Origin of the sequence: Streptomyces sp. NBRC 110028, from assembly GCF_001417735.1 — a bacterium.
GTDB lineage: Bacteria > Actinomycetota > Actinomycetes > Streptomycetales > Streptomycetaceae > Streptomyces.
Genome location: NZ_BBUZ01000022.1, coordinates 455673 through 512399, shown reverse-complemented (window position 1 = coordinate 512399; position 56727 = coordinate 455673). Strand labels below are relative to the sequence as shown.

Below are 56727 nucleotides of genomic sequence, written 5' to 3'. Positions count from 1 at the left end.
GCACGGCGACCGACGAGCGCTGGTGCGAGAAGGTGACCGTCGAGTTCCGCAACACCGGTGGGCTGCCCGTCGTATCGGGCAAGGTGACGCTCTCGACGCATGTCGTCGACGCGCTCGGCCTCGATTGGGCGACGCTGGAGTCGAAGCGGAAGCTGCCCGCGCCGATCGGCGCGGGCCAGAAGCGAGTACGGACCTGGAAGGTGTGCGTGGACGCCTGGCGGGTACCCCTGGGGATGCACATCGAGACCCGGGACGTCTCGGTCGACTGGAAGCCCTGGGAGCCCCCGAAGCCCCGGAAGTCCGGGGCATCCGAGGCGTCCTGAAGGTCTGACAGGTCCCGAGGGACCGGCGGATCAGGCCAGGGCCAGCCAGGCCACCGCTGCGACGATGACGACCGCGGCGACCACGCCGACGATCACGCCGACCCGCGAGCCGCGGCTCGACGTGGCGGCCGTCTGCGGCTGCCGTCCGCCGTCGTCGACGAACGCACGGAACATCTGGGTGGAGCCGGCCGGGTCGTGGTTGCCGCTGGGGCTCTGCGGGTTGTTCGCCATGGGCCCAGACCCTAGCGAACGCGCGGATTCCCGCCCACCCCTGGGTCACTCCAGGCACCTCCCACCTCAGTGACCCCATTTGACCGATAAGAGGACAAGCCTTTAAGGGGAATTTACTACCTCAAGCCACCCAGTCATTTGCCTGTAGCAACTAACTTCCTCTATGGTTGCCTAAAGCAACCTAAAGTCTCAAGGAGGTGCGATGGCAGCGCAGAGCCAGTACGAAGAGCTGGCCCGTCAGCTCAGCGCCATCGGCACCGTCAAGCGCGGTTTGGGTCGCGTCCTCCCAGCCGACTGCCCGGCCGGCTCGGCCGTCGTCCTCATGCTCCTCGACCGCTACGGCGAGATGCGCATGAGCAAACTCGCCGAGCTGCTCGGCATCGACATGTCGGTCACCAGTCGCCATGTGGCCCATGTCGCCGATCGAGGCTGGGTGGACCGCAAGCCCGATCCGCTTGACCGGCGCTCGCGGCTGCTGAGCATCAACGCGAACGGATCGACTCTGCTCAGCCAGGTGTCGGAGCGCTACACGCAGGCGCTCGCGCACTGTCTGAACGACTGGTCGGACGAGGACGTCGGCCACCTCAATGAACTTCTCGCCCGGCTGCGGTCGAGCTTCGGTGACACCCGGCACCGGCTCCTGCCGCACCAGGTCGAAAGCACCACCCGTACACCTTCGCAAAGTTAAGGACATTCATGGCAACGACCACACCGGACGGCGGTGTGCGGGGACCCGCGGGGCACCCCGCCCACGCCAAGCACGGCGGAGGAGGACACCACGGCCGTCAGGGCCAGGGTGCCGACGCCGCGGCGCCGATGACCCACCGGCAGATCATGGAGGCGCTCTCCGGGCTGCTGCTGGGCATGTTCGTCGCGATCCTGTCGTCGACCATCGTCTCCGCCGCACTACCCAAGATCATCGCCGACCTCAACGGCAGCCAGTCGTCCTACACCTGGGTGGTCACCGCAACCCTGCTGGCCATGACGGCCACCACCCCGCTGTGGGGCAAGCTGGCCGACCTCTTCAGCAAGAAGCTGCTGGTCCAGATAGCCCTGCTGATCTACGTCGCGGGCTCGGTGGTCGCCGGTCTGTCGCAGAACCCCGGCATGCTGATCGCCTGCCGCGTGGTCCAGGGCGTCGGCGTCGGCGGACTGTCCGCCCTCGCCCAGATCGTCATGGCCGCGATGATCTCCCCGCGCGAGCGCGGCCGCTACAGCGGCTACCTCGGCGCGACGTTCGCCGTCGCGACGGTCGGCGGTCCGCTGCTGGGCGGCGTGATCACCGACACCGACTGGCTGGGCTGGCGCTGGTGCTTCTACGTCGGCGTGCCGTTCGCGGTCATCGCGCTGGTCGTGCTGCAGAAGACCCTGAAGCTCCCGGTCGTGAAGCGGGACGTCAAGGTCGACTGGGGCGGCGCGTTCTTCATCAGCGCCGCGGTCTCGCTGCTGCTGATCTGGGTGACCTTCGCCGGTGACAAGTACGACTGGATCTCCTGGCAGACCTACGCGATGGTCGGCGGTGCGGTCGTCCTCGGCCTGCTCTTCGTCCTGATCGAGTCCAAGGCGAGCGAGCCGATCATCCCGCTGCGTCTGTTCCGCAACAAGACGATCACTCTCGCCTCGTTGGCCTCCCTCTTCGTCGGTATCTCGATGTTCGTCGGCACCGTCTTCTTCAGCCAGTACTTCCAGCTGGCGCGCGGCAAGACGCCGACGATGTCCGGCGTCATGACCATCCCGATGATCGGCGGCCTGTTCGTCTCCTCGACGATCTCCGGTCAGATCATCACCAAGACCGGTCGGTGGAAGGCGTGGCTGGTCACCGGCGGTGCGCTGGTGACGGCGGGCCTCGGGCTGCTGGGCACCATCCGGTACGACACCCCGTACTGGCACATGGCGATCTACATGGCGCTCATGGGCCTCGGCATCGGCATGATGATGCAGAACCTGGTCCTGGCCACGCAGAACCAGGTGGCCCCGCAGGACCTCGGCGCGGCCAGCTCCGTCGTCACCTTCTTCCGCTCCCTGGGCGGTGCGATCGGTGTCTCGGCGCTCGGCGCCGTGCTCGCCAACCGGGTGACCGACTACGTCAAGGACGGTCTCGCCGAGCTCGGTCCCAAGGGCCGGGCGATGGGTCACGGCGGCACCGGCGGCGGGGGCATCCCCGATGTGCAGGCGCTGCCGCAGCCCATGCGCACGATCATGGAGAGCGCCTACGGACACGGCATCGGCGACGTCTTCCTGTTCGCCGCCCCGGCCGCGCTGCTCGCCTTCCTGCTCACCCTCTTCATCAAGGAGGTCGCGCTGCGTACCCACACGGGCTCGCTGCAGGCCGCCGAGGACACCCCGGCGGGCGACGCGGCCCCCGCGAACGCCACGGTCACCGCGGAGACCGGCCACGGCCGGACCGAGGAGCGGGAGCCCGCCCTGGTGGGCGCCCCGGCCGCCGACCTGTCCACGTCGGACTCCGGGCGCGCCCCGGCCGCCGCGGTCGCCCCGCAGCGCCTGGCGGCGTACGCCTCGGCCGGTGACGGCGGATCCGGGCACCAGCCCCGGCAGGGCGTGCACGGCTTCGTGCGGAACGCGGAGGGCGGCGCCGTGCCGCGCGCCGCGGTGACGCTGATCTCGCTCGCCGGGCGGCAGCTCGGACGTTCGGTGGCGCACACCGACGGCTCGTACGCCCTGGACGCCCCCGGCTCCGGCTCGTACGTGCTGATCGCGGCCGCCGACGGCCACCAGCCGCAGGCCTCCACGGTCGTCGTCGGCGACGAACCGCTCGGTTTCGACATCGTGCTGTCGGCCACCAGCGGACTGGTGGGCACCGTGCGCGGCGCCGACGACGGGCAGCCGGTGAACGCGGCCATGGTCGTGATCACCGATGTCCGCGGTGAGGTGCTGGCCACCGGCAAAACCGGTGAGCAGGGCGAGTTCAGCTTCGAGGAGCTGGTCGCCGGAACCTTCACGGTCGCGGTGAACGCGCCCGGCTACCGGCCCTCCGCGCTGCCCGTCGAGGTCGGCTCCCAGGGCCTGACCCGGCTGGAGATCGCGCTGCAGGCAGGTGCCCGGGTGCAGGGCACCGTACGGGCCGGGGCCGGCCGGCGCCCGCTGCCCGACGCGCGGGTCACGCTGGTCGACGCGGCCGGGAACGTGGTCGCCACCGCCACCACCGGGGAGGACGGCGCGTACGCCTTCACCGACCTGGACGCGGGCGACTACACGGTCATCGCGAGCGGCTACCCGCCGGTGGCGGGCAACCTGACGGTCGCGGGGCACGGGATCGACGGACACGACGTCGAACTCGCCCACCCCGGCGACTGAGAACTCCGGGGCGCGGGGCGTGCGCAGAGCGGAGACGCGCCCCCGCCCCGGACCGGGCGGCGGATGATTCCGCCGGACCCGGAACCCGGATCCGGGCAGCGGTGTACATCAGGCAGGGGACGGCCTCACACCGCTGCCCGGGCCCGGGCGCGGAAGAAGCACAGCACCACGGGAGCAGGAGACGACACGCGGCATGACGACCACTGGGGCAGGAGCAGGCGGGGGAGCGGGGTTGCGGGCCCGGATCCTCACCCGCGACGGATGGGCGGTGCAGCACGCGGTGCTGACCGTCACCGATATGACGGGCGGGCAGGTGCTGCGCGCCCAGGCCACCGAGGACGGTTCGGTGCGCAGCGAGGAGCCGCTGCCCCCCGGCCCGTACACGATCATCGCCACGGCGGTGGGGTACGCACCGGTGGCGTCCACGGCGATCGTCACGGCTGCCGGGCGCGCCGATGTGGGCACGCTGGTGCTGGCCCGGCAGGGCGGGGTGGAGCTGCCGCCGCCCGGCGCGTGGACGCTGGATCCCGCGCATTCGACGGTGGGGGCCGTCGCGCAGCATCTGGGCATCTCCAGCGTGCACGGGCGGTTCACGGACTTCGGCGGGCGGATCGAGATCGCCGAGGACATCGAGAAGTCGAGGGTCGAGGCGGTGATCCAGGCGGCCAGCATCGACACCGGCAACGAGATGCGGGACGGCCATCTGAAGTCGCCCGACTTCCTGAACGTGGAGCAGTTCCCGGTCCTCACCTACACGAGCACGCATCTGAGCGCGGCCGGCCCGGACCGGTGGACGGTGCACGGGGAGCTGTCCATGCACGGTGTGGTGCGGGACGTGGACCTGGACCTGACCTATCTCGGCACCGGCCCCGACCCCTGGGGCGGGGTGCGGGCGGCCTTCCGGGCGACCGCGGAGCTGCGCCGTGAGGACTTCGCGATGAACTACAACCAGGTGGTCGCGGCGGGCATCGCGGCGATCGGCACCACCTTGCGGGTGGAGCTGGCCATTCAAGCAGTTCAAGGGGACCAGGCCGTCCAGGGCGAGGAGCTTCCGGCGACCGTATGACCGCCGCGGCGCCCGCCCGTGGGCTACGGGGCGTCCCGCAGGGCCTCGATACCGGCGATCGCGAGGTCCAGCGCCAGGGTGAACTCCCGCTCGCGCATCTCCTCGACGCTGTATCCGCGGCTCGCTTCCATGGTCCTGCGCGATTCGTCGAACTCCGGGCGATCCTCCAGCGAGCCCATCACCTCCCGGAACAGCTCGTCCTGGGTCACCCCCAGCGTCCGGCAGAGGGCGGAGTAGCGGCCCTCGATGGTGCTGAAGCCGTAGACGAACTGGTAGACGAGGGAGAGCGCGCTGGTGATCTTCTCGTCCGGCAGTCCGCTGTGGCGCATCACCCGCTGTGCGGCGCTGGAGAAGGCCATCGCGTTCGGCCCGATGTTGAAGTACTCCCCCAGCAGCGGGGACAGCCAGGGGTGGCGCACCAGCACCTGGCGGTATTCGAAGGTGAGTTGGCGCAGCTGCTCGCGCCAGTCCCGGCCCTCGTCGGTGGCGGGCTGTTCCGGCTCCCCGGCGGGCCGGGCGGCCTCCGCGGGAAGGACGATCTCTCCCATGCAGGCGTCGAGGGCGAGTTCGAGCAGCTGGTCCTTGGTCTCCACGTACCAGTAGACCGACATGGCGGTGACGCCCAGATCCGCCGCCAGCCGGCGCATGGAGAAGCCCGCGAGCCCTTCGGCGTCCAGCAGCCGGACGGTCGCCGCGATGATCTTCACGTGGTCGAGACCGACCGGCTGCTGATCGCCCTTGCGTTTGGGGGCCTTGCGCTCGGAGAGCCAGACGCTGGACCGTGGGTGGGTGGCACGGCTGCCGGTTGCCATGGCGGCTCTCCTTCTGCGCTGCGCTGCTGCCGCGTATCAGGCGGACACGATGCGCGACGGGTCATACATATCCGATGCTATGCCGCCGGAGCCACCGGTGAAGATCGTTCGGCCCGGCGCAGCAGCAGCGCGGCCAGCACACCACCGGCGAGCACGGCCGCCGCGCCCACCAGCTGGCTGGTCTCCACCCCGGAGGCGAAGGCGTCCAGGACGGCCGTCCGGTCCTCGGGGGTGCGGGCCGTGGCGAGGGCGGCCGGGAGCGAGCCCGCTCCGGCGGCGGCCGCGGGCAGCAGCGTGCCGAAGCGGGAGTTCAGCACCGCGCCCAGGACCGCGACGCCGAGCCCGTTGCCGCATTCGGTCAGGGTGCCGTTGACGCCCGCGCCCACCCCCGCCTTCTCCGGCGGGATGGCCGACATGATGGCGTTCGCCATCGCGGGCATGGCGAACGCGATTCCGGCCCCCATCACCACCAGCCCCAGGAGCATCCCGCCGTAGCCGTCCGCACCGAGGACCGCGATCAGCGCGAGACCCAGCGAGAGCATCCCCATGCCGGTGACGATCGTCAGCGGCGTGCCGAGCTTCGGCAGCAGCCGGGCCCCGACACCGGTGAGGTTGAGCGCCACGATCACCAGCGCGAGCGGCGCGGTGCGCAGCCCCGCGTCCAGCGCGTCGTAGCCGAGCACGAACTGCAGATGCTGGGTGAGCAGGAAGAGCGAGCCGCCCATGCCGAAGGCGACAAGGATGCCGCCCGCGACGGCGCCCACGAAGGAGCGGTTGCGGAAGAAGTGCATGTCCAGCATCGGATAGGGGATATGACGCTCCCACAGCGCGAAACCGGCCAGCACGGCGACGCCGACGAAGGCGGACAGCAGCACCCGGTTCGAGGTCCAGCCGTGCTCGGGCCCGGCGATGATCGCGTAGACGATCCCGGTCATGCCGACCGTGGAGAGCAGCGCGCCCAGCAGATCGGGCCGGTCGCCGGCCGGATTCTTGGACTCGGGGACGAGCCGGACCACCGCGGCGAGGCCGAGCAGCGCGACCGGGATGTTGATCAGGAAGATCGACCCCCACCAGAAGTGCTCCAGCAGACCGCCGCCGATGAGCGGCCCCGCGGCGAAGCCGAGCGAGCTGACCGCGCCCCACACACCGATCGCCTTGGTCCGCTCGGTGTCGTCGAAGATCTGCACCACGACGGCGAGCGTCGTGGTCATGAGCAGCGCGCCGCCGACCCCCATTCCGGCGCGGGCGGCGATGAGCTGACCCGCCCCCTGCGCCAGCGAGGCGATCAGCGAGCCGACGCCGAACAGGGCGAGCCCCGCGACCAGCATCTTCTTGCGCCCGTAGCGGTCGGCGGCGCTGCCCGCGCTGAGCAGCAGTCCGGACTGGACCAGCGAATAGGCGTTGATCATCCACTGGATGTCGGCGGTGGTCGCGTCCATCTCCCGGGCGAGGGAGGGGACCGCCACGTTGAGGATCGTGTTGTCCAGCAACACGGTGAGCTGGGCGAGGCAGATCACGGCGAGGATCAGCCAGCGCTGCGGATGGCCGCCGGAGGTGGTGCCGGGCGGGGCGGCAGGTCCGGTATCGGCGGTCGGGGTCGTCATGGGGACTCCAGGGAGGTGTATGTACGGTGCGTGGCCAGACGTTCGCCATACACCGTACAAATGCCGCTGTACGGCGTACAGCGAATTTCCGTCGCGCCGCGCCGCATCCTGTTCGCCCCGTTCGCCCTGTTCGCCCTGTTCGCCCACATGGGTACGGGCCGGTGGCCGCGGGGGGAACCCGGCCACCGGCCCGTACGAAGCGGGGCTGTAGGCGTCAGCTGGAGGACTTCTTCTGCGTCAGGTCGTAGAGCGTGGTGCTGCCCACGGTGACCTTCTTGTAGGTCGCCTCGATCCAGGTGGTGATCTTGGAGGAGGTGCCGTTGCGACCGCCGCCCGGGCCGCCGCCCATGCCGGTGCCCGAGGAGATGAAGTAGTGGATCTTCCCCTGCTTCACATAGTCCTTGAACTGGGCGAGAGTCGGCGACGGGTCGCTGCCGTTGAAGCCGCCGATGGCCATCACCGGGTCCTGGGTGGCGAGCTGGTAGCTCGCGGCGTTCTGCGAGCCGATGGCCGCCGCGGTCCAGGTGTAGTCGTCGGCGTTCTTCTCCAGCTTCGCCTTCACCTTGGCGTTGACCTGCGCGCCGTTGAGCAGCCCGACCATGCCGCCGCCCATACCGCGTCGGCCGCCTTCGCCCATGGCGCCGGGGAACATGCCCCGCTGACCGTTCCGGCCCTGCCCCTGCTGGCCCTGCTGGCCCTGCTTGCCCTGCCCTTGGGCGTTGCCGGTGCCGGTGCCGTTGCCGGTGCCGGTGCCGTTCTGCTGCGGCCACCCGCCGCCCGGGAAGCCGCCACCGGGACCACCGCCCGGCATGCCCTGCTGACCTTGACCCTGGCCCTGCTGGCCGCCCTGCATCCACGGCGGGCCGCCCATGCGCCCACCGCCGGGGCGGCCGCCGCCGGGACCGCCACCCATGCCGTCCGACACCGTGGGACCGGCCGTGATGATCGAGCCGCTCTTCGGCGTCTCCACCGTGTTCAGCGTGTACGCCACCGGCCCGGCCAGCGCCGCCGCGAGACCGAGCGCGGCCACGCCCAGCGCGAGCGTCCGCCCCAGCCGCGCCGCGAACAGCAGCCCGGCCGCGGCCGCGAGACCGGCGATCAGCACCGCCCAGCGCAGCCACGGGTGCCAGTCCGCGGACCGGCCCAGCAGCACGTACGACCACCAGGCCGTGACCGCGACCGTGACCGCGAGCACCACGCAGACCGCGGTGCCGACGCGGCCCCCGGCCTGCCGCCGCTCCCACAGCAGCGTCGCGCCCATGCCCACGATCGCCGCGATGTACGGCGCGAGGGCGATGTTGTAGTACTGGTGGAAGATCCCGGACATGAAGCTGAACGTCGCGAACGTCATCAGCAGCGCCCCGCCCCAGACCAGGAACGCGGCACGCCGGGCGTCCGTCCGCCGGGCCCGCCAGGTCAGCCACACCCCCGCCACCAGCAGGATGAACGCCGCGGGCAGCAGCCAGGCGATCTGACCGCCCATGTCGGAGCCGAAGAGCCGGTCGATACCGCTCTCGCCCCACATCCCGCCGCCACCGCCGCGCGCGCCACCGCCGCCGACGCTGCCGGTCTCGTTGCCGTTGATGCGGCCCAGGCCGTTGTAGCCGAAGGTCAGCTCCAGGAAGCTGTTGTTCTGCGAACCGCCGATGTACGGCCGGGACGCCGCGGGCCACAGCTCGACGATCGCGACCCACCAGCCGCCGGAGATCACCATCGCGAGCCCCGCGAGCAGCAGTTGCCCGATCCGCCGGCCCAGCCGGGCCGGGGCGCACACCGCGTACACCACCGCGAGCGGGGGCAGGATCAGCCACGCCTGGAGCGTCTTGGTGAGGAAGCCGAGGCCGAAGCAGATTCCGGCCAGCACCAGCCACTTCGTCCGGGCGTCCTCCAGCGCGCGCAGCACGCAGTAGACGGCCGCGACCATCAGCAGGCACAGCAGCGCGTCGGGGTTGTTGAAGCGGAACATCAGCGCCGCGACCGGGGTCACCGCGAGCGCGCCGCCCGCGATAAGCCCGGCGGCCGCGCTGAACCGGCGGCGTACGGCCGCGTACAGCACCCCGACCGTCGCGACGCCCATCAGCGCCTCGGGGATCAGGATCGCCCAGGAGGAGAGGCCGAAGACGCGCACCGAGAGGGCCATCGGCCACAGCGCGGCCGGGGGCTTGTCGACGGTGATGGAGTTCGCGGCGTCCGAGGAGCCGAAGAAGAACGCCTTCCAGCTCTCGCTGCCCGCCTGCACGGCGGCCGAGTAGAACTGGTTCGCGTAACCGGAGGCGCCCAGGCTCCACAGGTAGAGCACGGTGGTCGCGGCGAGCAGGGCCCACAGCGCGGGCCGCGCCCAGCGCGGGTCCTCCGGACGGCCCCGCCAGGCCCGCGCCAGGCGCGAGCCGCCGGAGACATCGGAGACGTCAGGCGCGATGGGGGCAGCGGCGGCGGGAAGGGGCGGCGGCGCACCGGCTTCCCGGGTGCCGTGGTCGTACGTCGTCATCGGTTGGTCCTCGGGTCGTGGTCGGTGGTGGCTCCGCTGTCCGACGGGAAGACCCAGGCCCGGAAGAGCAGGAAGCGCAGAACGGTCGCGGCGAGGTTGGCCGCGATGAGCACGGCCAGTTCGGTGCCGTGCGAGGGGGAGCCGGGGGCGGTGTCCAGGGCGGCCAGGGAGCCGCTGGTCAGCACGAGGCCGATGCCGAAGACGACCAGGCCCTGGGCCTGGTGGCGGATGGCCCGGTCCCGTCCGCGGACGCCGAAGGTGAGCCTCCGGTTGGCCGCGGTGTTGCCGAGCGCGGACAGCAGCAGCGCCAGCGCGTTGGCCACCTGCGGGCCCGTACCGAGCCGGAGGAGCGTGTACAGCGCCAGATAGACGAGCGTGGACAGCCCGCCCACCACGCAGAACCCGACGAGCTGGCGGGCCAGTCCGCCCGGCACCCCGCTCAGTTCGCGGTCACGCGGATCGTCACCGAACGGGCGGCGCAGCCGGTCCAGCGGGAGCGCGCCGGTGGCCAGTGCGCGCCCCACCCGCCAGACGCCCTTCAGGTCGTCGGTGGCGGTCTTCACGATGTGCACGGTGCTGTTCGGGTCGTCGACCCAGTCCACCGGCACCTCGTGGATGCGCAGCCCCGCCCGCTCGGCCAGCACCAGCATCTCGGTGTCGAAGAACCAGCCGGTGTCCTCGACCATCGGCAGCAGCCGCTCCGCGACGTCCTTGCGGATCGCCTTGAAGCCACACTGGGCGTCGGAGAACCGGGCCGCCAGGCTGCCCCGCAGGATCAGGTTGTAGGCGCGTGAGATGAACTCCCGCTTGGTGCCGCGCACGACGCGCGAGCTGCGCGCCAGCCGCGATCCGATCGCCAGGTCCGAGTGGCCCGAGATCAGCGGGGCCACCAGCGGCAGCAGCGCGTTGAGGTCGGTGGACAGATCGACGTCCATGTAGGCCAGCACCGGCGCCTCGGACAGCGACCATACGGTGCGCAGCGCCCGCCCGCGGCCCTTCTGCTCCAGCCGGACCGCCGTCACCTCCTCGACGGTGTCGTCCAGGTAGGCCGCCACATGGGGCGTGCGGTCCGTACTGGCGTTGTCCGCGATGGTGATCCGGAATCGGTAGGGGAAGGTGCGCGTCAGATGGTCGTGCAGCCGGCGCACACACCGCTCGAGGTCCGCCTCTTCGTTGTAGACGGGGATCACGACGTCGAGCACCGGGCGGCTGCGGTCGACCGCGATGTGCCGGCGCGCGGGCAAGGTCTGCAGGGGTGTCTCGGGCGGCGCCTCGAGAGGGGTGTCGGTTCGCATGGAACGACATTCGCGAGCGGCGCTGTCACGGCTGTGTGGTCAGCCTGTGACCTGGCTGTGAGTGCGTAACGTCCTGGTGAACAGGGAGGTGGACGCCGAACACCGTACGCCCCGGCACGCTGTCCACCGTCACCTGTCCGTCGTGCGCGGCGACCACCGCGTGCACGATGGCCAGCCCCAGACCGGTGCTGCCCGCGGTGCGCGAACGCGAGGCGTCACCGCGCGCGAAGCGCTCGAAGACGTGCGGCAGCAGATCGGGCGGGATGCCCGGGCCGTCGTCCTCGATCTGCAGCGAGACGTACGACGGCGGCCGCCGCGGCCCCGAGGTGCCGGGGTGCGCGGCCGCCCGCGCCATGGCGTACGGGGATCCGTACGGCGCCGCGTAGAGCGAACCGGACCCGCCGCCGCCGGGCGGCGCGCCGTGGCCCGGCGAGTCCCGGCTTGGGCCGTGGCCGAAGGCGTGGGGCGAGCCGGGCCCGAAGCCGTGGACGTCGCCCGGATGGTTCCGGGGTCCGTGCGACGGGCCGTGCACCATGCCGTACGGCGCCGGATACGGCGACGGGCGCGGCGCGGTGTGCGGGCCGCCCCACAGCACGCGCGCGGTGACGGTCGTCCCGGCCGGGGTGTGGTGACGGGCGTTGCCCAGCAGGTTGACCAGGACCTGGTGCAGCCGCGCCGAGTCGCCGTGGACGAGCGCGGGTTCGTCCGGCAGCTCCAGCCGCCACTGATGGTCGGACCCGAGCGCCCGCGCGTCGCTGACCGCGTCCACCACCAGCGGGGACAGGTCCACCTCGGCGTACTCCAGGGGCCGCCCGGCGTCCAGCCGGGCCAGCAGCAGCAGATCCTCCACCAGCCCGGTCATCCGCCCGGCCTCGGACTCCACGCGGCCCAGCGCATGCCGGGTGTCGGGCCCGATCTCCTCGCGGCCGCGCCGGGTCAGCTCGGCGTAGCCGCGGATCGAGGCGAGCGGGGTCCGCAGCTCATGGCTGGCGTCGGCGACGAACTGCCGTACCCGCGTCTCGCTCTCCTGCCGGGCCGCCAGCGCCGATTCGATGTGCCCCAGCATGCGGTTGAGCGCCGCCCCGACTTGGCCGACCTCGGTCCGCGGATCGGCCTCGGAGGCCGGGACCCGCTCCCGCAGCGCCACCTCGCCGCTGTGCAGCGGCAGCTCCGAGACCCGGGTCGCGGTCGCGGCCACCCGGCGCAGCGGGCGCAGCGAGATGCCGACCATGGTGGCCCCGGCGAGCCCGGCCGCGACCAGCCCGGCGGCGGCGACGCAGACCTCGACCAGGATGAGGGTGTTGACGGTGTCCTCGGTCTGGTTGAGCGGGAAGCCCATGATGATCCCGCCGTCCCTCGGGTTCCACTTGGCCACGGCTCGATAGCTGCCGAGGCCGGGGAGATCGACGACGTGCACGGTGTCGTCGCGGGGGACCGAGGCGAGCGCCTTCTCCTGCCCGCTGGTCAGCTCGTCGACCCGCTGCGCGGCGTTCGAGAAGTCCGGCAGCAGCGGCTCGTCGTTGCTCTTGCCGGACTTGATCACCTTTCCGTCCGTCCCGAGGCGCGCCCCGGCCGTTCCGATGGGCTGCCCGGGCCCGTTGAGGAAGAAGATGCTCTCCGGTCCGCGCGGATCGATCGAGTTCGGCTGCTCGCTCGCCTTGCGCATCGCGCCGGCCGCGGAGGAGCGCAGGTTGTTGTCGACCTGGCCCTCCAGATACGACTTCAGGGCGATCGTCGTGACCGTGCCGATCACGGCGCAGACCACGGCGATCAGCGACACCGCAGAGACGACCAGGCGGGTGCGCAGCGACCAGGGCCGCCGGGCGGCGGCCCGGGTGTTGTTCCCGCCGCGCGGGCTCGGGTGCGCCACGGTGTCTACTCCCCGGGCTTGATCAGATACCCGGCGCCGCGCCGGGTGTGGATCATCGGGCTGCGGCCCGCGTCGATCTTGCGCCGCAGGTAGGAGATGTACAGCTCGACGACGTTGGCCTGGCCGCCGAAGTCGTAACTCCACACCCGGTCCAGGATCTGCGCCTTGCTGAGCACCCGGCGCGGGTTGCGCATCAGATAGCGCAGCAGCTCGAACTCGGTCGCGGTGAGGTGGATCTCCTGCCCCGCCCGCGACACCTCGTGGCTGTCCTCGTCCAGCACCAGGTCACCGACGGCCAGCACCGATTCGCTGCGCGCGGCTGCCGCCCCCGACCTGCGCAGCAGCCCGCGCAGCCGGGCGACGACCTCCTCCAGGCTGAACGGCTTGGTGACGTAGTCGTCGCCGCCCGCCGTCAGCCCGGCGATCCGGTCCTCGACGGCGTCCCGGGCGGTCAGGAACAGCACCGGCACCTCGGGCAGCTCACGGCGCAGCCGGCCCAGGACGGTGAGCCCGTCCATGTCGGGCAGCATGACGTCGAGGACGACCGCGTCGGGGCGCAGCTCACGGGTCGTACGGATCGCCTCGGCACCGTCGCCCGCCGTCCGCACCTCCCAGCCCTCGTAGCGCAGGGCCATCGACAGCAGGTCGGCGAGGGCCGACTCGTCGTCCACGACCAGCACCCGGACGGGGCTCCCGTCCGGTCGCAGCAGCTCGGTACGCCCATGGGGCGAGGTCGCCATCATGAACGTCAGCTTCCGGCGACGGTCTGAGAGCTTCCTTTCGGGTACCTGTGAATAACCTGAGAATCCTATGGCCCCGAAACGGCCCCGAACCCGGCTCCGGGTCCGGCCCCGGAGCCGACCCCTGGCCCCGGCCCCGAACCCGGCCCCGGAGCCGACCCTGGCCCCGGACCCCGGTCCCGGGATGGCCCTTGGGACGGCCCCGGGAATAGGCGGAATCCCCCTCCGGTTCGCAGGAATATGGCTACTCAACCCGCCCTCGGCAAGATCGGCATCTGGACCGCGGCCCTGCGGGTCACGGACTCCCTATCGGCACAGCAGGTCGGCGAGGCGGCGGCCGAGCTGGAGGAGCTGGGGTACGGCACCCTCTGGCTCGGCGGCAGCCCCAGCCCGGACCAGGCCGGGGCGCTCCTGGAGGCCACCGGCCGGATCACCGTCGCGACCGGCATCCTCAGCATCTGGGACCACGACCCGGCGTTCGTGGCCGAGCGGTACGCCGCCATCGACGCGGCCCACGGCGGGCGCTTCGTGCTGGGCCTCGGGGTCAGTCACAGCGCGCTCGCCGGTGAGCGGTACGCGCGCCCCTACTCCGCGATGCGGGAGTACCTGGCGGCCCTGGACGCCGCCCCGACCCCGGTCCCCGCGTCCCGCCGGATCCTGGCCGCCCTCGGCCCGAAGATGCTCGAGCTCTCCCGCGACCGCGCCGCCGGCGCCCATCCGTACCTGGTCACACCGGAGTTCACGGCGCAGGCGCGGGAGATCCTGGGCGACGAGGCGCTGCTCGCCCCGGACCTCAAGGTCGTCCTCGAACCGGACCTCGACCGCGCCCGCACCATCGCCCGCGACTACCTGGCCCGCTACCTGGCCCTGCCCAACTACACCAACAACCTGCTGCGGCTGGGCTTCGAGGAGAAGGACTTCGCGGACGGCGGCAGCGAACGCCTGCTGTCGGGCGTCTTCGCCCTGGGCGACGCGGAAGCGATCCGGCACCGCGTCGACACGTTCCTGGCGGCGGGAGCGGACCACCTGGCGGTCCAGGTGGTGAACACCGCCCCGTTCACCACCCTCCCCCACCAGGAGTGGCGCACCCTGGCCGAAGCCCTCCCCCTCGGCAACGGCTGACGCGCCGCTGCGGGGGGCCGCTCACGCGCGTCACAGGCCGAACAGCCGCGCCGCGTTCCCGTGACAGACCCCCCGCAGCCAGTCGTCGTCCTGGTCCAGCCGGGTCAGCGCCTCCAGGGCGTGCCCGTACCCGTACGGGATGTTGGGGAAGTCGCTCCCGAACAGCACCCGGTCGCCCAGCGCACCGAGCCGTCCCCGCTCCTCCGGCGGAAAGGGCCAGTGGGCCTCGGAGAAGTCGGTGAAGGCCATCGTCGTGTCCAGGTGCACCCCCTCGTACCGCTCCGCGAGCCCCAGGAAGTCCGCGTACTCCGGCAGTCCCATGTGCGCGACGACCAGCCGCAGCCGGGGGTGCCGGGCCAGCAGCCGGGCCACCGGTTCGGGTCCGGTGTGCTTGCCGGGCGCCGGTCCCGAACCGCAGTGGATGACGATGGGCGTCCCGGCCTCGGCGAGCATCCCCCACACCGGGTCGAGCAGCGCGTCGCCCGGGTCGTACGCCCCCACCTGCACATGCGACGTGACCACCCGCGCCCCGCCGTCCAGCGCCGCGCCCACGTACTCCTCGACGCCCGGCTCCGGGAAGAAGGTCGCCGTGTGCAGACAGTCGGGCGTACGGGCGGCGAACCCGGCCGCCCACTCGTTCAGCCACGCCGCCATACCGGGCTTGTGCGGATAGACCATCGAGGTGAAGGCCCGCACCCCGAACCCCCGTATGAGCGCGAGGCGTTCGTCCTCGTCCTCCCGATAGGTGAGGGGCCACTCGATGCCGACCAGCGGCTCGACGGCGCGAAGTACGCCCAGACCTTGTCCAGGACGTTCTTCGGCATGAAGTGCGTGTGCACGTCGATGATCCCGGGCAGCCCGAGCCCCTGCCAGAAGCGACGGACGGGTGCAGCATCAGTCATACGGATCACGGCACGACGGCCGGAATCGCGCACCGCGGCGCACGCACGAGGGCCCGGCACCAGATCTGGTGCCGGGCCCTCGTCTCAAGTAGCGGGGACAGGATTTGAACCTGCGACCTCTGGGTTATGAGCCCAGCGAGCTACCGAGCTGCTCCACCCCGCGTCGATGAATGCAACACTACGTCATTCCCCCCGCTGAGGGAAATCCGTTCCTCGCGGCGCTCCAGCGGCGGTCCCACCACGCCCCGGGGGCCCTGGCTACGCACCGGCCCCGGCAGCGACAGCCGTGACGGTGAACTCGTCCCCGCACACCCGCAGCCCCGAGGCGACCCGCGCGGTCATGGCCTCCTTCGAACCGGGCGGGTAGGCCTTCACCAGGGAGGCGCTCTTCCAGCACGGCTTGTCCGAGAGGCCGTCGTTGATCGTGTGCAGCACGGCGTGCGCGCTTCCCCCGGCGGCCACCGTGACGGGCTTCCCCTGGGCCCCCTCGCGCACGGCGGCCTTCCCGATCGTCTGCCCGTCCCTGGCGAGCAGCGACACCCCGGGGAATCCGTTCAGCGTGCAGGCGCTCCTGCCCTTGTTGGTGAACACCAGCGCATACCGGATGTTGCCCGCCCCGATGTCGGCGTTCCCCACGCGCAGGCTCATCGACGAGGACTCACACCGCCCGCCGCCGGCGCTCCCGGCCTTCGACCCGATCTCCTCACCGGCCGCCGCCGCACCCGTCGCCGAACCCTTCGCCGCGTCGCCGTTTCGTGAGGCGGCGGACGCGGGCGCCTTCCCCTCGGGCTCGGGCTCGTTGCCCTGACAGGCCGTCACTCCCATGGCCGCCACCGCCGCCATCGTGGCGACGACGACCTTGCCCCGGCTGGTGAGCGTGATGTGCGACACGGGAACCCCCTTGCGGTTACGAGCGTCTCTCGCATCAACAACCCTGCCGATCCGCGCTAGTGCTGTGTTAACACCCGAGTGGCACATCACTAACGCATCGCTAATGCCCCGGCCCCGCCACGGCCGCGGGGGAGTCCGGAACAATCACCGCATGACCGCCCCCGTGCCCCCCGTGCAGGCCCTGATCGTGGTCGACGTCCAGTCGGCCTTCGTCACGGGCCCCGACGCGGTTCCCGACGCACCCCGCCTCCTCGACCGGACCACCGACCTGATCGCCAGGGCACGCACCGGTCGCTCGCTGATCGTCCACCTCCAGAACGACGGCCCCACGGGCGCGCCCGACGAGCCCAAGACACCGGGCTGGGAACTGCACCTGCCGGTCCACGAAGGCCACCGGGAGGTCGTGATCCGCAAAACGGAGGACGACGGCTTCCACGAAACGCCCCTGGGCGACCTGCTCGCCGAGCGGGGCGTACGGGCCCTGGCCGTGTGCGGGGTGATGTCCGAGATGTGCGTCAGCGCGACGGCGCGCACCGCCCTGGAGCTGGACTACCGGGTGGTCATGCCCCACGACGCCCACGCGACGTACGACATCCCCGCGGCAGCGGGCATCAGCGACCCCGTCCCGGCGCCGATGGTGTCGCGCGTCGCCGAATGGGCGCTGGGCGACGAGATCGAGATCATCGCGCAGGCCGCCGACGTCACCTTCACGCCCCCTCCGGGGGCCGCGCTCGATACACCAGCGGATACCGCCGGACCAGCGAACGCCGCAGCGTCGAACCGGGCCGCGGCCGGGCGGATTCCGCCCGAGTCCGGTCGTACGACAGCGGCGGCGGCCACACCATCGGAATCCGCACGGACGGAACAGAACGGCGCCCGCTCCGCAGCCGGCTCGCCCGGAGGAGCGCCAGTGGCCATCAGCAAGGCCCGCACCGAGCACATCCACCGGCCGGTGGGGCGCGGAACCTCATTTCCCGAGCGCCGCCTTGCGCAGGGTTCGCCCGGCGATCCGGGCAGCCGCTGACGGGGGCAGCAGGCGGCCGAAGACGAAGGTCTGGAACGTGTTGAGACCGCCGTCGACGACTGCCGGGCCCCGGCCGCGCAAGGCGGACATCACAGTGTCCGCGACGGCATCGGGCCTGCGCTTGCCCGGCATGCGCCGTGTGTTCATCGGAGTCTCGGTGGGACCGGGGCTGACCGCCACGACCCGCACCCCCGTCCTCCTCGTCTCGGCCCACACCGCCTGAGTGAAGGACAGCACGAACGCCTTCGAGGCCGCGTAGGCGGCCAGATACGGAGCGGGCGCGTACGCACCGGTGCCCGCGATGTTGACGATCGCCCCCCTCCCCCGCGCGACCATGGCGGGCAGCAAGAGCGCCGTCAACTCCGCCACCGCGCCGACGTTGAGGTCGACCAGGCCCCGCACCCGCGCGGGATCGCTGCCGGCGACCGGCCCCAGCACGCTGACGCCGGCATTGTTGACCAGCACGTCGACCTCGGTTCCCGCATCCTCCAGCCACTCGGCCAGCCGGGAAGGAGCACCCTGGTGCGAAAGGTCCAGAGCGAGCGTCGACACATTGACCCCATGCTCGGCACGCAGCCGCTCGGCCGCCGCCTCCAGACGCGCGCTGTCCCGTGCGACCAGGACCAGGTGCATGCCCTGCCCGGCCAGCCGCTCGGTGATGGCCGCCCCGATGCCTGTCGCGGCGCCGGTCACGACCGCGGTTCGCCGCCTCGGCTCTTCCTTCGTCTTCATGCCCGGAACGCTAAACTTTGACATTGATGTCAAGGTCAAGTCTGGCTCTGTGGAGGAGACGGCGTGAGCATCGGAGAACTCAGCAGGGCCACCGGGGCCAGCACCCGTTCACTCCGGTACTACGAGGACCAAGGGCTGCTCTCCAGCAACCGCCGCTCCAACGGATACCGGGACTACGGTGAGGAAGCCGTACGCCAGGTCGCCTTCATCCAGGACCTCTTCCGCGCGGGACTGCCCTCCCAGATCATCCGGGACATCCTTCCCTGCACCGCGCCGACACCGCCCGCAGGCGAGTGCACACAACTCCTGGCCCGCGTCCGGCAGATCCGCGACGAACTCGCCCGCCAGGAGCAGCAGATCGCCCAGCGCCGCGAGATGCTCGACCGGTACCTCTCGGGCACGGCGGCCCCCACCAGCCTTGGCGGCCAACCCCACTGCTCCGCTTGAGGCGGCGTCAGCAATGAGTGCCCTTCCCATCTCCCCGAAACAGCGTGCGCGCAGCCCACGCTGCGCGCGCAGGTGATGCAGTTCCGACCCGGCCAACAGCGCTGATCGTCCAAGGCGCTGGCTCTGTCGGCGGAAACTGGTGAACAAAGACCAAAGGCCACGTCCGCGCACCTTCCGGCCCATTTTGAGTATGGGTACTCAGGCGTGCGAGTGCTGTGCTGTGCTGTGCAAGGTGAGGCCATGTTGAGCAGCAGGTTATGCCGTTGGTTGAAGGGCGTCGGCGTCTCGGCAGCGGCAGCCCATACGACGTACAGGGCCTGGAAGTCCGCCGAGCAGTGGGAGTGGGAAGCGCAGCAGGCCGATCCGGATGGAGGCATCGGCGCAGGGTTCATCGAAGGCGCGCTGGCCACAGTCGCTTTGGTGACGCTGGTGCCGTTGCTGCTGTGGGCAGGGATGCGGCTGCTGAGGGAGCGAGACAATCACCTGCTGGTGATCATGGGATGGGCGACGTGGATCTTGCTCAACACTCAGCTGGCCGAGAGCAGCGCCGACAAGGTGGAAACAGAGTTGTTCTTCGCCGCGTTCGCTCTGCTCGGCGGTTTCCTGTCACTGTTTCGCCCCACCGCGCCAGAAGGGTGATCGTGACGGCGCTCCAAGCCCATCGTGGCCGGCAGCGCGGAGCTGGGCTGGCGACAAGCGGAAGGCAGCGGCAGCGATCTCGTCGCCGCTTCCATGACCTCCGGCACGCCTGCGCGCCCCTGCTCTACGAGCAGGGAGCCGACGCTCGAATGGCCATGGACGTCCTCGGCACGACTTGAGGCCCGGACGATGATGACGGCACCGGCGGCGCCCTGGTCACCGTCTGCTCGACACGCGCGGCACCAGCCAACGCAAGAGGCCCCTTCCATCTCTGGAAGGGGCCTCTGAGCTGCTGCGCGCTCGGCAGGATTCGAACCTGCAACCTCTTGATCCGTAGTCAAGTGCTCTATCCGTTAAGCTACGAGCGCTTGGCTTCCCGGCGGTTTTTCTTGCCGGTCGGCGTTGCGGGGACAACATTACATGACCTGCGCCGTCACGCGAAATCCGCTTCCCTCACCCCCTCTGACCTGGGCAGATGCCTGTTTTGAGGTCGGTGACGCCCGTCTGGGCGACAGGGGAGAAGGCACGCGCGGGACGGCGTGGAGCGCTCCGACCGGATGACGCTGCGGAAGCGGTTCGTCACTCGGAGGGGGTACACGGAAGAGCCCCGGCCGTGATCGACCGGGGCTCTCAAGAAGCGGAGGCTGAGGGATTTGAACCCTCGATGGGCTTTAGGGCCCAAACCGCATTAGCAGTGCGGCGCCATAGACCAGACTAGGCGAAGCCTCCAGCACACCGTGTCGGCTCACGCGAGCGCGATGTGGTGTGTGCAGATGATGTCACAGCCCAGCGGGATGTCACCAATCGCGGCCTACGGTACTCGGCAGGCGGGCAGGACCGCAAAGCGCTTAGGGGCACAATGCCCGGATGGCGGCGCAACGCGCGCGGCGGGGGCGCGTTAGCAGGGGCAGGGGCAGCGCGCCCCGGCTCTGATCACACCAGGAGTACTCCCATGCCCCTGCTGCATCGCCTCGCCGTCACCACCGCCGCCGCCGTCGCCGCCACCGTGGCCGCGCTGAGCCCCGCGGGGGCCACGCCGCTGCCGCTGCCGATGTCGTACGACGGGGAGAGCTCCGACCGTCTCGTCATCAGGGTGAGCGAGACGGGCCGGCACCTCGACGCCGTGCGGTACGTACTGGCGTGCCACCCCACCGGCGGTACGCATCCACGGGCGCGGGCCGCCTGCCGTCAGCTGGACGGGCAAACCGAGTGGGGGCGGGATCCGTTCGCGCCGGTACCGCCCGGGGCCATGTGCACGGGCCAGTACGGCGGGGAGGCCATGGCGACGGTGAGGGGACGCTGGGCGGGCCGTCCCGTGAATGCTCGCTTCACGCGAACGAACGGGTGCGAAATCGCCCGCTGGAACCGTTTCTCGATCGTTTTGCGTCTTCCTGGGAGCTGACCTGGGGATTGGGCCGGGAGTGGGCGACGGAGGGACCCGAGAGGTTTGTCCGGGCGTGCGCCGAGACGTGCACGTCCTGCTGCGACCTCCCTCTCATCTACCGCCGCGCCCACCCTTGGTGCCCGTAGACTCCCCTGAGACACTCCACGGACGGGCGGCACACACCGCGGGTGTCAGCAAGGTGCGGTAAGCCAGGGAGGAAGCGTCGTCGTGAGCAGCAGGCCATCCCGAGGCGCTGCTCGCCTCGCAGCGATACTCGACGCCCTTCCCGACGCGCTGCTGTTGGTCAACTGCAACGGCACGATCGTCAACGCCAACCACATCGCGCTGGAGTCCTTCGAGGCTCCGGGCACCGCACTCGTGGGTCGTGGTCTGCTCGATCTTCTCCCCTCCTTCGATCCCAATCGGATCCCCGGGTCGATGCGCAGGCCCGGGGACTCGGAACGGATCATCAGCACCAAACCGACCCGGATGATCGCGCGGCGCACCGACGGGGCCCAGTTCCCCGTGGAGGTGACCAGCGCGAACGTGGAGGACGGGCGGACTCCGTACGCCGACCAGTACAGCTATACCGGCGACGAGCTGCTGATGCTCATCGTGCGGGACCTGACCGGGACGCTCGACACCGAGGCCGAACTCGCCCGCCAGCAGCGCCAAACCGAGATGATTCTGCGCGCGGCGGCGGAGGGCGTGGTCGGCGTGGACACCGAGGGCAAGGTGGTCCTCGTCAACCCGTCCGCGGCGCAGATCCTCGGCTTCCGGGCCAGTGACCTGGGCGGTCAGGAACTTCACTCTCTTGTACACCACTCGCGCGCGGATGGTTCCCCTTTCCCGTACGAGGAGTCCCCGCTCGCCGACACCCTGCGCTCCGGCCGCAAGCACCGGGTGCGCGGCCAGGTGCTGTGGGCCAAGGACGGGAGCGCGGTGCCGGTCGACCTGACGACCGCGCCCGTACGGGACGGCGAGCAACTCGTCGGCGCCGTCATGGCCTTCACCGACCGGCGCGCCGAGGAAGCCCTCGTCTCGACGCACGCCGAGGAGTTGGAGAGCCTCGCGGCGCGGCACGGCAAGGAGCTGGAAGAGCTTCGCGACGAGCACGCCAAGGCGATGGAGGAGCTGCAGGGCCGGCTCGACCGGGAACGGCAGACGTACGCGGAGCGGCTGGACGCCCTCGCCGCCCGCAACAGCCAGCTGCTCGCGGTGCTCGACCAGTCGCTGCGCGGTCCGCTCCAGGAGCTGCGCGGCGAGCTGGGCGTCCTGGCCGACGACCCGGCCGGGCAGCTGTGGCCCGAGGCCAACCAGATCCTGCACCACCTGGCCGCCGGGTACACCCGGATGACCACGCTCGTCGACAACGTCCTCAGCTATCAGCGGCTCGACGCGGACGGCGAGGAGCTGGCCCGGTGCGCCGTCTCGATGGACGAGGTCGTCGCGGCCGGTGTGGAGGGCGCGGTCGAGCTGATCGGCCCGGGGCGCGCGCAGTTCGCCGTGCACGCCCCGCCGATCGAGGCCGAAGTGGACCCGCAGCGGGTGGCCCAGGCGCTGGCCCATCTGATCGCCGACGTGGCCGGGGTCGACTCGACCGGCAAGGCCGCCTCGGGCGGGGGCGGCGTGTCCGGGGACTCGACGATCGTGGTCGCGGCGGCGCAGCGCGGCAACGTCGTACGGATCGAGGTCCGCGGGCCGTACGCGGGCGGCGACCCGGTGCACGAGCCGATCGTGCGCGGGATCGTACGCCGGCACGGTGGTGTGCTGCAGACGCACGAGATGCCGGGCATGGGCGGGCACGCCTACGTCCTGGAGGTGCCGATCTCGGCGGCGGCCGCGGACCAGGAGCGCGCGAAGGCCGACGCCCAGGGGGCATCCGGGGGCGCGGACGGTACGCACGGTACGCGGGGACAGGGCACCTCGGGCGGCGGAACGGGCGCGGCCACGGAGACCTCGGGCGGCGGCGCGGACGGCGAGCCGAACGGCGCCCCCGGCTCCGGTGATGCGCAGGGCGCACCGGGAGCGGACACGAGCGGCGCGCAGAACCGTTCCGTATCCGTCGCGCTCCCCGCGGAAGCGGGGGGTACGGATCCGAGCCGCCAGAATCAGCCGGGCGAGCAGGACCAGCCGCGGCCGACCGGGCGGCGCCGGGCGCGCCCGCGCCCCGACGAGGACCCGTCGGCGGTCGGCGCCGGTACCGACGGCCAGCACGATCCGCACGGTCCGCAGCCGGTCGGTCCCGCCGCGATGGGCGTCGTACCGCCCCAGGGCATGGCGGCTCAGCCGCAGCCCCCGGCCGCGGGTGGCCGGCGGCGCGGCTCCCCGGCCCCGGAGGCCGACGGTCCGTATCCGGCGCAGCAGGGCGGCCAGGGTGGCCAGGGCGGAGGGGCCCGCTCCCCGTTCGCGCTGCCCCCGGCGGCGGCCGACGCGAACGGCCCCGGCGCGGCCGGTGCGGGCGCGTCCGCCATGCCCGCGCTCACCGCCGCCCGCACCCCCGAGCAGCCACAGCCCGCCTGGGGCGAAGCCCCCCAGGACTCCGCCGAGGCAGAGCAGGCGGGCCAGCCCACCGGGCGCCGCCGCGCCCGGCGGCCCCTGTCCGAGACGCCGAACCGGCCGGTGCCGGAGCAGCCCCAGGCACAGCCGCAGCGCCAGGCACAGCCGCAGCCCCCATCGCAGCCGCAGCCCGCGGGCGATGCGGGTGCGGCACGGTCTCCGTTCGCGCTGCCGCCCGCGGCGGCGGACCGGGCCCAGCCCGGCGCGCTGCCGCCCGAGCTGGGCCCGGCGGGGCCCGCCGGGCTGGTCCCCGCGCAGCACGGTGGCCGGGATCCGCGCGTCGGCGCTCCACAGCCGCAGGCGCAGGGCCGACCGCAGGGTGGTGGCCTGGCCGTACGGGGCGAGCCCGTGCCCCCGGGCGGCACCGCGCGCAACGGAAGCTGGCCGTCCGGTCCTGGTCAGGCCCCGCAGCAGGGTCAGCAGGCACCGGCCCAGCAGGGCCAGTACCAGGGACAGGGCGGACCGCAGCCCCCGCGTCCGGGCACGGCCGGGCCGGGCGCCGGAACGGGCCCCGGTGCGGGTCCCGGTGCGGGTCCCGGTGCGGGCCCCGGTGCGGGCCCCGGTGCGGGCCCCGGTGCGGGCCCCGGTGCGGGTCAGTCGGCCATGCCCGCGCTCCCCGTCGCCCGCGCCCCCGAGCAGCAGCAGGCTGCCTGGGGAGAGGCACTGCAGGACTCCCTCGGCGGCCAGCAGGCGGCCCAGCCCACCGGGCGCCGCCGCGCCCGGCGCCCCCTCTCCGAGGAGCAGCCGGAGCCCGCGCCCGGTGCGCAGCCCCCCGCACAGCAGTTGCCCCCCGAGGTGCCGCGCAGCGTGCCGCCCCAGGGCGCGCCCCACAACCCACACCAGAATCCGCATCAGAACGCGCCGCAGGCACCCCAGGGCGCCCCCCAAAGCGCCCCGCACGGCGCCCCGCACGGCGCGGACACCACCCAGGGGCGCGCGTTCAGCGTGCGCACGCTGGGCCAGGGGGTGCCGTTCGCGCAGCAGGTCAGCGAACACCAGCGCACTCCCCAGCCACAGCAGCCCCAGACGCCCTCCGGTGGTACGGCCACCGCGGGGTCGGGCAGGCGGCGCAAGCTGGCCGCCCGGCCCGATATGGCAGGGCAGAACACCTCGGCGGACCTGGAACCCGCTGCCAACCGCGCCCACCCGCAGGCCCCGGCGCAGGCCCCCGGCCAGGCGGGGCCCCCGCCCGGAGCGCAGCCGCGCGCCCAGCCCGGCCCGGGGCCGCAGCCGCCCCGCCCGGCCTCGCCGCAGAGTTCGGGGCGCGCCTTCGCGATCGGCGCGCCGGACGAGGGAGCGGAGGGGCCGGAGCCGCTGGACGGGCCCAATGGGGCCATCGAGATCGTCGACGACCGCACCCCGCCGCCCGACGACGAGCTGCCCCCGGAGCCGCTGGACAACCCGCGCCGCCTCCTGGTGTGGCCCGCGCCGGACATGTCCACGCAGCAGGCGCTGAGCGACCGCGGCTACCGCCCGGTGATCGTCAACTCCCGGGAAGAGGTGGACGCGCAGATCGCCGCGTATCCGGCGGCGCTGTTCGTCGACCCGCTGACCGGGCCGATCACCCGGACGGCGCTGCAGTCGCTGAGGACGGCGGCGGTCGCCGCCGAGGTGCCGGTGCTGGTGACGGCGGGGCTCGGCCAGGCGACGCGGGAGGCGGCGTACGGTGCCGACCCGGCCGTCCTGTTCAAGGCGCTCGCCCCGCGCGACAGCGAACAGCATCCGCCGCGCGTCCTGCTGATCGAGGAGCACGAACCGATCGCGGCGGCGCTGACGGCGGCCCTGGAGCGGCGCGGCATGCAGGTCGCCCGGGCCGCGACGGACGCGGACGCGGTGGCGCTCGCGGGGCGCATGCGCCCGAACCTGGTGGTGATGGACCTGATGCAGGTACGCCGCCGCCGGGCCGGGATCGTCGACTGGCTGCGCGGCAACGGGCTGCTCAACCGCACCCCGCTGGTCGTCTACACCTCCGCGGACATCGACCCGGCGAACCTGTCGCGGCTCAGTTCGGGCGAGACGGTGCTGTTCCTCGCGGAGCGCTCGACGAGCGCGGAGGTGCAGGCCCGGATCGTCGACCTGCTGGCGAAGATCGGCACCAACTGAGGAACCGGATGCGGCTACGGGTACGGCTACGGCTGGGGGGAAACGGCCCCAGCCGGAGCGCCTCGGCCCAGCGGCGTCAGTCGAGCGTGGTCACCTCCAGCTCGCCGTCCGCGTACCGCTTCCGGATGACCTTCTTGTCGAACTTCCCCACACTCGTCTTCGGCACCTCCGGGATCAGGGCCCAGCGCTCCGGCAGCTGCCAGCGCGCGACACGCCCGGCGAGGAACTCGCGCAACCCCGCGTAGTCCACGGTGGCGCCCTCCTTGAGCACCACCGTGGCGAGCGGGCGCTCGTCCCACTTCTCGTCGGGCACCGCCACCACCGCCGCCTCGGCGACCTCCGGATGGCCCATCAGGTGGTTCTCCAGCTCGACCGACGAGATCCACTCGCCGCCCGACTTGATGACGTCCTTCGCCCGGTCGGTCAGGGTCAGGTAGCCGTCCGGGGAGATCGTGCCGACGTCGCCGGTCTTGAGCCAGCCGTCCTCGGTGAACTTGTCCTCCGGCCGCATGGGCTCGCCCGTCGCCCCTCCGTAGTACGCGTCCGCGATCCACGGTCCGCGCACCTCCAGTTCGCCGACCGCGACCCCGTCCGCGGGCACGACCGCGCCGTCGGGCGCGATCAGCCGGTACTCCACCGAGGCCGGGAACCGGCCCTGCGTCACTCGGTACGGCCATTCCTCCTCCGCCGTGAGACCGGCGGGCGGATGGGCCATGGACCCGAGCGGCGACAGCTCCGTCATGCCCCACGCGTGCACGACACGGATGCCGTGCCGCTCCTCGAACGCCCTCATCAGGGACGGCGGGCAGGCCGATCCGCCGATGTAGACATGGGCGAGGCTGGAGACGTCCCGTGGCGTGGTGCTCAGTTCGGCGAGCAGTCCCTGCCAGATGGTGGGAACGGCGGCGGCGAGGGTGGGCCGGGCGGCCTCGATCATGTCGGCGAGCGGCGCGGGCTGCAGGAAGCGGTCCGGCATCACCATCGAGGCGCCCGCCATGAACGCGGCGTGCGGGGTGCCCCATGCGTTCGCGTGGAACATCGGCACCACGGGCAGCAGGGTGTCCTTCGCGGACATGCCGAATGCCTCGGCGCTGTTGACCTGCATCGAGTGCAGGTAGATGGAGCGGTGGCTGTAGGCCACGCCCTTCGGGTCGCCGGTCGTTCCGGAGGTGTAGCACAGGGCGGCGGCCTGGCGCTCGTCGGTCACCGGCCAGGGATGGCGCTCGGGGCGGCCCTCGATCAGTTCCTCGTAGTCGTGGACACTGGCCCGGCACCCGTCCAGGACGGAACGGTCGCCCGGCCCGGCGACGACGATGTGCTGCACGGAACGCAGCTCGGGCAGCAGCGGGGCGAGGAGCGGCAGCAGCGAACCGTTCACCACGATGACGCGGTCGGCGGCGTGGTTGATGATCCAGGTCAGCTGCCCGGTGGGCATCCGGAGATTGAGGGTGTGCAGCACGGCGCCCATGGAGGGGACCGCGAGATAGGCCTCCAGATGCTCGCAGTTGTTCCAAAGAAGCGTGCCGACCGTCTGGCCCTGTTCGACACCCAGCTCGTCGCGCAGCGCGTTCGCCAGCCGGGTGGCGCGCAGGCCCACTTCGTGGAAGGTGCGGCGCTGCGGCTCACCGCCGCCGGTCCAGGTGACCACCTGGGCCTTGCCGTGGGCGAGCGCCCCATGTTCGAGGATGCGGGTCACGGTCAGCGGTACGTCCTGCATCGTGCTGAGCACCGTGGCCTCCAGGTTTTACGGTTACGCGCGGGTAGTCCGCCGATTGTGCAAGCGACCGGCCGGTATGTCACTACCCCGCTCGCCTCGGAGGACCACTCCGCCCTGCAGCCCTCTCAGCCTCGGCCTGGGGCCCAGGCCCTGCTCCCTGCGCTCTTTCGCCCTCGGAGCACTCGCGTCAGGCCGCGCGGCTCAGCTCCGGGTCCTCGCGGAGCTTGCCGAGGGCGCGTGAGACGGCGCTCTTCACCGTGCCGACGGACACCCCGAGCACCTCCGCCGTCTGGGCCTCGCTCAGGTCCTCGTAATACCTGAGGACGACCATGGCTCGCTGACGGTCCGGCAGCCGCATCACCGCGCGCCACATCATGTCGCGCAGAACCTGCTGCTCGGCGGGGTCGGGGGCGGGGACCGGGTCCGGCTCGGGCAGCTCCTCGCATACGAACTCGTCGACCTTGCGCTTGCGCCACTGGGAGGTCCGCGTGTTGACCAGCGCCCGGCGCACATAGCCGTCCAGCGCCTTGTGGTCCTCGATCCGCTCCCACGCGATGTAGGTCTTGGTCAGCGCGGTCTGCAGCAGATCCTCGGCGTCACAGGCGTTGGGCGTCAGCGAGCGGGCGGTGCGCAGCAGCATCGGCCCCCGAGCCCGTACGTACGAGGTGAACGACGGGAACGCGGCGGCGGAAGCCCCAGTGCACACGGTCGTGGTCATGCCCCAACGCTAGGGAGCGAGCGGCTCATCGGGGATCGGCCACAAGTGCCGAAGCCGCATCAACCTGAGGTTGTAGGGGGAGGGCCGACAACACCTCCTGCGGATGGAGAGGGCGGTGGTTTCCCTCAGGGTTGTGCCGGACAGGGTCGCCCCGGTGCGTGGCCGACCGCTCAGCTGATGATCGCGACCGGCGCGTCCACCTTGTTGCGGTCGATCTGCATCGTCCGGCCGCCGTGCTTCTCGCTCACATTTCCCACGTACTGATGGATGCGGCGGTGCGGCTGCCAGGCGTTCTTGGCCAGGACCGGTTCACCGGCCAGCGCCGCCTTCCCGTTCCAGCGCGCGAACCACATGACCGAGGGAAGGTCACGGATCCCCGCCTTCCGGGACTTCTCCAGATGGCGCACCCCGGACTCGGCGCTGCTGTAGAAGCCGGGGAAGAAGCCGTGCGACCGCACCTCGCGGTTCCAGCCGCGGATGAAAGACAGCGTGGTGGCCGCGCAGCCCGCCTTCCCTTGGTCGTACGCCTCCATGTCCAGATAGAGCGCACTGCGCTTCTTCATCGCCAGCGCCTTGGCGCGGGCCACCGCGTCCTTCCCCTCCGTGCGCCCCTGCGACCAGGGCGTGCCGCCGATGGGGACATGCTTCTTGTTCTTGTTGCGGACGCAGGGGGACTGGGACCCCACGAAGATGGGCAGCACATGCCACCCCATGCTCTTCACGCCGCGCATCCAGGAGGCGCTGAGGTTGGGCTGGCTGGGGCAGGCCCGGCCGCGACCCGCGTAGTAGACGCCGACGGCGCGGTACCGGGAGACGTTCCACGCGCGCAAGGCGGCGAGCGAGGGGGCGTGGCAGGTGTCGAAGCCCCAGCCCTGGAAGACCTTGGCCCCCAGGGGCCGGGGGTCGGGGAGTGCTTCCGCCGAGGCGGGAGCGGGGCCGGTGATCGAGGTGGCCAGCACCGCGATCAGACTGACGGCCCAGCCCATGAACATCCATCTGCTCTTCTTTCTTCGGTTCATATGACGAGTCAAGGTGGATACCGGACGGCCGGTGCCGCAGACACGCGCGTGGTTCAGCCGTCTGCGCCGAGGAGGAGCCCGGATGTCGGTACCCCGGTGCCCGCGGTGACCAGGGCGCGGGAGGCATGCGGAACCTGGTTGACGGAGGTGCCGCGTATCTGGCGGACGGCCTCCGCTATCCCGTTCATCCCGTGCAGATACGCCTCGCCGAGCTGACCGCCGTGGGTGTTGAGCGGCAGCGCGCCCTCGGCGACGTAGCCGGCCGCCTCGCCCCGCTCACAGAAACCGAACTCCTCCATCTGCATCAGTACGAACGGCGTGAAGTGGTCATAGAGGATGGCCACATCGATGTCGGCTGGGGCCAGCCCGCTGCCGCTCCACAGCTGACGCGCGACCACGCCCATCTCCGGCAGCCCCGAGAGGTCGTCCCGGTAGAAGCTCGTCATCTGCTCCTGCGCCCGGCCCGAGCCCTGCGCCGCCGCCGTGATCACGACGGGTGGGCGCGGGAGGTCACGGGCCCGCTCGACGCTGGTGACCACGATCGCCTGGCCGCCGTCCGTCTCCTGACAGCAGTCGAGCAGCCGCAGCGGCTCCACGATCCAGCGGGATGCGGCGTGGTCGGCCAGGGTGATCGGCTTGCCGTGGAAATACGCGGCCGGGTTGGTGGCGGCATGGCGGCGGTCGACCACGGCCACCTGGCCGAAGGCCTCGGGCGTCAGACCGTAGGTGTGCAGATAGCGCTGCGCGGCCATGGCGACCCAGGAGGCCGGGGTCAGCAGGCCGAAGGGCAGCGACCAGCCGAGCGCCGCCCCCTCGGCCGACGGCTCGCGGTGCTGCACCCCGGAACCGAAGCGGCGTCCGGAGCGCTCGTTGAACGCGCGGTAGCAGACGACGACCTCCGCGACCCCGGTGGCGACGGCGAGCGCGGCCTGCTGCACGGTGGCACAGGCGGCGCCCCCGCCGTAGTGCACCCGTGAGAAGAACGTCAGCTCACCGATGCCGCAGGCCTGCGCCACGGTGATCTCGGGGCTGGTGTCCATGGTGAAGGTGACCAGCCCGTCGACCTCGGCCGGGGCGATCCCCGCATCGTCGAGCGCCGCCCGGACGGCCTCGGTCGCGAGCTTCAGCTCGCTGCGGCCGGAGTCCTTGGAGAACTCGGTGGCGCCGATGCCCACGACGGCGGCCCGCCCCCCGAGCCGGTCCGGACGACGGGCGCTCATCGGGCGTCTCCCGCCGGGGAGCCGGGTCCCGGAGGCGAGCCGGGCTCTGAAGGCGAGCCCTGTCCCGGCGGCGAGCCCTGTCCCGGCGGCGAGCCCTGCCCTGGTGGGGAGCCCTGCCCTGGTGGGGAGCCGGGTTCTGGTGGGGAGCCGGGATCTGAAGGCGAGCCCTGTCCTGGTGGGGAGCCGGTGGGCAGCTCGACCGTGACCGTGCCGGTCACATGGCGGCCAATGGCGTTCTTCCCGAGCACCGCGACCTCCGCCGTGCCGTCGGCAACCGAGGTGACTTCTCCGGTCAACACCATCTCGTCCCCGGGATAGTTGGGGGCGCCGAGCCGGATGGCGACCTTCCGGAGACGGGACCGCGGCCCGAAGTGGTCGGTGATATACCGCCCGACCAGGCCATTGGTGGTCAGGATGTTCATGAAGATGTCCGGAGAGCCCTTCTCCCTGGCCGCCTCGGCATCATGGTGCACATCCTGGTAGTCCCGGGAGGCGAGAGCGCCGGAGACGATCAGCGTCCGGGTGATCGGGATACGCAGCGGGGGCAGCGCCTCGCCCGTGCGGACCGTGACCGTCATACGACCCTCTCCTCCGTGAGCAGGGAGCCCAGCTCGGCCAGCAGGGCGGGGGCCGGGCCCAGATACCCGTCCAACTGCCGCCCCCACAGGAAGTGCCGGTGCACCGGATGCTCCACATCGGCGCCGATTCCGCCATGCAGATGCTGTCCCGCGTGGACGACCCGCCTGCCCGCCTCACAGGCCCACCAGGCGGTGGTGAGCGCATGGGTGGCCGCGGGCAGCTGCTGGTCGTAGCGCCAGGCCGCCTCGTAGGCGGTCACGCTGATCGCCTCGGTGTCCATATGGGCATCCGCCGCGCGCAGCAGCACGCCCTGCTGGGCGGAGAGCGGGCGCCCGAACTGCTCTCGGACAGAGGTGTGGTGAACCACCCGCGCGACCGATCCCCGGCAGACGCCAGCCTGCAACCCGGCGAAGGCGGTACGGGCCCTGCCGAGCACGTCGGCCCAGACGCCGTCGCCGCCGAGCGGCTCGGCGGGTGCGTCGTGGAGCGTGAGCCGCCCCGCCGCCCAGGGCGCGGTGGTCTCCACGGGTTCGATCCGGAGGGGTGAGGCGGTCGGGACAGAGGGAGCAGGGGTGGCCGAGGCAGGGGTGGCCGAGGCAGGGATGGCCGAGGCAGGGGCCGTCTGGGTCTCGATCAGGAAGCAGCGCGTGCGCCCCTCCTCCGTGAGCGCCGGGACCAGCACATGGGTCGCGGCCCGCAGCCAGGGGACCACCGGGAACGTGCCGGTCAGCGCCCAGCCCGCGGCGGTCCGGCGGGCCGAGGCCGCCGGACGGGAGCCAGCCGGGCGGGAGCCGGCCAGTCGGGAGCCGGGCCGGTATGCGGCCGTCGCCACCGCCGAACCGTCCCGCAGGGCGGGCAGCAGCCGCTCGCGCTGCTCCGCCGTGCCGTGGACGGCCACCGGCAGCAGGCCGTACGCACAGCTCGCCGCGAGCGGCACTTGGGCGGTGACCCGGCCCTGCTCCTCCAGCAGCAGCACCAGCCCGAGCAGACCGACCTCCTCCACGGCGGCGGGCAGCCCCGCCGCGCAGAGCGCCTTCCACAGCTCGCCGTCGACATCGGTGCCGAGGGCCGACAGCCGCTCGTGGGTGGACAGATCGCCGAAGATCTGCGCCGCCAGGTCCCGGGCGGCCTGCTGCTCCGCGCTGGGTGTGAAGTCCATCAGGCCACCACCCCTCGGAAGACGGGCAGCTCCAGCTCATCGTCGGCCCGCAGGAACTCCAGCTCGACGGGCATCCCGATGCGCACCTTGTCGTACGGCACTCCCGTGATGTCGCTGACGATGCGGACGCCCTCGGCCAGCTCGATCAGGCCCACGGCATACGGCGGGTCGAAGGCGGGGAAGGGCGGATGGTGCATGACCACATAGCTGAACACCGTGCCCGCGCCGGAGGCCGCGACCGTGTCCCACTCCGGCGAACCGCAGCCGCCGCACCCCGGCAGCCAGGGGAAGCGGAGGGTGCCGCAGCCGGTGCAGCGCTGGATGAGCAGCTTGTGTGCGGCGACTCCCTCCCAAAACCCCGCGTTGTCCCGGTTGATGACGGGACGCGGGCGCCTCGCCTCCCGGCTCCGCTCCGGTTTCTGCTCCGGTTTCTGCTCCGGTTTCCGTTTCTGTTCCGGTTCCTGCCGCACCGGTGCGTACTTGAGGATGCGGAAGCGATGCGTACCGGCCAGCTCGCCGCCTGCCCGGACGTCCATCCTGGTGGTGACGAAGTGGCCTGTGCCCAGCTTGGTGGTCTTGCGCGGTGACACCGACTCGATCACCGCGTCGAAGGTGATCCGGTCTCCCGGGCGCAGCGGCCGCAGATACTCCTGCTCGCAGTCCGTGGCGACGACCGAGGTGCAGCCCGCCTCGTCGAGCAGGACCAGCAGCTCGTCGTACGCCTCCGACCGGGCCGAGCCGGCGGGGTGCCCGCCGAGCCCGCCCATCGTCCACGCCTGGAGCATCGTCGGCGGTGCGATGTCCGGATAGGCGGGATTGGTGTCGCCCATGGCCTCGCACCAGTGCCTGATCATGGGCTCGTTGACCGGGTCCCTGCCCTCGCCACCGCTCGCCGCCACCCGTCCCTCGTAGGCCCTCAGCCTCTCGTACAGCCCGAACACCTCATCCGGACCCTCCCGCCTGTTCGGCCCGCCCGGCCCGCCCGGCCCATCCATCCCGCGCAGCTCAGCGGTCATCGCCGCCCCCGGCGCATGCCGAGCCGCATCGTCGCCACGATCTCCCTCTGCACCTCACTCGCCCCGCCCCCAAAGGTGTTGATCTGCGCGGCCCTGTTCATCCGCTCCAGCTCGCCGTCGTCCCCGAACGCTCCCGGCGACCCCGACCGGATCAGCCCCGCCTCTCCCGCGATTTCCTGACATAGGTGATACACCGCCACCGCGCTTTCGGTTCCCGTGAACTTGACGCCGCTCGCGTCACCCGGACTCAGCGTCCCCGCCCCCACATCCCCGACCAGCCGCCAGTTGAGCAGCCGGGTCGCCGCCAGCCGGGCGTGCGCCTCCGCCAGCCGGGCCCGTACCCAGTCCTGGTCGGCGGGGCGGGCCCCGGTGTCCGGGTCGGGGGTACGGGCATCGGTGAGGACGGCCTCGTAGAAGTCCTCGGCCTGCATGCCGATCGCGGCGAGCGCGACCCGCTCGTGGTTGAGCTGGGTGGTGATCAGCCCCCAGCCGCCGTTCTCCTCACCGACGAGATGACCGGCCGGGACGCGGACCGCGTCGTAGTAGGTCGCGGTCGTGGTCAGACCCGCGACCGTCTCGATCGGCGTCCAGGAGAAGCCGGGGGCGTCGGTCGGCACCAGGATGATCGAGATGCCCTTGTGCTTGGGCGCCGCCGGGTCGGTGCGGCAGGCGAGCCAGATCCAGTCGGCGTTCTGGGCGTTGCTGGTGAAGGTCTTGGCCCCGTCGATCCGCCACGCCCCGGCGCCCGTCCCGGGCTCGGCCCCGAATCCGGCGGCGCGGCGCACGTCCGCCTCGTCCCCGCTTCCCTCGCGCACGGCTTTCGTGCGCAGCGAGGCGAGGTCGGTCCCGGCCTCCGGTTCCGAATAGCCGATGGCGAAGACGATCTCACCGCTGAGGATGCGCGGCAGGAAGAATCGCTTCTGCTGTTCAGTGCCGTACCGCATCAGGGTCGGACCGACCGTGTTGAGCGTGACCATGGAGACCGGTGCGCCCGCCCGGTAGGCCTCGTCGAAGAACACGAACTGCTCGTCGGGGCCACGCCCTTGGCCGCCGTACTCGACCGGCCAGCCGAGCCCGAGCAGCCCGTCGGCACCGATCCGCCGCAACAGCCGCCGTTGGCCTGCGGGGTCGCCCGGCAAGGCCGCACGGGTCTCAGGAGTGATCAGCTCGCGGAAGTACGTACGTAGTTCCTCGCGCAGCTGCCGCTGGCGGGGCGTGGGGGCGAGGTGCATGGGCAGCGGTCTCCCCTGGGCTCGACGGCGTCGTACAGGCGCGCGGAAAGCTTTCTGACTATCCGTCAGATAAATTGACGCTGTCAAGCGCCGCCGAACACGGGCGAGCACTGGTGAGCACCTGGCGAGCGCTGGCGAACACGGTCGCGCGGCGGCACCGAAGCGCCGCCGCGCGACCGTAAACGACCTCACCCGTCCCGTTCACTCAATGAATCACCACTCGCCCACTCATGTCGGTCATGCGCGAACACCTGCCATGACGGAAAGTTGCCCATCGGTCGGCAGATGAAGCACACCGAACGACGTATTACCACGCAAGCTTGATGAACTCCGTTCAAACCTTCGACGCACCCCTGCGCCCCGAACTGCCCCGACGCGCCGGCCCCCTTCCCCTTATCGGATGCTTGTCCGAAAATGGGGGGCATGGCGAACACTCCACTCGCCCATGCCCTCGCGGCCGCGGCCCATGGCTTCCGCGTGATTCCGCTGACCCGCGCGAAGCTGCCCGCCGTACGCTCCCCTCACCACCACGACCCCGTACCCCTTCCCTGCCGCGGCGCCTGCGGGCGGCTCGGGCACGGCGTCCACGACGCGTCCGCCGACCCGGAGGCGATCCGGGCGCTGTTCGCCGCCGCTCCCTGGGCCACCGGCTACGGCATCGCCTGCGGTTGCGCCCCGCACCACCTCATCGGCGTCGACCTCGACCTCAAGCACGAAGCGCGTATCGACGGCGCCGCCGCACTCGAACGGCTGGCCCGCCGGTACGCCTTCACCGTCCCCCGCACCGTCACAGTGCTCACTCCCCGCGGCGGGCGCCACCTGTGGCTGTGCGGACCGCCAGGGCTCACCGTCCCCAACTCCGCCGGCCGGATCGCCCCCGGCATCGACATCCGCGGCACGGGCGGCTATCTCGTCGGCCCCGGCTCGGCCACCTCACGCGGCCGCTACCGCCTGGCCCCCGGCTCCCCCGCCTGGCGCCCCGCCCCCGCCCCATCCGCGCTCCTCGGCCTGCTGCACCCTCCGGTCCGTACGCCGCCGGGCCGAACGACGCCCCGCCCGGCCACCGGCGGCGCGTCCGGGCGGGACGCCGCCCTCGTACGGTTCGTCCGCGAATCCCAGGAGGGGCGGCGCAACGACCGGCTGTTCTGGGCCGCCTGCCGGGCGTACGAGACGGGCGCGGGGGACGCGCTGGCCCCGGCCCTCATCGGGGCCGCCCTCCACACCGGCCTGACCCGGCGCGAGGCCGAGGCCACGGTCGCCTCCGCGGCCCGCGGCACCGCCCGCCATCCGCTGCCGCCGGCCGCCTGACCACCGCACGACCCGACCACCGCACGACCCGACCGCCGTACGACTTGGCCGCGGCAGGGCATGGCCGTATGGCAGGGTCCGTACGACTACCCCGCGGTCGCGGCCTTGAGGTCGTCAAGGCACTCCTGGATGACGTCGGCCAGAGTCCGCCCGGGAGCGCCGCTTTCGCCCATCCAGCGCTCGAACGCCACCTTGAAGACCGCGACCCCGGCCTCGCCGACCAGGCTCGCCGTCGGTTCCGCGACACCACGTCGGCGTAGCGCGTCAGCCATCGCGGAAGCGAGCGAGGCGAGCTTCAGCAGCTCGCGCTCCTTGAGCCCGGGGTTCGCGTCGATCACGGTCCGGCGCTGCCGCGCGTGTTCGCGACGGTCCTGCAAACGGGCGGAGACGGCGTGCAGCGCCTCGGCCATCGCGTCGCGGGGAGCCGCGGTTCCGGGCGCACCGGTGATGGCGTTCACGCAGGCATCGAGCAGCTCGGTCTGACCGGAGAACAGCACTTCGCGCTTGTCGGCGAAATGGCGGAAGAACGTCCGTTCCGTGAGGCCCGCCCGGTTGGTGATCTCCGCGACCGTCGTCTGCTCGAATCCCCGCTCGACATAGAGCTCCAACGCCGCCCGTTCGAGCCGCTCACGCGCGCCCGGCTCCCATCGCCCCATGACCGTGATCCTACGCGATGACAGAGGCTGACATCGCAGTGCTACGCTACCGATGACAGTGACTGACATCGCCTGTCCGAACGCACCTTGAGTGCGCGAGGACGGCCACCACCTGGAGATCCCACTGATGCGTTTATTCGTCACCGGCGCGTCCGGCTTCATCGGCTCCGCCGTCGTTCCCGAACTCCTCCGCGCGGGCCACCAGGTCCTCGGCCTCGCCCGCTCGAACTCCTCGGCCGAGGCCATCGCCGCCGCCGGCGCCGAGGTGCACCGCGGCACCCTCGACGACCCCGACAGCCTGCACGCGGGCGCTTCCGCGGCCGACGGCGTCGTGCACCTGGCGTTCATCCACGACTTCTCGGACTACGAGGGCGCCATCAAGACCGATCTGCGCGCCATCGAGACCTTCGGCGCCGCGCTCGAGGGCACCGACCGTCCGCTCGTCATCGCCTCCGGCCTGCTCGGAAGCACCCCGGGACGGGTGGCAACCGAGCGGGACCGGCCCGCCCCCGGCACGACCGCGCCTCCCCGGGAGGCCGCCGCGCAGACGACACTGGGCCTCGCCGAACGCGGCGTCCGTTCGTCCGTCGTGCGTCTCGCGGCGTCGGTCCACGACGAGGGTGACCACGGCTTCGTCCCGAGGCTGATCGACATCGCCCGTGAGAAGGGCGTGTCCGGCTACGTGGGCGACGGCGCCAACCTCTGGCCGGCGGTCCACCGCCTCGATGCCGCGCGGCTGTTCCGGCTGGCCGTGGAGAAGGCACCGGCCGGATCAGTGCTGCACGGCACCGCCGAAAAAGGCGTGTCGCTCCGCACCATCGCGGAGGTGATCGGCCGTCACCTCGGCCTGCCGGTGGTCTCCGTCCCCGCCGAGCAGGCGGAGGGGCACTTCGGCTGGCTGGCCCGCTTCCTCGCCGTCAGCGCCCCGGCCTCCAACGCCCTGACCCGCGAGCTGCTGGACTGGCACCCGACCGGCCCGGGCCTCATCGAGGACCTCGACCGCGGCCACTACTTCGGCACGCCGGCTGCCTGAACCCGACGCTCCGCCACAGCGCCGGGTGGGTGGGGCTCCGGAGCTCCGGAGCCCCACCCACCCCCATGTTCATACGGGACGGACACAGCGTTGCCGTCCTGTTCCGGTTCTACGCAAAAGTGATCCTGGCGCAATCGGCAACGCTCGAACGAGCAGATCCATAGAGCGCTGAACGAGGCCGACGAAAAACCTGATCAGATACACGCCGACGCTATGCCGCAGCCACGGAACGAGGCCCTGTTGGCCGGAGACCTTACGCGCATTCGGTGGAAGACCCGAATGACCGCTGGCGCATATCGGCTGCCGTTGGGAAAGATCGGCCAAGCACACGACCTGGGTGCCCCGGCCTGCTCCCTCACCCGTGAGCGGGCCGCCTTGCCACGGGAACCATGGTGTTGGCAGACGGCCGAGGAGCCGGCCGACGGAGGCGGATGTGAGCGACGAAGAATTACCCGCGACGCAAAGCGCACCAGCTGAGGATTTGCTCCGGAATACGGCCAAGGCCGACTGGACACACACCTTCGCGGGCGTGGCCACGGCCCTGTTCTGTACGTTCACCTCGTTCGGACTGGTCATTCCCGTCATTCCCCGGCTGGTCACCGAGGAACTGCACGGATCCGCGTTCCAGGTCGGGACGGCCTTCACCGTCTCGGGCGTGGTCGCCCTGCTGGTGCGTCCGTACGCGGGACAGCTGGCCCAACGCAGGGGCAGCAGGCCGGTGATGCTGCTCGGTGCCGCCGTCATCATCGTCGTCGCCGGGCTCTACGCCCTGCCGCTGGGACTGCCGGGGCTCTTCGCGGCGCGACTGGTGATGGGCGTGGGGGAAGCGCTGCTCTTCACCGCGGCTCCGTCTGGACCGTGTCCCTGACGCCGACGGAACGCCGCGGACAGATCGTCGGGCTCTACGGGCTGGCCATGTGGACCGGCCTGGCCGTCGGACCGGTGCTGGGGGAGGTGGTCTTCCGAAGCGGTTCGTTCGGCGCGGTCTGGGTCACGGCCGCGGTGCTGCCCGCTGTGTCCGTCGGCGTGCTGTCGTTCCTGCCCAACAGCGCGCACCTGGGGACCGCCGTGTCCGCCCGTCTGCTGCCGCCCTCCTCCGGCTTGCCCGAACAGCACCGACAGGCCCGCAGCCGCAGCCAGCAGATAGCACACGAATCCCACGGCGGTCCCACTGAGGCTGACCAGGCCCGCCCTGCGGCCTTGGGTGATCGCCCGGGAGGCGAGGTGGATCATGTTCGGTCCCGGAGTGAGGGCCATGCCCAGCTCGACCAGTGCCACTCCTCCGACTGCGGCCAGAGTGATCACCGGTCAACTTCCTGGTCCTTCGTCGGATACCCGGTACCCGGAGTGAATGAAAAGGCAGCGCCTGCCTCGCCTACCGCAGGATACGGCCTGGCCACCAGCGGGACCGCGAGTGGTCGTTCCCGACGGCCGGGTTGAGGTGCCGAGGGAACTCGCCGGGGGCGAGGGGCGAAAGAGAGAGGAAAGCCCAAGCCTTCAAAGCGTTCCCCAGAACGAGAGGAGCCCCGATGACCGTCGAGCCAGGCGTCCGCACGGGGGCGGAAAGCGATGCCTCGGTCATTGCGCGGTCCCGGGATGAGCCCGAGGCATTTGCCGTGCTCTTCGACCGGCACGCGGATGCGGTACACCGTTATCTCGCCCGTAGGCTCGGCACCGAGTCGGCCGACGACCTCATGGCGGAGACCTTCACCACTGCTTTCCAGCAGCGGCACCGGTACAACCCCGCGCGGGCCACGGGCAACGACGCCCGGCCCTGGCTGTTCGGCATAGCGACCAACCTGGTCGGCCGGCAGCGGCGGGCCGAGGCCCGCCGCTTCAAGGCCCTGGCCCGCGTCCCGGCTCCCGCCGACCACGAGGAACCGCTGGCCGACCGGGCCGCGGCCCGCGTAGGGGCACAGGCCGTACGCCGCGAGCTGGCGGCGGCGCTGGCCGGACTGCCCGCGCGGCACCGGGACGTACTGCTGCTGGTGGCGTGGGGCGGTCTCGGCTACGAGGAGGTGGCCCAGGCCCTCGGTGTCCCCATCGGCACGGTCAGATCACGGCTGCACCGGGCTCGCAGCAAGCTACGCGAAGCGTTGGGCGGATCCGATCCGACGACACTGCGAGAGGCATCCGACCATGACTGACGAACTCGAACTCCTGCGGGACTGGAACGCGGACGCGGCCCCGCTCTCCGAACCGGCCCGAGCGCAGGCCCGCCACCGGCTGCTCGACACGATCACGCGTACGGAGCGGCACCCCGACCCCGCACCCAGCCGCCGCCACGCGCTGCGCCTCGCGACAGCCGCGGTGGTCACCATGGCGGTCACGGGCACGGCAGTACTGATCGCCACGGACGGCGCCGACGAGGACGGCCGCACCGACCGCGCCGGCACGAACGCCCCGCACATGCGCAACGCCGCCGCCGTGACGGTGCTGAACGGGGCGGCAGCGCTGGCGAGCAAGCACGAGAAGCCCGTGACGCCGCGCGACGACCAGTTCATCTACTGGAAGCGGATCATCAAGGAGACGGAGCGGAAGACCGGCGCGGTCAAGACCTATGTGGACGTGAACTGGGACTCGGTGGACGGCTCCAAGCGATCTTTGACCATGGAGCTCGGCCGGGTGATCTGGGAGAAGCCCCTGGGGAAGAACGAGGGCGTGTGGCCGCCTCGGGAGTGGAGCAAGCTGGAGAAGCTGCCCACCGACCCGAAGAAGCTCATCTCGCGCATCATCGGCGTCGGCACGTCCGACAAGTCGATCGACGACTTCACCGGGTGGGACTGGTACGACGCCTACTTCATGCTCGGCGAGCTCCTGAAGTGGCCGGTGCTGCCCGAGGGACTGCGCCCCGCCGCGTACAAGGCACTGGCCCTGGTGCCCGGGGTCAAGGCGACCCCGGGCATGAAGGACTCCGCCGGTCGCACCGGGGTGGGCATCTCTTACCCCAAGCGCGCGTCCGAGAAGGGCAAATACCTCATCTTCGACCCGAAGTCCTATGCATTCCTGGGCTTCCGCGACGAGCGGACCTCGCGTTCCGGGAAGAAGACGTACATCCAGCTGTCACACGTGGCGGACTGGGCGATCGTCGACCGCTTGAAGCAGCGCCCCTAGCCGCTCTTAGTACTCCAGCAGCTGCATCGGGCTGATGGCTGGTCAGGGGGCGGTCTCGTGGAGACCGCCCCTCGAACGTGGGACAACGCCGCCGTCAGTGGCAGCGGCCGGGCCCCGTACGAGATTCCGATCAATCGGTAGTGGGCAGGAGCCCCATGACGACGGCCCCCGACCGTTTACCTGGTCAGGGGCCGTTAATGGTGCGGAGGCTGTGGGATTTGAACCCACGGTGACATCGCTGCCACGACGGTTTTCAAGACCTCTCGGCGGCACGGCGGCCAGGCCGCTCCTCCGCAGGTCAGACGGGTACCAGCGCCCCGCCTGACCCGTCGTCATCGTCATCGTGCCCGCTACGTGCCCCAGGCGCGTGATCGTGCCCGCTGAGCCAGGAGTCGGCCGCTTCGGCCACCTGGTCGTCGCGACCGGCGACCGGCCGGGCGTAGTGCCGGGTGGTGACGCTCGCGTTCGAGTGGCCGAGCCGGTGGGCGGCCGTCATCACGCCGTACCGGTCGGCGACCCAAGTGCCGTGCGAGGCCCGGAGGTCATGCGGAGTCACGTCGGTCAGCCCGGCCGCCGACACAGCGGGGTCGAAGCACGCCTTGCGCCACTGGTTGTAGCGAAGCGGCTTGCCGCCGGGCGTGGTGAACAGGAGCGCGTCATCCCCACCGGGCAGAGTCTCCAGGTGCCGGCCGAGCCGCTGCGCCAGGGAGGGGCCGACGCGAAGGAGCCGCTTCTGGTGCGACTTCGGGGTGTCGAAGACCAAGGTGCCGTTCGCTTCGGCAAGGTTTTCGTCAACCATGACGAAGCCGCGTGACACGTCGATGTCCGCGCGCCGGAGGGCGAACGCCTCGCCGACTCGCAGGCCCGCGTACGCGAGAAGCGCGATCAGCAGGTCATGAGGCGCGGCAGCGTTCCGCACGATCCGGGAGGCTTCGAGCAGGGTGAGGATGTGCGGTTCGGTCTGCGGCATCCTGGGCAGCTTCACGCCCCGGCATGGCGTCTGCGGGATCATGTCGTTGTCGACGGCAGCCCGCATGATCTGGGAGAGGACCCGGTATGCCTGCCGGATGCGTGAAGCGCTGAGTCCCTTGGATTTCATGCTCCCAACCCACTCCGCCACCGTGATCGGCCGGAGGCCGGACAGCTCACGGTCCCCGAGCGCCGGGACGATCAGGGAGTTGATCAGGGACCGGTAGGAGGCTTGGGTCTTGTGCTTGAGCTGCGGGGAGACAGCGGCGAGCCACCGGGCCGCCCAGTCCCGTACGGTGGTCTGCCCTTCAGCCGGGTCGAGCCAGCGCCCCTCTTCGATCTCTATGCGCTTCCTGGCTAGCCACCGGTCAGCATCGGTCGAGGTCGCGAACGTACGGTCCGCAGGCCGCAGCACACCGTCAGGCCCCGGATAGCGCGCTTGGAAGCGTCCGGACGGGAGCTTGCGGACACGGCCGAACGCCCGGCGCGTCTTGCGCTTGCCAGCCATCAGGCAGCCGTCCCGAGGCCGTTGGGCCGCAGGGTAATCGGCTGCACCGTGTGTTCGGACACGTACGCCTCCAGGGCCCACTCAGGGATCCGGACGTGTCGGCCGACCTTGACGAAGGTGATGCGCCGCTCTTCGACGAGGCGGCGCGGAAACCGGACGCCGGTGCCGAGTCGTTCGGCGACCTGCTGCACGGTGAGCAGTCGATCCACGGTCAGTACCTCCCCTCCGTCTCCAGCGCGGGCATGTCCGCCACGGCTTCACGTGCGGTTTCTCGGTTCAGTCGGATCTCCTTTGCGATCGTTGCGGCGAGCCAGGATTCGCCGGGGGTGTGGCCGTGTGCCCGGCGTAGGTCCAGTGGGCGAGCACGAGCGTTGAGCCGTCCGCGTCGGCGGGGTCCTCGGGCAGGCCCTTCTCCCGGCGTTCCTGGCGTGCGCGGTAGTCGGCGCGGACCTGGCGTCGCTCAGCGAAGGTGGAGGAGTAGCGGCGGGACTTGGTGAGGAAATGGCCACGGAAGCCGAGCATGTGAGCCCAGGCCCAGAGCTTGCGGTCGGGGTAGTGCTGGTCAAGGGCATGACACGCTTGGATCAGGCGCCGGGTGTGGCCGGGCAGGCCGGGCCGCTTGTCGAGTTCCGACAGCTCCCCGATCCGGCGGTCCACCGTGCCAGTGGACTCGGCGGCCTTGGTGGCGTACTTGGCCACGTAGGCGGCTACGGCCTGCTCGGTGAGTTCCTGGCCGTCGGTGCCGATCGCTCGTACGTCCACCTGAGAGCCCCAGCGCAGGACGCGCGCAGGGAAGTCTCCGGCGGCCGGGACCAGGACGCGGACGCGGGTGGCGGCCGAGCGGATCGCGTCGCCGAGGAGGGCCGTGCTCGCCCACGCGGGCGGGGTGTCGCCGGGACCGGCCGGACCGTCCAGGCGCACGATGGCATGGAAGTGGATCGCCCCGCGCTTCTGGAACTCGGCGACCTTGCCGAAGGAGATCCGGCAGACCTCCCGCAGCGTGCTCTGAGTGATCCCGGCCCGGGCTGCGATCTCCCGGCGCAGGTAGATCGTGAAGCGGCGCCAGAGGTCACCGGCGTGGTTGTTCCACAGGACGGCCCCGGCGTAGTCGTACGTGTCCGGATCCAGCGCCGTACCGAGTTCGGGCGCGTCGTCGGCGTGGACGGCGCCGCAGCGGCAGCGGCCGATGTCGGGGCGGTTGTGGACCGGGCCGAACGAGGGCGCGGTGAGGGTGGCGAACACGCCCGGGTGGACGCGTACGCCGTCGGGGACACCCATGCGCGGGTCTCCGGTGAGCCCGGCGCGTATCAGGTGGTACGCGTCCCCCGCGTACGTCCAGGCGCACGAGGGACAGCGGGAGGCCCGCCGGTTGCCGCAGGCCAGCCGCAGGCGTCCGCCCGGCTCCTCGGCAGTGGAGTACGCGTACAGAACCTCCCCGGTCCGTGCGTCACGGGTGACGGACGTGCCGGACAGGTGGATCGGGTCCGAGCAGCCACCCGTACGGCGTATCTGATCGCGCCAGCGGTCGAAGCCGGGTGCCGAGGCGACCCGCAGCAGGTCGGCCAGGGTCACCGGGTCAGTGCCTACGGCGGCCGCAGCACCGGCCACCAACTCAGGGGCTACGGGGAAGGCCGTCACTCGCCCACCCCCGGAACCTCGATGATCTCGACCTCCAGGACCTTCGCACCGCCGCAGTCGGGGCAGTAGAGCTGGAATCCGGTGGTGTCGTAGCCGCTGCCCGCGCAGGCGGGGCACTCCAGCCACTCGGTGGTGCCGTAGGCCGTCCGGCAGGCGGCCGGGTCCTGGCAGCGCGCCTTGCCGCACACCGGGCAGGTGCGGACGGAACGTCGGACGATCTTCGGCGCCGGGACCCCGGTCGGGCGTTCGGGGTGGGTCAGCGAGACAGGCATGATGGAAGCTCCCTTGAAAGAGGGGTAGGGGGCGGCGCATCTGCTTGGCGGTAGGGGCGCCGCCCTTCTTCAGGGAGTCTTTACCTCCCTAGGGAGATTTATTCCAGACCTCCCTAGGGATGTCAACGAGACCTGCGGGAACCCGTGAGCGGGGTGAGTGATCGGGTATGCGTTCGTGCGACCGGCAGGGGGTGGCGGGTAGGCTGACCACCCTAGGGAGCCTCGAGGAGTGGAGAGAGACAATGCCCGAGACTGCGCGGCAGATCGCCGACGATCTCCGGGCGCGGATCGAATCCGGTGACCTACAGCCGGGCGATCGGCTGCCCGGTGAGCCCTCCCTGGTGAAGACGTACGGCGTCGCCAAGATGACCGCCAACCAGGCGCTGAAGATCCTCGTGACCGAAGGACTCGCGTACGCCCGCCCCGGCTCCGGCACCTACGTCAGGGAGTTCCGGCCGATCCGGCGAGTGGCGAATGACCGCCTGTCCAAGTCCCGCTGGGCATCGGGTCACTCCATCTGGGCCGCCGACGTCGACCGGCGCCCACTGGCCACCGATGTCCAGGTCTACGAGGCCGAAGCCCCACACCAGATCGGACGTCTGCTGGGCCTCGAACCAGGCGCCCCTGTCCTCGTACGCAGCCGGAAGTACGCCGTCGAGGACCGCCCGGTACAGATCGCGACTTCCTACCTCCCGGCCGACCTGGTACGAGGAACCGCGATCACCGAGCCCAACCCGGGCCCCGGAGGCATCTACGCCCGCCTGGCTGAGCTGGGAGCGGAACCGGTCAACTTCGCCGAGGAGTTGCGGGCCCGGATGCCGAGCGAGGAGGAGCGCGCCGCCCTGAACCTGGCCGCCGGCACCCCGGTCCTGGAGATCTGCCGCACCGCCTTCACCGAGGACGAGCGCCCCGTGGAGGTCAACCAGATGCTTCTGGACGCCGGTTCATACGTCCTGGAATACCGCCTCAGCAGCTGAGCTGTTACGGATTTCTCTACCTCATCAAGGCGGCTCGCTCCGCTCACCGCGCGCGGCCCGGCCCCCGGCCGGGCCTGCGCTCCTGTCTCCGCCCCGCTCCAGCCCGGCCGCCGCCCGTGCCGCGCACACAGCGATCAGCCACTTGACCTCAGAGATTGATGCCTCCGGCGGGGGCGCTCAGACTCCGGGATGGACGGGGCACCGTCGGCGAGTGCCGGTCAGTGGTGGCGTGCGCGGGGAGCTCCCATCCCGTCTGCCGTCGACCCAGGCAGAGCCGAGCAGACGCGGCCCCTGGCGTCCAGGTCGTTCGTACAGTGGCGCGCTCCACCTGGACGCCAGGGACCACGCCCGCTCCACATGCGTGTGGGTCGACGGCAGACGGGATGGGAGCTGGGGTAGGTGATGGGTGAAGGCGAGCGGCCATCGAGTCCGTTCTCGAATAGCTCGAACCTGAGTCGAATGATAAACCCGGTAGCTGCGAAGCAGTTGCCTAGATGGTTATAGCCGAGAGTCACAGCCATAGAATCAAAGCGACGATCACTACGAGCACAAGGAAGGGACTGGCTACTGCCTTGCGAAGCTCCCGTTCGCCTTTACCGGGAAACATGGGATCATCGCCCTCGTCTGTGAACTGAGTCAACGAGCCCGCCTTGCCCGTGAGGATGTCACTCGCATCCCGGACCAGCGCTGCGGCCGCCTTCACATCGCCCGATTCCTTCAGCATCACATCTACTTTGGCCAGCATCTCGGGCGAAGAGACCGCCAGGCGCCGTACATTTTGCTTTGTCTCTTCGTCAATTCCCTCATTGTTAATGATCGTCTGGAAGACGCTACCATTATTGGTCTGAATAAACTGGTCAATCGCTTGAATCCCGGCCATGGCCCCTCCCGCCACATTTCGTGTTGCTCACCAGTGATGGCGCATGATCCACGCTTAGGCGAAAGGATGATACGCATTCACCTTCGCTCTTGGACTGGCCGAGCGGGCCAGCAAGAATGAGCGCGATCAAGACGGCGGCGACAGCCGATACGGTGGCCACGCCGACCCGCGCAAACGGATTGAGAGCCTGTCCGATCGTCTTGACCAAGGTGGGCCACTTGTGCGTGACCCATAAGGCGAAGGCCACACCGATGACGGCGAAGACGAAGACTCGATCTCGCACAAATGCCCCGACGTACTCGTCAGAAGACAGCTGCACGAGGCGCCCCATGAGCCATTCGAGAGCTGGCAACACGTACGGGAAGTAGTCATTGATCAGTCCGACACCGACCAAGGCTGCCAGGATGGCCAAGACAGCGCCAGACACGTAATAAGCGATCCCAAGCCACCCCCCGCTGTTGGTGGTAGGAAGCTTCACCGCTTGCCATCGCGGTAGTTGGTCTGCGACACGGTGCCATTGTTCGTTTCGATGAACTGCCCGTTGACGGTGACGCCGCCCGACCTTGTGTTCTGAGGGGGAGTGGGAGCGTTGGCGGTGACGCCGTCCGGCTGTGCGTTGCCGGTGGGAGGCAGAGGGTCCGGGACGTGGTTGCCGGTAGAGCGTGAGCGCGTCCACCGAGCGGTGATCACGGCGCCGCCGAGTAAGAACACTCCGCCGATCAAGGCGGTGACTATCTCGATCATGGAGCCCCCTGAGTGTCCGTGAGAAGTCAACAAAATCCTACCCAACAGGAGCAGTTGCGGACCGGGCATCCGACAACGCGGGCAGACAGCAACAACATCGAGCAGTCATCGGTGGCGGCGCCGCACACAGGGTGGGCGGAGATGCAGTTACTCGAACGGGCTGGCCCCCTCCACAACGGGCCGAAACTGGGGGAGCAACCGCCGACCGACGCGGGCCGTATCAATCGCATGTGCGACAGCTACACACCCGCATGCACGATGAAGCTGCGGTACGGCAGAGAAGTGCAGCAACCATCACGACAGCAGCGGACCACCGCCAGTCCGAGCCACCCACGTGACCAGCCCAGCAGACCTCACCGACCGCCCCGCCTGAGGTTGCCTGACGCCAGCCGTGACGCCAACGGCCGCGTACGCCGACGCCAGCAGCGGACGTCAGCGGACCGCCTAGCCAGGCGAAACGGCCACCGGCAGCAGCCTTACTCGGCCTGAAAAGCGAAAGGTCGCCGGTTCGACCCAGGCCCCGTCCCAGCTCCGGCGCAGTGCGCGGCGCGCGCGGCCCGGCGTCCGCAGCAGACCTTGGCCGAGGAGAACACCGTCATGGCTGGGGGTCGGCTCCACCGACTCGGGCACGTGCCCCCCGCGTGCCCGGTCGGGCGGGAAACCACGGGGAACAGCGGCCAACAGCGGGCAGTGGGCAAGGCGAAGGCCCCCGACCTCGATTGCAGGTCAGGGGCCGGTTAGCGGCGGAGGCTGTGGGATTTGAACCCACGGTGACATCGCTGCCACGACGGTTTTCAAGACCGTTCCCTTAGGCCGCTCGGGCAAGCCTCCCCGCGCCGCCCTGGGGGGCGCGGGGATCAGCCTAGCGTGTCAGCTGTCTCCCTTGCGCTGCCCCAGGGTGACGTCGACCGTCGAGGTCTTGCCGTCGCGCTTGTAGGTGAGGGTGACCTTGTCGCCGGGCTTGTGGGTCCAGATCTCGCTGATCAGGGTCGGGCCGCTGTCGATCACGGTGTCGTCGAGCTTGGTGATCACGTCGCCGGACTTGAGGCCCGCCTTGGCAGCCGGGCCGCCGGGGACGACGGCGGGGCTGCCGCCGGCGCCGTTGGCGGCGATCGTGGCGCCGGCGCCGGAGTCCTTCATGCTGACCGTGGCCTCGATCACCGGGTAGACCGGCTGGCCGGTCTTGATCAGCTGCTGGGCGACGGTCTTCGCCGTGTTGATCGGGATGGCGAAGCCGAGGCCGATGCTGCCGGACTGCTGGGACTCGCCGAGGCCGCTGCCGCTGCCCGCGGACTGGATGGCCGAGTTGATGCCGATGACGCCGCCGTCCGCGTTGAGGAGCGGGCCGCCGGAGTTGCCGGGGTTGATGGAGGCGTCGGTCTGCAGGGCGCTCATGTAGGAGGCGTTGCCACCGCCGCCGTCGCTGGAGGCGACCGGGCGGTTCTTGGCGCTCACGATGCCGGTGGTGACGGTGCCGGAGAGGCCGAAGGGGGCGCCGATGGCGACCGTGGCGTCGCCGACGACGACCTTGTCGGAGTTGCCGAGCGGCAGCGGGTTGAGCTTGGCGCCGGAGGCGTTCTTGAGCTTGATGACGGCGACGTCGTAGCCCTGGGCCTTGCCGACGACCTCGGCGGTGTACCGCTTGCCGTTGGAGAAGGTGGCGGTGAGCTTGCCGTTGTCGGCGGCGGAGGCGACGACGTGGTTGTTGGTGAGGATGTGGCCCTGCTTGTCGTAGACGAAGCCGGTGCCGGTGCCGCCCTCACCGTTGTTGCCCTGCGCCTCGATGGTGACGACGCTGGGCAGGGTCTTGCCCGCGATGTTGGACACGGAGCCGGGGGCGCGGCTCTCCGCCTTCGGGTTGCCGACGGCGGAGACGGTGGTGGTGTCGCCGCTGTCGTTCTCCCGGTCGGCGGCCCAGAAGCCGACGCCACCGCCGATGCCGCCCGCGACCAGGACGGCGGCCAGGACGGCGGCCACGAGTCCGCGGGGCTTGCGCTCCGGCGTCGCGGGAGGGGGCGGTACGGGGCCGGCTCCCCACGGGTCGCCCGGCCCGCCGGGGCCGCCGCCCTCGGCGCCGGAACCCGGGCCGTCCGGCTGTCCGCCGCCGGAGGGCCACGGTCCGGAGCCGGGGGCGCCGTAACCGGGGGCACCGCCGGGGTCGCCCGCGCCGGTCGACGCGAACGCCTCCGGGGGCCGGCTGGGGGCCGGGGGCTGGGCCGGCGGGGTGGGGGACGGCGCCGGGCCGCCCGCCTGCGCCGTCCGGTCCGGGGACGGGCCTATCGGCGCGTCCGGCGCGGCCGACTTCGTGCCCGCGGTGGGCTCGAAGTCCGGCGCGGGCGGCACCGCGGGGTTCGGGTGCGGCGCCGGAGGGGCCGGTTGCGGCCCGGCCGCAGGCGGTACGGCAGCGCCCTCGTTCTCGGTGCTCACAGCTGTCTCCTCAGGTGCACGACAGTTTTCCATGACGGCCCACGCGTACGTCTTACCGTTGTCAGCTTTTCCCACGGCGCGTCAGACCGCCGTAAGGAGCGGCGGCCGTGTGGACTACCACCCTTTATCCCGGACAATTCGCCCTATCGCCATTCCGGGCAACGGCGGGAAGCGGGACCTTCCACCGATGGACACCGGGCGGTGGCACCATAACTCGGTGACCTATGCGCGTTCTGACCGGGACATCCGCCCGGGTCCGCACACCGTATCCGTCGTGGCCCACCGCGGGGCCTCCGAGGACGCGCCGGAGCACACCCTGGCCGCGTACCGCAGGGCGCTGGAGGACGGCGCCGACGCCCTCGAATGCGACGTCCGGCTGACCGCCGACGGCCACCTCGTCTGCGTCCACGACCGGCGCATCGACCGCACGTCCAACGGTCGCGGCGCGGTCTCCGGGCTGGAGCTGGCCGATCTCGCGGCCCTCGACTTCGGGTCCTGGAAGGGGCAGGCCACCGACAAGGAGGCGCCGGACCGGGACAGCCGCGACAGTACGTCCGTCCTCACCCTCGAACGACTGCTGGGGCTGATCGCCGACACCGGACGCCATGTCGAACTGGCGATCGAGACCAAGCACCCCACCCGGTGGGCGGGCCAGGTCGAGGACCGGCTGATCCGGCTGCTGCGCCGGTACGGGCTCGATGCGCCGCCGCCCGGCGAGCCGCCGCCGGTGCGCGTCATGAGCTTCTCGGCGCGCTCGCTGCACCGGGTGCGGCTCGCGGCGCCCGCCATCCCCACCGTCTATCTGATGCAGTTCGTCCTGCCGCGCCACCGGGACGGGCAGCTCCCGCCCGGGGTACGGATCGCCGGGCCCAGCATCCGGATCGTGCGCAACCACCCGGCGTATGTGACGCGGCTGCAGCGCGCGGGGCACCGAGTGCACGTGTGGACCGTCGACGAACCGGCCGATGTCGAGCTGTGCGTGCGGCTGGGGGTCGACGCGCTGATCACGAATCGCCCCAAACGGGTCCTGTCCCAACTCGGGCGCTCATAGTGGGCATTACAAGGCGTGCACCGGCGCGTTCGTTACGTATTCGATCGTGACGAGTGCGTCACACGATGCCACTTGGCCGGTTTCCGCTCCAGCCCGTCGGGGCATTCATCCCCTGGCGTGGGGCTAAGGAGGTCTCGGGGGTGGCGTTGGTGGTGGCACAGAAGGTGCCGACGTCGTCGACCATGGCCGTACCCCATGGTCCTGCGGGCGTCCGCGCGGCAAGACAGTGGATGCGCAGTGATCTGGGCAGGACTGGGGTATCGGATTCGGTCATAGACGACGCAGTGTTGATCCTTTCGGAACTGCTCAGCAATGCGTGGCGGCATGGCAGCCCATGGCGCTCCGACCCTGGCGGCGGGACGGTTCGCGCGGCCTGGAGGGTCGACGAAGACGATCGGGTGATGGTCGAAGTCACGGATGGCGGTGGCCCCACAAGGCCACTTCCGGCCAAACCTTCCGTCACGGCCCGCGGGGGCCGGGGGCTGAACATCATCAGATCCCTGTCCGACGACTGGGGCGTGCGCGACGGCACGGGCGAGGTCACCGTATGGGCCCTCCTGCCGGCCGACACCGGCTTCTCCGGCCGGGTCATGCTGTCCACCGATCTCGGCGCGGGCCTCGGCGCCGGTGCCGGGACAGGCCTCGTGGCGAACATCGACCCGTATATCGACAATGTCGACGCGAACGTCGACACGGACATCGATCCCGACTTCGACCGCGAGCTGGGCTTCGCCGATCTGGACGAGTCGGCGTGAGCGACGCGGCGCATCTGGCCGACGCGGTTCGGCCGACGGGCTAGGCTCCCGCCCGTACGTGTAGCCGTACGACCTACGACGGCAGACGCGCCGATACGGGCCTGTATGCGAGCCGTACGCACAAGCCCTGAGCCGCCACGATCGGGAGACAGCCACACCATGGCCAAGAAGCGCCGCCCCCAGACGAAGGCCGCAGGAGCACGGAGCGCCACGGGCGACATCCCCGTGGTGAGTGCGCGGGAGCCCTGCCCGTGCGGTTCGGGCCGCCGCTACAAGGCCTGCCACGGCCGGGAGGCCGCCCACTCCGCCACCGAGCTGGTGCAGCGGCCCTTCGAGGGGCTTCCCAACGAGTGCGACTGGGTGGCACTGCGCGAGCTGGTGCCCGCCGCCACCGTCCGGCTGACCCTCGCCGAGGGCCTGCCCGAGGGCGTGCCGTCGGTCACCCTGGCGACCGTCCTGCCGATGGCCTGGCCCGCGCTGCGACGGGACAGCGGCGCCGTGCTGGTCGGCCTGCAGAACGACACGGCCTCCGGCGACCTCAGCCGCGATCTGGCCGACACGCTGCGGCGCGCGCTGACCGCCGAGCCGGGCACGCCGGTGTCCGCCCAGCGGGTGCCCGGCGACGGTCCGCGCCTACAGGACCTGCTCGACCCGAAGGGCGCTTTCACGCCGACCCTGCACGAGGGGTTCGAGTTCTGGCTGGAGGACGCCGCGAACGCCACCGGGGAGGTCGCCGCGTCCCTGGAACGGGCCAACGCCGCCGCGATCCCCACCGCCCGGCTCACCGGGGTGGAGGCCGCCTACTGGTGCGAGACGCCGGAGAAGAACCACCTGCGCTGGGTGATGTCCCACCCGGAGGAGAAGCTGCTCGACGCGCTCGCGCGGCTGCATGCGGCGGGGGCGTCCTCGCTGGGTGACAACACCCGTCTGGTGGGCTCTTTCCGGGCCCACGGGCTCACCGTGCCGGTGTGGGACCTGCCCCGCGGCATGGGCGCGGAGGAGACCGAGAAGCCCGCCGCGGAGCTGGCGGAGCGGCTGGGCGAGGCGCTCGCCTCGGACGAGCCGCTCACCCCCGAACAGCGGCGCGCGCGGGGCGGTCTCACCAACCGTCAGGTGACGCTCAGCTGAGGTTCCGGGCGGGGCCGGCCGGGCACCCGGACGGCGTGACGCTGCTCACAACTCGCGAGTACGGCATGAAAATACACGTCCGGAAATCCGCGATCGAATTTGCTTAGGGCCGATCTCTTGTTACGGTTCTAAAAGCCCGGTCGCTGGTGCATCCCCCGTCGCCAGCGACCGGGCGCTTCCATGTCCGGAACCGGAACGTACGAGTCCGGTACGGGCCAACCGGCCCCGGTGCCGCGGGAGTTGCCTCCGGCCGCGAGGTACGCGGGCGGGCCTCGGGCCGACGCAGCCAGGCCGCCGGAAATCACCCGACCGCACCACACGCGGCGAGGCCGTGGGCCGCGCCGCGTGTGCCGTTGACGTATGTGGTTGACGTCTTTCGCCGACGCGTGTGACGAGGGCGGCGAACGCCCGGGGCAGTGGCGGCGAACGCCCGGGGCAGTGGCGGTGACCGCCCGGGTCAGTAGGCGAGCCGGCTGCCCCCGTCGGGCGCGCTGCTGCTCGCCTCGACGAGCGCGTCCACCACGGTGGCCACCTCCGGCAGCCAGGGCCGCCCGCGGCGGCGCTGCGGCGCCCGCTCCCAGCGCACCCGGCCCAGACCCGTCTGCGACGGCGGCAGCACCAGATAGCCGCCCTCGCCGTGGAACCGCAGCGAACTGGGCACCCAGTCCTGGCGGTGGAGCAGCTCGCCCAGCTCTTCGAGGGAGTACGGGGCCACCAGCAGCGACCAGCGGGTGGGCGTGGCGACCACCGGGCCGAGCCGGATGCCCGCCCGGTCGAAGGCGGCCAGCGCCCGGGCCCCGGCGACCGCGGGCAGGCTGAGCGCGCACGGGGCCGTGCCGCCGGTGGCCAGCAGGAGCGGCGCACCGGGGCGGTTGGTCCACCACCAGCGCACCATGCGCGGGTCGGTGGTGGCGGCGAGGAGAACGGGGTCGAAGGGGTGCCCGCCCGGCACCGCACACTCCGGGTCGGGACAGCCGCACACCCGCATGCGCCCGCCGCCGGACTGGAGGCCGATGCCGGGCAGGACGGGCCACTGCCACTCGGTGGCGCAGGTGAGCGCCGCGCGGAGCAGCGGCGAGCGCGCGCCGCGCCGCAGCGAGAACTTGCGTCGCCTTCCGAGGATCTCGCGCATGAGCGCTCGTTCCTTTCCGTTAACGCCGAGGGCTGTATCCGTTCGCACTACATGGCACTTCACATGGCACTACGTGGCGCTGCCGGGCATCGTTCGGCCACTCACAGCACATGGATCACAAGTCACTGCGCGTACAAGGCAGCGCATCACGCCGCGGGCCGAGCGTGGAACGTGGCGAGGGGTGGCGCGCGCATGGCGCTTCCGTCCTGGGTGGTGCGTTTCCTCGCCACTCGGGGAGGGGCGCGGCCGTTGTGGTCTATGACGCCTGGACCGGCCACGGGGTTCCGGGGCGGTCCGAACTGCCCCAGGCCCTCTCCGAATGTCTACCCGCCGCGATGGAGACGACGCGCTGTCGAATGACGTCAGTCGACCTCAAATTGGCTGCGTAGCGACTTTTTTTCGGCCAAGTTCAATTCCTCCCAGACACTAACAAGACCACCGGGACAATGCTGGACATCGCCTCTCCCGTGCGTGTACATCTGGAGACAGTAGCGGCACAGTAGCGGCGCAGCACGACAGGGGGTTTGCGATGCTATTGAGCAAGCTGGGCGCGGCGGGTGAAGGCAGCGGGCCATGAACTCGCCCCATCCGCCGAAAGTGGCTGGAATCGATTCTTCCCTCCCCGCACCCACGCAAACTGCCGACCCCATCAGCCCGCCCCTCGCCGCGCCGGAACCCGGGGTTCAGGACCGGCTCGCCGGGTGGGTGTCGGATCTCACGACGCTTCACGAACTCACCGAGCGGCTGGTCCATACCAGTACCCTCGATGACGCGCTGCGGGAGCTGCTGCGCGCGGGCGCCGCGCTGGTGGGCGCTCAGCGCGGGCTGGTCTCGCTCGAACCGGCGGACGGGCAGGGCCCGGTGACCACCGTCGGCCTCGGCCTCGGCCGCGCCGACCTCGGCCAGATCGAGACGATCCCGGGCAGCTCCGCGCCCGGCGGCCATCTCCTCGACGGGCTGCCCGAGCCGGACGGCAAGCGGCGCGCCGAGGTCACCCATCCCGACATCGCGGGCGAGGCGGGTCTCCATCCGCTCCATCGCGCGGTCGCCGCCCGCCTCGGGTTCGCCGCCAGCTACGCGGTCCCCCTGGACCCCTCCCCCGGGCCCGGGCCGGGGCCGGGGCTCGCCATCGTCCCCGCCGCCGAGGACGCGTCCCCGGGTGCGGGCGACCGTACGGCGCCGGGCGCGGGGCGGGGCGCCGCGCAGGGCTCCGCACCGGCCGGTGTCCCCGGCGCGGCGGACGTGCCCGCCGGGCGGCTCGGCGCGGTCGCCTGGCTCTACGACGAACCGGCCGAGCCCGAGGAGCACCAGCGTCATCTGGTGGCGCTGTACTGCCGTTACGCCGCCGCCCACCTCATCCGGCTGATCGAGCTGACCCGGGCCCGCGCCACCGTGGCGACCATCCGGGAGGAGCTGCTGCCCACCCGGCTGCCGCGGCTTCCCGGGGTGCGCCTGGCCGTCCGTCACCGCCCCGCTCCGCGGGGCGGTGGGGACTGGTACGACGCGCTGTCGCTGCCGGACGGCGCCCTCGGCCTCTCGGTCGGCGCGGTCACCGGTTCCGGGCCGAGCACCATCGTCGCGACGGGGCGGCTGCGGGCCTCGCTCCGGGCGTACGCCGTGATGGAGGGCGAGGATCCGGTCGCCGTGCTCTCCGATCTGGAACTGCTGCTGCGGCTCACCGAGCCCGCGCGCTCCGCGACCGCCCTGTTCGCGTACTGCGAGCCCGGGGTGCGCCGGGTGCTGCTGGCCGGGGCGGGGCACTGCCCGCCGCTGATCACCGGGGAGCGGCGTACGGAGTTCGTGGAGACCACGCTGTCCGCACCGCTGGGCATGCTGTCCTGCTGGGAGGCGCCGAGCGTGGAGATCGAGCCCGGCTGCGGAGAAACGCTTTTGTTCTACAACGACGGGCTGCTCCACCGCACCGGTGAGCCGATGGACCGGGCCTTCGCCCGGCTGCACGCGGCGGCCGCCGGTGCCCCCAGGGCGGTGCGCGCCGATCCGGACGCCTTGGCGGACCATGTGCTGCTGACGATGTTCCCCGGGGCCCCCGGCGGCCAGGCCGACGGGGGCGTCGGCCCCGGGCCCGGTGCGGGGGAGGCACGCGCGGGCGACGGTGCGGGGGACGGTGCGGAGGACCTCGTCCTGCTCGTCGCCCACTTCGACTGACCGTCGGCGTCGGCGGCGGGGGCGGGGGCGGTCGGCGGCTGATCGGCGGCGCCCATGATGTCTCCCGGGCGTCGTACCCCGGATCTACCATGGGAGAGGTCCAGTTCGAGGAGGATGACGTGACCGAGGAGCCCACTCCTGACGCCCCGGAGACCCCGGAGGCCGAGGAGCAGCCCATCAAGCAGCGGAAGAACGGCCTCTACCCCGGCGTTTCCGATGAGCTTGCCGAGAGCATGAAGTCCGGCTGGGCGGACACCGAGCTGCACGACCTGAGCCCCATCGAACAGGCCCCGAACACGGCCCGCCGCCGTGCCGCGCTCTCCGCGCGCTTCCCCGGCGAGCGCCTGGTCATCCCCGCGGGCAACCTCCGCACCCGCTCCAACGACACGGAGTACAGCTTCCGCGCCGCGACCGAGTACGCGTACCTCACCGGCGACCAGACGGAGAACGGCGTCCTGGTGCTGGAGCCGGACGCGGGCGGGGGCCACAAGGCGACGGTGTACCTCCTGCCGCGCTCCAACCGGGAGAACGGCGAGTTCTGGCTGGACGGCCAGGGCGAGCTGTGGGTCGGGCGGCGGCACAGCCTCGGCGAGGCCGAGCAGCGCTTGGGCCTGCCCGCCAAGGACGTACGGGAGCTGGCCGACCAGCTCGGGACCGCGACCGGCCCGGTGCGCGTCGTGCGCGGGCATGACGCGGGGATCGAGGCGGCGCTGACCGACAAGGTCACCGCCGAGCGCGACGAGGAGCTGCGGGTCTTCCTCAGCGAGCAGCGCCTGGTCAAGGACGAGTTCGAGATCGGCCAGCTGCAGCGGGCCGTCGACTCGACCGTGCGGGGCTTCGAGGACGTGGTGAAGGTCCTCGACAAGGCGGAGGCGACCTCGGAGCGCTACATCGAGGGCACGTTCTTCCTGCGCGCCCGCGTCGAGGGGAACGACGTCGGCTACGGCTCGATCTGCGCCGCCGGACCGCACGCCACCACCCTCCACTGGGTGCGCAACGACGGCCCGGTCCGCTCCGGCGACCTGCTGCTCCTCGACGCCGGGGTCGAGACCACCACCCTCTACACCGCGGACGTCACCCGCACCCTGCCGGTGGACGGCAGCTACACCCCGCTCCAGCGGAAGATCTACGACGCGGTGTACGAGGCGCAGGAAGCGGGCATCGCCGCGGTCAAGCCGGGCGCGAAGTACCGCGACTTCCACGACGCCGCCCAGCGGGTCCTCGCCACCAAGCTCGTCGAATGGGGCCTGGTCGAGGGCCCGGTCGAGCGCGTCCTGGAGCTGGGTCTGCAGCGCCGCTGGACGCTGCACGGCACCGGCCACATGCTCGGCATGGACGTGCACGACTGCGCCGTGGCCCGCACCGAGACCTATGTCGCGGGCACGCTGGAGCCCGGCATGTGCCTCACCGTCGAGCCCGGCCTCTACTTCCAGCCGGACGACCTGACCGTGCCCGAGGAGTACCGGGGCATCGGCGTCCGGATCGAGGACGACATCCTGGTGACGGAGGACGGCAACCGCAATCTGTCGGCCGGGCTGCCGCGGTCCGCCGATGACGTCGAGGCGTGGATGGCCCGGATCATCGCCCAGCGGAGCTGAGGCCGAAGGCGGGGCGGGGGGAGCGGCGGGCGCCGCTCCCCCCGCTGTCATCGACCGCCGATAGAGTCCGTGCTCATGGCCGAGCCATGGGTCGATGCGGCGGAGGCCCTGGGCAGTGACCTGCATCTGGAGCCGGCCGGGGCGGGCGGCCGCCGGGCCGCCGT

Annotated in this window: 46 protein-coding genes, 5 tRNA genes and 5 pseudogenes (2 of these 56 running past the window's edge); 22 read left to right on the top strand and 34 right to left on the bottom strand. The window is 71.4% G+C overall.

What is annotated here, in order from left to right:
- Positions 1 to 323, top strand: the 3' portion of a protein-coding gene (locus ASC60_RS02420; RefSeq protein WP_055546163.1) for a hypothetical protein. Its footprint begins 580 nt before the window's first position; 323 of the gene's 903 nt are visible here — the last part of the coding sequence; its start codon lies beyond the left edge, outside the window; its stop codon occupies positions 321 to 323.
- 30 nt (positions 324 to 353) lie between these two features.
- Here ASC60_RS02420 and ASC60_RS02415 read toward each other — a convergent pair whose 3' ends face one another.
- Complete coding sequence (locus ASC60_RS02415; RefSeq protein ID WP_055546161.1) at positions 354 to 554, bottom strand: hypothetical protein; 201 nt, start codon at positions 552 to 554, stop codon at positions 354 to 356.
- Positions 555 to 756: 202 nt separating this feature from the next.
- Between ASC60_RS02415 and ASC60_RS02410 the strand changes: the two genes are divergently transcribed.
- From ASC60_RS02410 to ASC60_RS02400, 3 genes are all read left to right on the top strand, one after another.
- Positions 757 to 1242: a MarR family winged helix-turn-helix transcriptional regulator gene (locus ASC60_RS02410; RefSeq protein ID WP_055546159.1), complete on the top strand. Its 486-nt coding sequence runs from the start codon at positions 757 to 759 to the stop codon at positions 1240 to 1242.
- A gap of 8 nt (positions 1243 to 1250) precedes the next feature.
- Complete coding sequence (locus ASC60_RS02405) at positions 1251 to 3869, top strand: MFS transporter (protein ID WP_055546157.1); 2619 nt, start codon at positions 1251 to 1253, stop codon at positions 3867 to 3869.
- A gap of 193 nt (positions 3870 to 4062) precedes the next feature.
- Entirely contained in the window at positions 4063 to 4935 is an 873-nt protein-coding gene (locus ASC60_RS02400; RefSeq protein ID WP_055546154.1) for a YceI family protein, read from the top strand.
- A gap of 23 nt (positions 4936 to 4958) precedes the next feature.
- Here ASC60_RS02400 and ASC60_RS02395 read toward each other — a convergent pair whose 3' ends face one another.
- The 6 genes from ASC60_RS02395 to ASC60_RS02370 form a co-directional block, all read right to left on the bottom strand.
- The gene (locus ASC60_RS02395; RefSeq protein ID WP_055546152.1) at positions 4959 to 5747 is read right to left on the bottom strand and encodes a TetR/AcrR family transcriptional regulator; all 789 of its coding nucleotides are present in this window, start codon (positions 5745 to 5747) and stop codon (positions 4959 to 4961) included.
- A 77-nt stretch (positions 5748 to 5824) separates the two neighbouring features.
- Positions 5825 to 7351, bottom strand: a complete 1527-nt coding sequence (locus ASC60_RS02390) for an MFS transporter (protein WP_055546150.1) — start codon at positions 7349 to 7351, stop codon at positions 5825 to 5827.
- Between the two features lie 214 nt (positions 7352 to 7565).
- The gene (locus tag ASC60_RS02385; RefSeq protein WP_055546148.1) at positions 7566 to 9839 is read right to left on the bottom strand and encodes a glycosyltransferase family 39 protein; all 2274 of its coding nucleotides are present in this window, start codon (positions 9837 to 9839) and stop codon (positions 7566 to 7568) included.
- Entirely contained in the window at positions 9836 to 11134 is a 1299-nt protein-coding gene (locus ASC60_RS02380; RefSeq protein WP_055546146.1) for a bifunctional glycosyltransferase family 2/GtrA family protein, read from the bottom strand. The genes ASC60_RS02385 and ASC60_RS02380 overlap by 4 nt, the downstream gene beginning before the upstream one ends.
- A 25-nt stretch (positions 11135 to 11159) precedes the next feature.
- Positions 11160 to 13004, bottom strand: coding sequence for a cell wall metabolism sensor histidine kinase WalK (locus ASC60_RS02375; RefSeq protein ID WP_234356745.1), 1845 nt, complete (start codon positions 13002 to 13004; stop codon positions 11160 to 11162).
- Positions 13005 to 13009: 5 nt separating this feature from the next.
- Positions 13010 to 13747: a response regulator transcription factor gene (locus ASC60_RS02370; protein ID WP_039938430.1), complete on the bottom strand. Its 738-nt coding sequence runs from the start codon at positions 13745 to 13747 to the stop codon at positions 13010 to 13012.
- A gap of 237 nt (positions 13748 to 13984) precedes the next feature.
- Between ASC60_RS02370 and ASC60_RS02365 the strand changes: the two genes are divergently transcribed.
- A complete protein-coding gene (locus tag ASC60_RS02365; protein ID WP_055546144.1) occupies positions 13985 to 14866 on the top strand; it encodes an LLM class F420-dependent oxidoreductase in 882 nt (293 codons plus the stop codon).
- A gap of 30 nt (positions 14867 to 14896) precedes the next feature.
- Here the strand turns inward: ASC60_RS02365 and ASC60_RS02360 are convergent.
- The 3 genes and pseudogenes from ASC60_RS02360 to ASC60_RS02350 form a co-directional block, all read right to left on the bottom strand.
- A pseudogene (locus ASC60_RS02360) lies at positions 14897 to 15768 on the bottom strand (amidohydrolase family protein).
- An 89-nt stretch (positions 15769 to 15857) separates the two neighbouring features.
- Positions 15858 to 15931: transfer RNA gene (locus ASC60_RS02355), tRNA-Met, on the bottom strand.
- A 95-nt stretch (positions 15932 to 16026) separates the two neighbouring features.
- Positions 16027 to 16659 (bottom strand): DUF4232 domain-containing protein, encoded by a 633-nt coding sequence (locus tag ASC60_RS02350; protein ID WP_055546142.1) that lies wholly within the window; start codon positions 16657 to 16659, stop codon positions 16027 to 16029.
- Between the two features lie 151 nt (positions 16660 to 16810).
- Between ASC60_RS02350 and ASC60_RS02345 the strand changes: the two are divergent.
- A pseudogene (locus ASC60_RS02345) lies at positions 16811 to 17368 on the top strand (isochorismatase family protein); the annotation flags it as partial.
- A gap of 258 nt (positions 17369 to 17626) precedes the next feature.
- On the opposite strand, the gene ASC60_RS02340 reads toward ASC60_RS02345, so the two are convergent.
- On the bottom strand, positions 17627 to 18415 hold the full coding sequence (locus ASC60_RS02340; RefSeq protein WP_055546140.1) for an SDR family oxidoreductase: 789 nt from the start codon (positions 18413 to 18415) through the stop codon (positions 17627 to 17629).
- 63 nt (positions 18416 to 18478) lie between these two features.
- On the opposite strand from ASC60_RS02340, the gene ASC60_RS02335 reads away from it, so the two are divergent.
- Both ASC60_RS02335 and ASC60_RS02330 read left to right on the top strand, forming a co-directional pair.
- Positions 18479 to 18862 (top strand): MerR family transcriptional regulator, encoded by a 384-nt coding sequence (locus ASC60_RS02335; protein WP_055546138.1) that lies wholly within the window; start codon positions 18479 to 18481, stop codon positions 18860 to 18862.
- A gap of 240 nt (positions 18863 to 19102) precedes the next feature.
- The gene (locus ASC60_RS02330; protein WP_055546136.1) at positions 19103 to 19501 is read left to right on the top strand and encodes a hypothetical protein; all 399 of its coding nucleotides are present in this window, start codon (positions 19103 to 19105) and stop codon (positions 19499 to 19501) included.
- A gap of 295 nt (positions 19502 to 19796) precedes the next feature.
- Here ASC60_RS02330 and ASC60_RS02325 read toward each other — a convergent pair.
- Both ASC60_RS02325 and ASC60_RS02320 read right to left on the bottom strand, forming a co-directional pair.
- Positions 19797 to 19869, bottom strand: a tRNA-Arg gene (locus tag ASC60_RS02325).
- A gap of 270 nt (positions 19870 to 20139) precedes the next feature.
- A tRNA-Ser gene (locus tag ASC60_RS02320) sits at positions 20140 to 20230 on the bottom strand.
- Positions 20231 to 20453: 223 nt separating this feature from the next.
- Here ASC60_RS02320 and ASC60_RS02315 point away from each other — a divergent pair.
- Complete coding sequence (locus ASC60_RS02315) at positions 20454 to 20903, top strand: SSI family serine proteinase inhibitor (RefSeq protein ID WP_055546134.1); 450 nt, start codon at positions 20454 to 20456, stop codon at positions 20901 to 20903.
- Between the two features lie 210 nt (positions 20904 to 21113).
- Entirely contained in the window at positions 21114 to 25547 is a 4434-nt protein-coding gene (locus ASC60_RS02310) for a PAS domain-containing protein (RefSeq protein ID WP_055546132.1), read from the top strand.
- A gap of 76 nt (positions 25548 to 25623) precedes the next feature.
- Here ASC60_RS02310 and ASC60_RS02305 read toward each other — a convergent pair whose 3' ends face one another.
- From ASC60_RS02305 to ASC60_RS02270, 8 genes and pseudogenes are all read right to left on the bottom strand, one after another.
- A complete protein-coding gene (locus ASC60_RS02305; RefSeq protein ID WP_055546130.1) occupies positions 25624 to 27276 on the bottom strand; it encodes a long-chain fatty acid--CoA ligase in 1653 nt (550 codons plus the stop codon).
- Positions 27277 to 27451: 175 nt separating this feature from the next.
- The gene (locus ASC60_RS02300) at positions 27452 to 27982 is read right to left on the bottom strand and encodes a SigE family RNA polymerase sigma factor (protein WP_055546128.1); all 531 of its coding nucleotides are present in this window, start codon (positions 27980 to 27982) and stop codon (positions 27452 to 27454) included.
- A gap of 170 nt (positions 27983 to 28152) precedes the next feature.
- The gene (locus ASC60_RS02295) at positions 28153 to 29001 is read right to left on the bottom strand and encodes a DUF1906 domain-containing protein (RefSeq protein WP_055546126.1); all 849 of its coding nucleotides are present in this window, start codon (positions 28999 to 29001) and stop codon (positions 28153 to 28155) included.
- A gap of 53 nt (positions 29002 to 29054) precedes the next feature.
- Entirely contained in the window at positions 29055 to 30221 is a 1167-nt protein-coding gene (locus tag ASC60_RS02290) for a lipid-transfer protein (RefSeq protein ID WP_055546124.1), read from the bottom strand.
- A 179-nt stretch (positions 30222 to 30400) separates the two neighbouring features.
- Positions 30401 to 30799, bottom strand: a pseudogene (locus ASC60_RS02285) (MaoC family dehydratase); the annotation flags it as partial.
- Positions 30796 to 31959 carry an acyl-CoA dehydrogenase family protein gene (locus ASC60_RS02280; RefSeq protein ID WP_055546122.1) on the bottom strand — a complete coding sequence of 388 codons (1164 nt, stop codon included), beginning with the start codon at positions 31957 to 31959 and terminating at the stop codon, positions 30796 to 30798. The gene ASC60_RS02280 and the pseudogene ASC60_RS02285, both read right to left, overlap by 4 nt.
- A complete protein-coding gene (locus ASC60_RS02275; protein WP_234356744.1) occupies positions 31959 to 32975 on the bottom strand; it encodes a bifunctional MaoC family dehydratase N-terminal/OB-fold nucleic acid binding domain-containing protein in 1017 nt (338 codons plus the stop codon). Before ASC60_RS02275 ends, ASC60_RS02280 begins: the two co-directional genes overlap by 1 nt.
- Positions 32972 to 34207 (bottom strand): acyl-CoA dehydrogenase family protein, encoded by a 1236-nt coding sequence (locus ASC60_RS02270; RefSeq protein ID WP_055546118.1) that lies wholly within the window; start codon positions 34205 to 34207, stop codon positions 32972 to 32974. The genes ASC60_RS02275 and ASC60_RS02270 overlap by 4 nt, the downstream gene beginning before the upstream one ends.
- A 414-nt stretch (positions 34208 to 34621) precedes the next feature.
- On the opposite strand from ASC60_RS02270, the gene ASC60_RS02265 reads away from it, so the two are divergent.
- Positions 34622 to 35515, top strand: a complete 894-nt coding sequence (locus tag ASC60_RS02265; protein WP_055546116.1) for a bifunctional DNA primase/polymerase — start codon at positions 34622 to 34624, stop codon at positions 35513 to 35515.
- A gap of 86 nt (positions 35516 to 35601) precedes the next feature.
- Here the strand turns inward: ASC60_RS02265 and ASC60_RS02260 are convergent, their stop codons facing one another.
- Positions 35602 to 36171: a TetR family transcriptional regulator gene (locus ASC60_RS02260; protein ID WP_055546114.1), complete on the bottom strand. Its 570-nt coding sequence runs from the start codon at positions 36169 to 36171 to the stop codon at positions 35602 to 35604.
- A gap of 127 nt (positions 36172 to 36298) precedes the next feature.
- Here ASC60_RS02260 and ASC60_RS02255 point away from each other — a divergent pair, with 127 nt between their 5' ends.
- Both ASC60_RS02255 and ASC60_RS02250 read left to right on the top strand, forming a co-directional pair.
- Entirely contained in the window at positions 36299 to 37204 is a 906-nt protein-coding gene (locus ASC60_RS02255; protein WP_055547130.1) for an SDR family oxidoreductase, read from the top strand.
- A gap of 481 nt (positions 37205 to 37685) precedes the next feature.
- Complete coding sequence (locus ASC60_RS02250; RefSeq protein WP_055546112.1) at positions 37686 to 38072, top strand: MFS transporter; 387 nt, start codon at positions 37686 to 37688, stop codon at positions 38070 to 38072.
- Here ASC60_RS02250 and ASC60_RS43930 read toward each other — a convergent pair.
- Positions 37967 to 38461, bottom strand: coding sequence for a LysE family translocator (locus tag ASC60_RS43930; RefSeq protein WP_370592880.1), 495 nt, complete (start codon positions 38459 to 38461; stop codon positions 37967 to 37969). The genes ASC60_RS02250 and ASC60_RS43930 overlap by 106 nt on opposite strands.
- A 272-nt stretch (positions 38462 to 38733) precedes the next feature.
- On the opposite strand from ASC60_RS43930, the gene ASC60_RS02245 reads away from it, so the two are divergent.
- Complete coding sequence (locus ASC60_RS02245) at positions 38734 to 39351, top strand: RNA polymerase sigma factor (protein ID WP_055546110.1); 618 nt, start codon at positions 38734 to 38736, stop codon at positions 39349 to 39351.
- Positions 39344 to 40318, top strand: a complete 975-nt coding sequence (locus tag ASC60_RS02240) for a CU044_5270 family protein (RefSeq protein WP_055546108.1) — start codon at positions 39344 to 39346, stop codon at positions 40316 to 40318. The genes ASC60_RS02245 and ASC60_RS02240 overlap by 8 nt, the downstream gene beginning before the upstream one ends.
- 198 nt (positions 40319 to 40516) lie before the next feature.
- Here ASC60_RS02240 and ASC60_RS41450 read toward each other — a convergent pair.
- From ASC60_RS41450 to ASC60_RS02220, 5 genes and pseudogenes are all read right to left on the bottom strand, one after another.
- Positions 40517 to 40613, bottom strand: a tRNA-Ser gene (locus ASC60_RS41450).
- 3 nt (positions 40614 to 40616) lie between these two features.
- Positions 40617 to 41795 (bottom strand): site-specific integrase, encoded by a 1179-nt coding sequence (locus tag ASC60_RS02235; RefSeq protein WP_055546107.1) that lies wholly within the window; start codon positions 41793 to 41795, stop codon positions 40617 to 40619.
- Positions 41795 to 42010: an excisionase family DNA-binding protein gene (locus ASC60_RS02230; RefSeq protein WP_055546105.1), complete on the bottom strand. Its 216-nt coding sequence runs from the start codon at positions 42008 to 42010 to the stop codon at positions 41795 to 41797. The genes ASC60_RS02235 and ASC60_RS02230 overlap by 1 nt, the downstream gene beginning before the upstream one ends.
- A pseudogene (gene repSA, locus ASC60_RS02225) lies at positions 42007 to 43403 on the bottom strand (replication initiator protein RepSA). The gene ASC60_RS02230 and the pseudogene repSA overlap by 4 nt, the downstream one beginning before the upstream one ends.
- Before the next feature lie 26 nt (positions 43404 to 43429).
- The gene (locus ASC60_RS02220) at positions 43430 to 43705 is read right to left on the bottom strand and encodes a hypothetical protein (protein WP_055546103.1); all 276 of its coding nucleotides are present in this window, start codon (positions 43703 to 43705) and stop codon (positions 43430 to 43432) included.
- Between the two features lie 242 nt (positions 43706 to 43947).
- On the opposite strand from ASC60_RS02220, the gene ASC60_RS02215 reads away from it, so the two are divergent.
- Complete coding sequence (locus ASC60_RS02215; RefSeq protein WP_055546101.1) at positions 43948 to 44682, top strand: GntR family transcriptional regulator; 735 nt, start codon at positions 43948 to 43950, stop codon at positions 44680 to 44682.
- A gap of 511 nt (positions 44683 to 45193) precedes the next feature.
- Here the strand turns inward: ASC60_RS02215 and ASC60_RS02210 are convergent.
- From ASC60_RS02210 to ASC60_RS02195, 5 genes are all read right to left on the bottom strand, one after another.
- On the bottom strand, positions 45194 to 45562 hold the full coding sequence (locus ASC60_RS02210) for a hypothetical protein (RefSeq protein ID WP_055546100.1): 369 nt from the start codon (positions 45560 to 45562) through the stop codon (positions 45194 to 45196).
- On the bottom strand, positions 45540 to 45974 hold the full coding sequence (locus ASC60_RS41445) for a hypothetical protein (protein WP_159043190.1): 435 nt from the start codon (positions 45972 to 45974) through the stop codon (positions 45540 to 45542). The genes ASC60_RS02210 and ASC60_RS41445 overlap by 23 nt, the downstream gene beginning before the upstream one ends.
- A gap of 62 nt (positions 45975 to 46036) precedes the next feature.
- Positions 46037 to 46306, bottom strand: coding sequence for a hypothetical protein (locus tag ASC60_RS02205; RefSeq protein ID WP_055546097.1), 270 nt, complete (start codon positions 46304 to 46306; stop codon positions 46037 to 46039).
- Positions 46307 to 47050: 744 nt separating this feature from the next.
- A tRNA-Ser gene (locus ASC60_RS02200) sits at positions 47051 to 47137 on the bottom strand.
- A 39-nt stretch (positions 47138 to 47176) separates the two neighbouring features.
- Positions 47177 to 48733 carry a S1C family serine protease gene (locus ASC60_RS02195; protein ID WP_055546095.1) on the bottom strand — a complete coding sequence of 519 codons (1557 nt, stop codon included), beginning with the start codon at positions 48731 to 48733 and terminating at the stop codon, positions 47177 to 47179.
- 187 nt (positions 48734 to 48920) lie between these two features.
- On the opposite strand from ASC60_RS02195, the gene ASC60_RS02190 reads away from it, so the two are divergent.
- The 3 genes from ASC60_RS02190 (at position 48921) to ASC60_RS02180 (ending at position 51667) form a co-directional block, all read left to right on the top strand.
- Positions 48921 to 49784 (top strand): glycerophosphodiester phosphodiesterase, encoded by an 864-nt coding sequence (locus ASC60_RS02190; protein WP_055546093.1) that lies wholly within the window; start codon positions 48921 to 48923, stop codon positions 49782 to 49784.
- 65 nt (positions 49785 to 49849) lie between these two features.
- Positions 49850 to 50539, top strand: coding sequence for an ATP-binding protein (locus tag ASC60_RS02185; RefSeq protein ID WP_107096960.1), 690 nt, complete (start codon positions 49850 to 49852; stop codon positions 50537 to 50539).
- Between the two features lie 159 nt (positions 50540 to 50698).
- A complete protein-coding gene (locus ASC60_RS02180; protein ID WP_055546091.1) occupies positions 50699 to 51667 on the top strand; it encodes a DUF5926 family protein in 969 nt (322 codons plus the stop codon).
- A gap of 457 nt (positions 51668 to 52124) precedes the next feature.
- Here ASC60_RS02180 and ASC60_RS02175 read toward each other — a convergent pair whose 3' ends face one another.
- On the bottom strand, positions 52125 to 52799 hold the full coding sequence (locus ASC60_RS02175) for a bifunctional DNA primase/polymerase (protein ID WP_055546089.1): 675 nt from the start codon (positions 52797 to 52799) through the stop codon (positions 52125 to 52127).
- 573 nt (positions 52800 to 53372) lie between these two features.
- Here ASC60_RS02175 and ASC60_RS02170 point away from each other — a divergent pair.
- The 3 genes and pseudogenes from ASC60_RS02170 to ASC60_RS02160 all read left to right on the top strand — a co-directional run.
- Positions 53373 to 54965, top strand: coding sequence for a PP2C family protein-serine/threonine phosphatase (locus ASC60_RS02170; protein ID WP_079038100.1), 1593 nt, complete (start codon positions 53373 to 53375; stop codon positions 54963 to 54965).
- Positions 54966 to 55054: 89 nt separating this feature from the next.
- The gene (locus ASC60_RS02165) at positions 55055 to 56563 is read left to right on the top strand and encodes an aminopeptidase P family protein (RefSeq protein WP_055546085.1); all 1509 of its coding nucleotides are present in this window, start codon (positions 55055 to 55057) and stop codon (positions 56561 to 56563) included.
- A 75-nt stretch (positions 56564 to 56638) separates the two neighbouring features.
- Positions 56639 to 56727: pseudogene (locus ASC60_RS02160) on the top strand (PLP-dependent aminotransferase family protein) (it continues 1395 nt past the right edge of the window).

Bases quoted from the DNA above. Each gene is read 5' to 3' on its own strand.
- ASC60_RS02415 (WP_055546161.1), bottom strand. From the start codon at position 554: ATGGCGAACAACCCGCAGAGCCCCAGCGGCAACCACGACCCGGCCGGC.
- ASC60_RS02410 (WP_055546159.1), top strand. From the start codon at position 757: ATGGCAGCGCAGAGCCAGTACGAAGAGCTGGCCCGTCAGCTCAGCGCC.
- ASC60_RS02405 (WP_055546157.1), top strand. From the start codon at position 1,251: ATGGCAACGACCACACCGGACGGCGGTGTGCGGGGACCCGCGGGGCAC.
- ASC60_RS02400 (WP_055546154.1), top strand. From the start codon at position 4,063: ATGACGACCACTGGGGCAGGAGCAGGCGGGGGAGCGGGGTTGCGGGCC.
- ASC60_RS02395 (WP_055546152.1), bottom strand. From the start codon at position 5,747: ATGGCAACCGGCAGCCGTGCCACCCACCCACGGTCCAGCGTCTGGCTC.
- ASC60_RS02390 (WP_055546150.1), bottom strand. From the start codon at position 7,351: ATGACGACCCCGACCGCCGATACCGGACCTGCCGCCCCGCCCGGCACC.
- ASC60_RS02385 (WP_055546148.1), bottom strand. From the start codon at position 9,839: ATGACGACGTACGACCACGGCACCCGGGAAGCCGGTGCGCCGCCGCCC.
- ASC60_RS02380 (WP_055546146.1), bottom strand. From the start codon at position 11,134: ATGCGAACCGACACCCCTCTCGAGGCGCCGCCCGAGACACCCCTGCAG.
- ASC60_RS02370 (WP_039938430.1), bottom strand. From the start codon at position 13,747: ATGATGGCGACCTCGCCCCATGGGCGTACCGAGCTGCTGCGACCGGAC.
- ASC60_RS02365 (WP_055546144.1), top strand. From the start codon at position 13,985: ATGGCTACTCAACCCGCCCTCGGCAAGATCGGCATCTGGACCGCGGCC.
- ASC60_RS02340 (WP_055546140.1), bottom strand. From the start codon at position 18,415: ATGAAGACGAAGGAAGAGCCGAGGCGGCGAACCGCGGTCGTGACCGGC.
- ASC60_RS02330 (WP_055546136.1), top strand. From the start codon at position 19,103: ATGTTGAGCAGCAGGTTATGCCGTTGGTTGAAGGGCGTCGGCGTCTCG.
- ASC60_RS02315 (WP_055546134.1), top strand. From the start codon at position 20,454: ATGCCCCTGCTGCATCGCCTCGCCGTCACCACCGCCGCCGCCGTCGCC.
- ASC60_RS02300 (WP_055546128.1), bottom strand. From the start codon at position 27,982: ATGACCACGACCGTGTGCACTGGGGCTTCCGCCGCCGCGTTCCCGTCG.
- ASC60_RS02295 (WP_055546126.1), bottom strand. From the start codon at position 29,001: ATGAACCGAAGAAAGAAGAGCAGATGGATGTTCATGGGCTGGGCCGTC.
- ASC60_RS02290 (WP_055546124.1), bottom strand. From the start codon at position 30,221: ATGAGCGCCCGTCGTCCGGACCGGCTCGGGGGGCGGGCCGCCGTCGTG.
- ASC60_RS02280 (WP_055546122.1), bottom strand. From the start codon at position 31,959: ATGGACTTCACACCCAGCGCGGAGCAGCAGGCCGCCCGGGACCTGGCG.
- ASC60_RS02275 (WP_234356744.1), bottom strand. From the start codon at position 32,975: ATGACCGCTGAGCTGCGCGGGATGGATGGGCCGGGCGGGCCGGGCGGG.
- ASC60_RS02270 (WP_055546118.1), bottom strand. From the start codon at position 34,207: ATGCACCTCGCCCCCACGCCCCGCCAGCGGCAGCTGCGCGAGGAACTA.
- ASC60_RS02265 (WP_055546116.1), top strand. From the start codon at position 34,622: ATGGGGGGCATGGCGAACACTCCACTCGCCCATGCCCTCGCGGCCGCG.
- ASC60_RS02260 (WP_055546114.1), bottom strand. From the start codon at position 36,171: ATGGGGCGATGGGAGCCGGGCGCGCGTGAGCGGCTCGAACGGGCGGCG.
- ASC60_RS02255 (WP_055547130.1), top strand. From the start codon at position 36,299: ATGCGTTTATTCGTCACCGGCGCGTCCGGCTTCATCGGCTCCGCCGTC.
- ASC60_RS43930 (WP_370592880.1), bottom strand. From the start codon at position 38,461: ATGGCCCTCACTCCGGGACCGAACATGATCCACCTCGCCTCCCGGGCG.
- ASC60_RS02245 (WP_055546110.1), top strand. From the start codon at position 38,734: ATGACCGTCGAGCCAGGCGTCCGCACGGGGGCGGAAAGCGATGCCTCG.
- ASC60_RS02240 (WP_055546108.1), top strand. From the start codon at position 39,344: ATGACTGACGAACTCGAACTCCTGCGGGACTGGAACGCGGACGCGGCC.
- ASC60_RS02235 (WP_055546107.1), bottom strand. From the start codon at position 41,795: ATGGCTGGCAAGCGCAAGACGCGCCGGGCGTTCGGCCGTGTCCGCAAG.
- ASC60_RS02220 (WP_055546103.1), bottom strand. From the start codon at position 43,705: ATGCCTGTCTCGCTGACCCACCCCGAACGCCCGACCGGGGTCCCGGCG.
- ASC60_RS02215 (WP_055546101.1), top strand. From the start codon at position 43,948: ATGCCCGAGACTGCGCGGCAGATCGCCGACGATCTCCGGGCGCGGATC.
- ASC60_RS02210 (WP_055546100.1), bottom strand. From the start codon at position 45,562: ATGGCCGGGATTCAAGCGATTGACCAGTTTATTCAGACCAATAATGGT.
- ASC60_RS02205 (WP_055546097.1), bottom strand. From the start codon at position 46,306: ATGATCGAGATAGTCACCGCCTTGATCGGCGGAGTGTTCTTACTCGGC.
- ASC60_RS02190 (WP_055546093.1), top strand. From the start codon at position 48,921: ATGGACACCGGGCGGTGGCACCATAACTCGGTGACCTATGCGCGTTCT.
- ASC60_RS02185 (WP_107096960.1), top strand. From the start codon at position 49,850: ATGCCACTTGGCCGGTTTCCGCTCCAGCCCGTCGGGGCATTCATCCCC.
- ASC60_RS02180 (WP_055546091.1), top strand. From the start codon at position 50,699: ATGGCCAAGAAGCGCCGCCCCCAGACGAAGGCCGCAGGAGCACGGAGC.
- ASC60_RS02175 (WP_055546089.1), bottom strand. From the start codon at position 52,799: ATGCGCGAGATCCTCGGAAGGCGACGCAAGTTCTCGCTGCGGCGCGGC.
- ASC60_RS02170 (WP_079038100.1), top strand. From the start codon at position 53,373: ATGAACTCGCCCCATCCGCCGAAAGTGGCTGGAATCGATTCTTCCCTC.
- ASC60_RS02165 (WP_055546085.1), top strand. From the start codon at position 55,055: ATGGGAGAGGTCCAGTTCGAGGAGGATGACGTGACCGAGGAGCCCACT.